Origin of the sequence: Lysobacter gummosus, assembly GCF_001442805.1 — a bacterium.
Classification (GTDB): Bacteria; Pseudomonadota; Gammaproteobacteria; order Xanthomonadales; family Xanthomonadaceae; genus Lysobacter; species Lysobacter gummosus.
In genome coordinates this window covers 5784904-5842106 of the sequence record NZ_CP011131.1, presented here as the reverse complement: position 1 = coordinate 5842106, position 57203 = coordinate 5784904, and the positions used below count along the sequence as shown (strand labels likewise).

The 57203-nt window shown below is 67.4% G+C and carries 47 protein-coding genes and 1 riboswitch (2 of these 48 only partly in view); of the genes, 28 read left to right on the top strand and 19 right to left on the bottom strand.

Features of this window, described 5'->3' with window-relative positions; translation table 11 throughout:
* From LG3211_RS23690 to LG3211_RS23680, 3 genes are all read right to left on the bottom strand, one after another.
* Positions 1 to 541 carry the 5' portion of a hypothetical protein gene (locus LG3211_RS23690; RefSeq protein WP_057945000.1) on the bottom strand. 101 nt of this gene lie to the left of the window's left edge, so only the first 541 of its 642 coding nucleotides appear in the window; its start codon is at positions 539 to 541; its stop codon lies beyond the left edge, outside the window.
* Complete coding sequence (locus tag LG3211_RS23685; RefSeq protein WP_057944999.1) at positions 538 to 1161, bottom strand: hypothetical protein; 624 nt, start codon at positions 1159 to 1161, stop codon at positions 538 to 540. Before LG3211_RS23685 ends, LG3211_RS23690 begins: the two co-directional genes overlap by 4 nt.
* A 143-nt stretch (positions 1162 to 1304) precedes the next feature.
* Positions 1305 to 1511, bottom strand: a complete 207-nt coding sequence (locus LG3211_RS23680) for a YdcH family protein (protein WP_057944998.1) — start codon at positions 1509 to 1511, stop codon at positions 1305 to 1307.
* Positions 1512 to 1893: 382 nt separating this feature from the next.
* On the opposite strand from LG3211_RS23680, the gene ttcA reads away from it, so the two are divergent.
* The 3 genes from ttcA to LG3211_RS23665 all read left to right on the top strand — a co-directional run bounded on the left by ttcA (position 1894) and on the right by LG3211_RS23665 (position 4925).
* Positions 1894 to 2808: a tRNA 2-thiocytidine(32) synthetase TtcA gene (ttcA, locus tag LG3211_RS23675; RefSeq protein WP_057944997.1), complete on the top strand. Its 915-nt coding sequence runs from the start codon at positions 1894 to 1896 to the stop codon at positions 2806 to 2808.
* Positions 2809 to 2977: 169 nt separating this feature from the next.
* Positions 2978 to 3889 carry a recombination-associated protein RdgC gene (locus tag LG3211_RS23670; protein ID WP_057944996.1) on the top strand — a complete coding sequence of 304 codons (912 nt, stop codon included), beginning with the start codon at positions 2978 to 2980 and terminating at the stop codon, positions 3887 to 3889.
* A 241-nt stretch (positions 3890 to 4130) separates the two neighbouring features.
* Positions 4131 to 4925, top strand: coding sequence for a M48 family metallopeptidase (locus LG3211_RS23665; RefSeq protein WP_057944995.1), 795 nt, complete (start codon positions 4131 to 4133; stop codon positions 4923 to 4925).
* 621 nt (positions 4926 to 5546) lie between these two features.
* Here LG3211_RS23665 and LG3211_RS23660 read toward each other — a convergent pair.
* Both LG3211_RS23660 and hemH read right to left on the bottom strand, forming a co-directional pair.
* The gene (locus tag LG3211_RS23660; protein ID WP_057944994.1) at positions 5547 to 6416 is read right to left on the bottom strand and encodes an alpha/beta fold hydrolase; all 870 of its coding nucleotides are present in this window, start codon (positions 6414 to 6416) and stop codon (positions 5547 to 5549) included.
* A gap of 99 nt (positions 6417 to 6515) precedes the next feature.
* Positions 6516 to 7514 (bottom strand): ferrochelatase, encoded by a 999-nt coding sequence (hemH, locus tag LG3211_RS23655; protein WP_425479925.1) that lies wholly within the window; start codon positions 7512 to 7514, stop codon positions 6516 to 6518.
* A 532-nt stretch (positions 7515 to 8046) separates the two neighbouring features.
* Here hemH and LG3211_RS23645 point away from each other — a divergent pair.
* The 5 genes from LG3211_RS23645 to LG3211_RS23625 all read left to right on the top strand — a co-directional run bounded on the left by LG3211_RS23645 (position 8047) and on the right by LG3211_RS23625 (position 11461).
* On the top strand, positions 8047 to 8955 hold the full coding sequence (locus LG3211_RS23645) for a lipid-binding SYLF domain-containing protein (protein ID WP_057945703.1): 909 nt from the start codon (positions 8047 to 8049) through the stop codon (positions 8953 to 8955).
* 220 nt (positions 8956 to 9175) lie between these two features.
* Positions 9176 to 9406, top strand: a complete 231-nt coding sequence (gene tatA, locus LG3211_RS23640) for a Sec-independent protein translocase subunit TatA (RefSeq protein WP_057944992.1) — start codon at positions 9176 to 9178, stop codon at positions 9404 to 9406.
* Positions 9407 to 9451: 45 nt separating this feature from the next.
* Entirely contained in the window at positions 9452 to 9928 is a 477-nt protein-coding gene (gene tatB, locus LG3211_RS27615) for a Sec-independent protein translocase protein TatB (RefSeq protein WP_083512800.1), read from the top strand.
* Entirely contained in the window at positions 9915 to 10715 is an 801-nt protein-coding gene (tatC, locus tag LG3211_RS23630; RefSeq protein ID WP_057944991.1) for a twin-arginine translocase subunit TatC, read from the top strand. The genes tatB and tatC overlap by 14 nt, the downstream gene beginning before the upstream one ends.
* Complete coding sequence (locus LG3211_RS23625; RefSeq protein WP_057944990.1) at positions 10712 to 11461, top strand: RDD family protein; 750 nt, start codon at positions 10712 to 10714, stop codon at positions 11459 to 11461. The genes tatC and LG3211_RS23625 overlap by 4 nt, the downstream gene beginning before the upstream one ends.
* Positions 11462 to 11493: 32 nt before the next feature.
* Here the strand turns inward: LG3211_RS23625 and LG3211_RS23620 are convergent, their stop codons facing one another.
* Entirely contained in the window at positions 11494 to 12417 is a 924-nt protein-coding gene (locus LG3211_RS23620) for a hypothetical protein (RefSeq protein WP_057944989.1), read from the bottom strand.
* A gap of 102 nt (positions 12418 to 12519) precedes the next feature.
* Entirely contained in the window at positions 12520 to 13197 is a 678-nt protein-coding gene (locus LG3211_RS23615; RefSeq protein WP_057945702.1) for a glutamine amidotransferase, read from the bottom strand.
* A gap of 154 nt (positions 13198 to 13351) precedes the next feature.
* Between LG3211_RS23615 and glyQ the strand changes: the two genes are divergently transcribed.
* Together glyQ and glyS are read left to right on the top strand one after the other, a co-directional pair.
* Positions 13352 to 14287 carry a glycine--tRNA ligase subunit alpha gene (gene glyQ, locus LG3211_RS23610; protein ID WP_057944988.1) on the top strand — a complete coding sequence of 312 codons (936 nt, stop codon included), beginning with the start codon at positions 13352 to 13354 and terminating at the stop codon, positions 14285 to 14287.
* Positions 14288 to 14411: 124 nt separating this feature from the next.
* Positions 14412 to 16568, top strand: a complete 2157-nt coding sequence (gene glyS, locus LG3211_RS23605) for a glycine--tRNA ligase subunit beta (RefSeq protein WP_057944987.1) — start codon at positions 14412 to 14414, stop codon at positions 16566 to 16568.
* 109 nt (positions 16569 to 16677) lie between these two features.
* On the opposite strand, the gene LG3211_RS23600 is transcribed toward glyS, so the two are convergent.
* Positions 16678 to 19608, bottom strand: a complete 2931-nt coding sequence (locus LG3211_RS23600; RefSeq protein WP_057944986.1) for a TonB-dependent receptor domain-containing protein — start codon at positions 19606 to 19608, stop codon at positions 16678 to 16680.
* A gap of 479 nt (positions 19609 to 20087) precedes the next feature.
* Entirely contained in the window at positions 20088 to 23003 is a 2916-nt protein-coding gene (locus LG3211_RS23595) for a TonB-dependent receptor domain-containing protein (RefSeq protein ID WP_187313094.1), read from the bottom strand.
* A gap of 240 nt (positions 23004 to 23243) precedes the next feature.
* On the opposite strand from LG3211_RS23595, the gene LG3211_RS23590 reads away from it, so the two are divergent.
* The 7 genes from LG3211_RS23590 (at position 23244) to LG3211_RS23560 (ending at position 35977) form a co-directional block, all read left to right on the top strand.
* Positions 23244 to 25208, top strand: coding sequence for an autotransporter assembly complex protein TamA (locus LG3211_RS23590; RefSeq protein ID WP_057944984.1), 1965 nt, complete (start codon positions 23244 to 23246; stop codon positions 25206 to 25208).
* A 27-nt stretch (positions 25209 to 25235) separates the two neighbouring features.
* Positions 25236 to 29129 carry a translocation/assembly module TamB domain-containing protein gene (locus LG3211_RS23585; RefSeq protein ID WP_057944983.1) on the top strand — a complete coding sequence of 1298 codons (3894 nt, stop codon included), beginning with the start codon at positions 25236 to 25238 and terminating at the stop codon, positions 29127 to 29129.
* 26 nt (positions 29130 to 29155) lie between these two features.
* On the top strand, positions 29156 to 29962 hold the full coding sequence (locus tag LG3211_RS23580) for a hypothetical protein (protein ID WP_148649125.1): 807 nt from the start codon (positions 29156 to 29158) through the stop codon (positions 29960 to 29962).
* Between the two features lie 126 nt (positions 29963 to 30088).
* Entirely contained in the window at positions 30089 to 30775 is a 687-nt protein-coding gene (locus tag LG3211_RS23575) for a hypothetical protein (RefSeq protein WP_057944981.1), read from the top strand.
* Positions 30776 to 30778: 3 nt separating this feature from the next.
* A complete protein-coding gene (locus LG3211_RS23570) occupies positions 30779 to 32635 on the top strand; it encodes an XVIPCD domain-containing protein (protein ID WP_057944980.1) in 1857 nt (618 codons plus the stop codon).
* Positions 32636 to 33102: 467 nt separating this feature from the next.
* The gene (locus LG3211_RS23565; protein WP_083512955.1) at positions 33103 to 35316 is read left to right on the top strand and encodes a M66 family metalloprotease; all 2214 of its coding nucleotides are present in this window, start codon (positions 33103 to 33105) and stop codon (positions 35314 to 35316) included.
* A gap of 118 nt (positions 35317 to 35434) precedes the next feature.
* Positions 35435 to 35977, top strand: coding sequence for a DinB family protein (locus LG3211_RS23560; RefSeq protein WP_057944978.1), 543 nt, complete (start codon positions 35435 to 35437; stop codon positions 35975 to 35977).
* Positions 35978 to 36022: 45 nt separating this feature from the next.
* Here LG3211_RS23560 and LG3211_RS23555 read toward each other — a convergent pair whose 3' ends face one another.
* The 3 genes from LG3211_RS23555 to mutM form a co-directional block, all read right to left on the bottom strand.
* Positions 36023 to 38854: a serine/threonine-protein kinase gene (locus tag LG3211_RS23555; protein WP_057944977.1), complete on the bottom strand. Its 2832-nt coding sequence runs from the start codon at positions 38852 to 38854 to the stop codon at positions 36023 to 36025.
* A 169-nt stretch (positions 38855 to 39023) separates the two neighbouring features.
* Positions 39024 to 39596, bottom strand: coding sequence for an ECF-type sigma factor (locus LG3211_RS23550; RefSeq protein WP_057944976.1), 573 nt, complete (start codon positions 39594 to 39596; stop codon positions 39024 to 39026).
* Between the two features lie 243 nt (positions 39597 to 39839).
* Positions 39840 to 40652, bottom strand: a complete 813-nt coding sequence (gene mutM, locus LG3211_RS23545; protein ID WP_057944975.1) for a bifunctional DNA-formamidopyrimidine glycosylase/DNA-(apurinic or apyrimidinic site) lyase — start codon at positions 40650 to 40652, stop codon at positions 39840 to 39842.
* A 69-nt stretch (positions 40653 to 40721) separates the two neighbouring features.
* On the opposite strand from mutM, the gene LG3211_RS23540 reads away from it, so the two are divergent.
* The 8 genes from LG3211_RS23540 (at position 40722) to LG3211_RS26600 (ending at position 47201) form a co-directional block, all read left to right on the top strand.
* The gene (locus LG3211_RS23540; protein WP_057944974.1) at positions 40722 to 41642 is read left to right on the top strand and encodes a CHAD domain-containing protein; all 921 of its coding nucleotides are present in this window, start codon (positions 40722 to 40724) and stop codon (positions 41640 to 41642) included.
* 347 nt (positions 41643 to 41989) lie between these two features.
* The gene (locus tag LG3211_RS23535; RefSeq protein WP_057944973.1) at positions 41990 to 43195 is read left to right on the top strand and encodes a DesA family fatty acid desaturase; all 1206 of its coding nucleotides are present in this window, start codon (positions 41990 to 41992) and stop codon (positions 43193 to 43195) included.
* A 287-nt stretch (positions 43196 to 43482) separates the two neighbouring features.
* Positions 43483 to 43653: a hypothetical protein gene (locus LG3211_RS26615; RefSeq protein WP_187313093.1), complete on the top strand. Its 171-nt coding sequence runs from the start codon at positions 43483 to 43485 to the stop codon at positions 43651 to 43653.
* A gap of 10 nt (positions 43654 to 43663) precedes the next feature.
* Positions 43664 to 43837, top strand: coding sequence for a hypothetical protein (locus tag LG3211_RS26610; protein WP_187313092.1), 174 nt, complete (start codon positions 43664 to 43666; stop codon positions 43835 to 43837).
* A gap of 152 nt (positions 43838 to 43989) precedes the next feature.
* Positions 43990 to 44343, top strand: coding sequence for an EF-hand domain-containing protein (locus LG3211_RS23530; protein ID WP_057945701.1), 354 nt, complete (start codon positions 43990 to 43992; stop codon positions 44341 to 44343).
* A gap of 136 nt (positions 44344 to 44479) precedes the next feature.
* Positions 44480 to 45298, top strand: coding sequence for a kanamycin nucleotidyltransferase C-terminal domain-containing protein (locus LG3211_RS23525; protein WP_057944972.1), 819 nt, complete (start codon positions 44480 to 44482; stop codon positions 45296 to 45298).
* Positions 45299 to 45480: 182 nt separating this feature from the next.
* Positions 45481 to 46476: a hypothetical protein gene (locus tag LG3211_RS26605; RefSeq protein ID WP_057944971.1), complete on the top strand. Its 996-nt coding sequence runs from the start codon at positions 45481 to 45483 to the stop codon at positions 46474 to 46476.
* The gene (locus LG3211_RS26600; protein ID WP_057944970.1) at positions 46473 to 47201 is read left to right on the top strand and encodes an ABC transporter ATP-binding protein; all 729 of its coding nucleotides are present in this window, start codon (positions 46473 to 46475) and stop codon (positions 47199 to 47201) included. Before LG3211_RS26605 ends, LG3211_RS26600 begins: the two co-directional genes overlap by 4 nt.
* Before the next feature lie 5 nt (positions 47202 to 47206).
* Here LG3211_RS26600 and LG3211_RS23510 read toward each other — a convergent pair whose 3' ends face one another.
* Both LG3211_RS23510 and LG3211_RS23505 read right to left on the bottom strand, forming a co-directional pair.
* Positions 47207 to 47719 carry a hypothetical protein gene (locus LG3211_RS23510; RefSeq protein ID WP_057944969.1) on the bottom strand — a complete coding sequence of 171 codons (513 nt, stop codon included), beginning with the start codon at positions 47717 to 47719 and terminating at the stop codon, positions 47207 to 47209.
* Complete coding sequence (locus tag LG3211_RS23505) at positions 47716 to 48306, bottom strand: RNA polymerase sigma factor (RefSeq protein ID WP_057944968.1); 591 nt, start codon at positions 48304 to 48306, stop codon at positions 47716 to 47718. Before LG3211_RS23505 ends, LG3211_RS23510 begins: the two co-directional genes overlap by 4 nt.
* A gap of 206 nt (positions 48307 to 48512) precedes the next feature.
* A riboswitch (glycine riboswitch) is annotated at positions 48513 to 48621 on the top strand.
* Positions 48622 to 48780: 159 nt separating this feature from the next.
* Between LG3211_RS23505 and LG3211_RS23500 the strand changes: the two genes are divergently transcribed.
* Positions 48781 to 49386, top strand: a complete 606-nt coding sequence (locus tag LG3211_RS23500) for a trimeric intracellular cation channel family protein (RefSeq protein ID WP_057944967.1) — start codon at positions 48781 to 48783, stop codon at positions 49384 to 49386.
* Between the two features lie 10 nt (positions 49387 to 49396).
* Here LG3211_RS23500 and LG3211_RS23495 read toward each other — a convergent pair whose 3' ends face one another.
* From LG3211_RS23495 to LG3211_RS23485, 3 genes are all read right to left on the bottom strand, one after another.
* On the bottom strand, positions 49397 to 49984 hold the full coding sequence (locus tag LG3211_RS23495; RefSeq protein WP_057944966.1) for a uracil-DNA glycosylase family protein: 588 nt from the start codon (positions 49982 to 49984) through the stop codon (positions 49397 to 49399).
* A 91-nt stretch (positions 49985 to 50075) separates the two neighbouring features.
* Entirely contained in the window at positions 50076 to 51740 is a 1665-nt protein-coding gene (locus LG3211_RS23490) for an MFS transporter (RefSeq protein WP_057944965.1), read from the bottom strand.
* A gap of 224 nt (positions 51741 to 51964) precedes the next feature.
* Positions 51965 to 53377 carry a DcaP family trimeric outer membrane transporter gene (locus tag LG3211_RS23485; protein WP_057944964.1) on the bottom strand — a complete coding sequence of 471 codons (1413 nt, stop codon included), beginning with the start codon at positions 53375 to 53377 and terminating at the stop codon, positions 51965 to 51967.
* A gap of 387 nt (positions 53378 to 53764) precedes the next feature.
* On the opposite strand from LG3211_RS23485, the gene acs reads away from it, so the two are divergent.
* Positions 53765 to 55717, top strand: coding sequence for an acetate--CoA ligase (gene acs / locus LG3211_RS23480; RefSeq protein WP_057944963.1), 1953 nt, complete (start codon positions 53765 to 53767; stop codon positions 55715 to 55717).
* Positions 55718 to 55943: 226 nt separating this feature from the next.
* Here the strand turns inward: acs and LG3211_RS23475 are convergent, their stop codons facing one another.
* On the bottom strand, positions 55944 to 56309 hold the full coding sequence (locus LG3211_RS23475) for an endonuclease domain-containing protein (RefSeq protein ID WP_057944962.1): 366 nt from the start codon (positions 56307 to 56309) through the stop codon (positions 55944 to 55946).
* Between the two features lie 136 nt (positions 56310 to 56445).
* On the opposite strand from LG3211_RS23475, the gene LG3211_RS23470 reads away from it, so the two are divergent.
* Positions 56446 to 57114: a response regulator transcription factor gene (locus LG3211_RS23470; protein ID WP_057944961.1), complete on the top strand. Its 669-nt coding sequence runs from the start codon at positions 56446 to 56448 to the stop codon at positions 57112 to 57114.
* A gap of 80 nt (positions 57115 to 57194) precedes the next feature.
* Here LG3211_RS23470 and LG3211_RS23465 read toward each other — a convergent pair whose 3' ends face one another.
* Positions 57195 to 57203, bottom strand: the 3' end of a protein-coding gene (locus tag LG3211_RS23465; RefSeq protein WP_057944960.1) for a J domain-containing protein. The gene runs 345 nt beyond the window's last position; the window shows 9 of its 354 coding nt (coding positions 346-354); its start codon lies beyond the right edge, outside the window — the gene reads right to left on this strand; the stop codon is at positions 57195 to 57197.

Sequence of the window (57203 nt, the reverse complement as noted above, 5' to 3'; positions counted from 1 at the left end):
GCGGCAACAAATTGCCCCAGTACAACTGCAGGTGCGCGCCTTCGAGTTTGTCCGCGGGCACTTCGAAGAACCAGGCGCCGCTCTCGACCAGGCCGGGCGCCAGCGCGCGATCGCGCAGGTTGACGCCCTTGAGCTTGGGCCGGTCGTTGCTGGAGGCGACATAGACCAGACCGTCGCGGGTGCGCAGCTGCGCGCCCAGGTAGCCGGGACGATCGAGCGCCTCGACCTTGGCCACCACCGACAGCCACAGGCCCGAGGTGCGCAGTAAATAATCGCCGGGACGGGAGTAGTCGCCCTTGAGCAGATACGCGTGCGCGGCCTTGAGGTTGCCGACCTCGACCGCGAAGTTGCGCCCCGTCACGCGGCCCGGCGCCTTCGCCGCCTGTAGCAGCGGCGCGTCGCGTTCTTCGTAGGTCGATTCGCCCTTGCGCAGCGCGACCACCGCGATCAGCGCCAGCGCGATCCACAGCGCATCGCGCCAACGCCAGCGCGGCAGGCGCCAGCGCGCGGACGCGGCGGCCGGTTCGATCGGCGTGCTCATGGCGCCACCATGCGGTCGCGCAGATCGCTTACCGCGATCCGGTACTTGGCCGCCGGCTTGCCCTGCAGCCATGCGCCTTCATCGTTGAGATAGGCCTTGGCCTTGTAGTCGCGAGCGAACACGCCGAAGGTCTCCTGCGGCGAATAAACATAATTCCTGGGCAGATCCCAGACCAAATCCACGCGCTGCTTCATGCGCGGATGCAGGTCGGCGACGATGGTGTGATCGTCGGACATCATCAAGCTTTGGGCGGGGACGGGAGTGCCGCCCTTCGAAACCAGGATCAGATCTTTGAGCGGATAGCCGAAGCCGCTGAAACTGCGCGGCGTGCGGTTCTCGATCTCGACCTGCAGCACCAGATACAGCTTGCCCTGATTGAAGGCATCGACCTGGCCGCCGGGCTTGTAGCGCGCGACCCAGGCGCGCAGCGGCGTCGCCGCCATCGCCCCGCCCTGGTAACGGTGACCGGCCTGATACTGCGGCAGCGGCTTGGTCACGCTCTTGGCCTGCTTGAAGCCGCCCAGAGCGAAGGTCAGCACCAGCGCGATCGCGGCCACGGCCGCGGCGCCCTGCCACCAGGGATTGCGTGCCGCTTTGACCAGTTCGTCCTTGTTCGCCATACCGCTGCCTGCCATCGGGTGGCGGCACCCTAGCACAGCCGATGTGCCCCGCTGCAGCTGGGTTTCGCACTAGATGGACATGACAACGGCGCTGCTGCAGGGACCGCCGCGCGAGACGGCTTGCGCGCGGCGGTCGACGCGGCTCAGGCGGGTTCGTCGGGAATCAGCGCGCTCTCCAGCCGCGCGATGCAGTCCTTCAGCCACAGCCGGCGTTTCTTCAACCGTTTGACCGTGAGTTCGTCCGCGTTGGCGTCCAGCGCCAGACGGTCGATCGCCAGATCGAGGTCGCGATGTTCCAACCGCAGATGGGCCAGTTGGTGCGTTATTGCGGCGGGATCGCTTTCGATCATCCGATGAGCTTAACGCGCGCGCATGTCGATTCCATATCCCCTGGCGCGACAAGCGATCGGGATCGGTGCCGGTCGTGGTGGCGGGGGCGCCGGTGCGGGGGCGATTCGGTTCGTCGCGTGCTCCGTGGGCGCCGGGCGGTGCGCCGGATCTGGAGTCAGCAGGGGTTTGTTAATATTTTGTTGGAAAGTGATTGGCCTGCGCTGGGCTGACGGATCGTCGTGGCGACGCCGTCCGCGCGCGGCGACAGCAAAACGGCTCAGCCCCAGGCCGCGCCAGCGCTCAAGGGCGAGCGAACCGGTCCGCGCCGCGGCTGCCTGGCGCCGGGCCCGGAGCGCCGCGGTTCGCCGCGACCGGCGCGCAGCCCGTAGAATCGTCGGCCACATGAGCACCGTCCTGCCCCTCGCCGAACCCGTCCGCCGCAGTCGCGCCGACACCTCCGCTGCCTCCGCCCCCGACGGCGAGCGCCTGGCGACCCGTCTGCGCCATCAGGTCGGCCGCGCCATCGCCGACTTCGGCATGATCGAAGAAGGCGACAAGGTCATGGTCTGCCTGTCCGGCGGCAAGGACAGTTACACCCTGCTCGACATCCTTCTGCAGTTGCAGAAGAAGGCGCCGGTGAAGTTCGAGCTGGTCGCGGTGAACCTGGACCAGAAGCAGCCGGATTTCCCCGAGCACGTGCTGCCGGGGTATCTGCAATCGATCGGGGTGGCGTACAAGATCCTCGAACAGGACACCTATTCGGTCGTCACGCGGGTGGTGCCGGAAGGCAAGACCATGTGTTCGCTGTGCTCGCGATTGCGGCGTGGGGCGCTCTACACCTACGCGGCGGAGCAGGGGTTCACCAAGATCGCGCTGGGGCATCATCGCGACGATTTGGTCGCGACCTTCTTCCTCAACCTGTTCTTCCACGCCAAGCTCAGCGGCATGCCGCCCAAGCTGCTGTCCGACGACGGCAAGCACGTGGTGATCCGGCCGTTGGCGTACGTGCGCGAAGACGACATCGTCGATTACGCGGCGGTCAAGCAGTTCCCGATCATCCCGTGCAACCTGTGCGGCTCGCAGGAAAACCTGCAGCGCAAGCAGGTCAAGCGCATGATGGATGCGTGGGAGCGCGAGACGCCCGGCCGCATCGAAACGATCTCGCGCGCGCTGGGCGATATCCGGCCGTCGCAATTGAGCGATCCGAAGTTGTTCGATTTTCTCGGATTGGGCAAGGCCGGCGCGGCGCCGACGAGCGATGCGCCGGTATGGCTCGATGACGCATCAGTTGAAACGAACCACGCGCAAGTTGGATAACCGCGTACTTTCGAGGCCGTCATTCCCGCGGACGCGGGAATCCAGGGCCTTTCGTGCGAGAACGCTTGAAGTCTCTGGATTCCCGCGTTCGCGGGAATGACGAGCCAAGGCAGCGCGAGCCGACCTGCCATCCCCGAATCCCCTTTTCCTCTTTCCGGTCTGTCCTTCGATGTTCTTCCGCAACCTGACGTTCTTCCGCTTCCCCACCACCCACAAACTCGACGATCTCGACAAAGGCCTGGCCGAATGCGCGCTCAAGCCGGTCGGCCCGCTGGAGCTGTCTTCGCGCGGTTTCATCTCGCCGTTCGGGCGCGACGCCGAGGACGCAATGATGAGCAACCGCATCGGCGACGCGATCTGGATCACCGTCGGCAGCGAAGACCGCCTGCTGCCCGGATCGGTCATCAACGACATGCTGGCCAAGAAACTGGCCGAGATCGAACAGAAAGAAGGCCGCAAGCCCGGCGGCCGCACGCGCAAGCGGGTCAAGGACGAGCTCATCGTCGATCTGATGCCGCGCGCGTTCATCAAACCCGGCCGTACCGACGCGATCATCGATCTGGAGCACGGGCTGGTGATCGTCGACACCTCCAGCCGCAAGACCGGCGAGAACGTGATCAGCGAAATCCGCCGCGCCATCGGCAGTTTTCCGGCGTTGCCGCTGAACGCGGAAATCGCCCCGCGCTCGATCCTGACCGGCTGGGTCGCCGGCGAGGAATTGCCCGACGGCATCAGCCTGGGCGACGAGTGCGAGCTGCGCGATCCGGTCGATCAGGGCGCGGTGGTCAAGTGCCAGCGTCAGGAACTGGAAAGCGACGAAATCGCCAAGCACCTGGAAACCGGCAAGCAGGTCACGCGCCTGGCGCTGAGCCTGGACGATCACGTGTCGTTCGTGATCGGCGAGGACCTGGTCGTGCGCAAGTTCAAGCTGCTCGACGGCGCGGTGGATCAGCTCGAACACAGCGACGGCGACGGCCTGCGCGCCGAACTCGACGCGCGTTTCGCGCTGATGAGCGGCGAGGTGAAGCGTTTGTTCCGGGTGTTGGAGTCGGCGTTGAAGTTGTCGAAGGTCGAGGCTTGACGGCGCAAATCTGAGCCGACTGCGATTCGAGGTCGGGCTGGCCTCATCCGCCCCCGCCTTCGGGTGCAGACTTTTCAGGCACCGCAGTAGAAGGGACTTAGCGCCCCGAATCCCATGAGCCCCTCTCCCGCTGGCGGGAGAGGGGTTGGGGTGAGGGCCCTCGCGGCATCATTGGTCCCAGCGCCGACATCAACTTCGCGCCTCGCAAGCGCTATGCTTCGCGCATGGCGGTCCCCCACCCATGACGAGCCTTCTGCGCTTGCTCACCGGCCAGCTGCGCGCTGCGCCGCGCACGATCTCGCGCGAAACCATCGCGATCACCCTCGCCAACGGCCAGTCCGTCGAAGTGTTGCGCGTGCGCGATCCGCGTGCGCGCCGGATCAAGCTCAGCGTCGATGAGCGCGGCCCGCGCCTGACCCTGCCGATGCGCGCCAGCGACATCGCCGGGCAGCGATTCGTGATCCAGCATGGCGAGTGGCTGCTGGCGCAGATCGCCAGCGCCGGCACCGATGCGCCCAGCCTGCAGGTGCATGTCAGCACCAGCATTCCCCTGCGCGGGCACGACATGCCGCTGCGTTGGCAGGTCGCGCGCTATCTGCGCCTGCAACTGGAAGACGACGCGCTGGTCGTCGCCGCGCCGGAAACGGTGAACGCCAAGGCCCTGCAGCGCGCGCTGCGCGATTTCTACGAAGGCCAGGCCCGCGCCGACGTCGGCCGCTGGCTGCCCAAATACCTGCCGGGCCTGCCGCGCGCGCCGTCGCGTCTGCGTTACCGGGTCATGTCTTCGCAATGGGGTTCGCTCGCGCCCGACGGCGCGCTGTCGCTGGACCTGTCGCTGGTGCTGGCGCCGCCGGCCGCGTTCGAATACGTGCTGGTGCACGAGCTGTGCCACCTGATCCACGCCGACCATTCGCGCGCGTTCTGGCGCGAAGTGGAAGCGCGCTGCCCGGATTGGCGCGATCAGCGCGAGTATTTTCGCGCCTCGGGGCGTGCGCTCAAGGCGGGGCTGCGGCGGTTGATCGCGGACGATAAGTAGAGTCGCGTAGTCATAGCAGCGACGCTGCTGCTGTTCCCCCTTTGAAAAAGGGAGGGATTCGCTCTCCGATCAGATCGCAGCGCCGCCGGGCAAAAAAGCAAATCCCCCGCGCGAGCCAGGATGTTCAGACATCGTGCCAATGCCGCGCGCAGCCCCCTTTTTCAAAGGGGGCATATTGCCGCCGCTTGCTCGGGGGATTTCCACCCCCGACGTTGCCGCTGTTCCCCCCTTTGGAAAAGGGGGGAAGGGGGATTCGTTCTCCGGTCAGATCGCAGCGCCGCCGAGCGAAAAGCAAATCCCCCGCGCGAGCCAGGATGTTCAGACATCGTGCCAATGCCGCGCGCAGCCCCTTTTTTCAAAGGGGGCATATTGCCGCCGCTTGCTCGGGGGATTTCCACCCCCGACGTTGCCGCTGTTCCCCCCTTTGAAAAAGGGGGGCAGGGGGGATTCGCTCTCCGATCAGATCGCAGCGCCGCCAGGCAAAAGCAAATCCCCCCGCGCGAGCCGGAATGTTCAGACATCGTGCCTACTCAGCGCGCCGCCCCCTTTTTCAAAGTAGGCTCTGGATTTTTGCAGCGGCTTACGGGCGTGCGCGCACGAGCACCGCACGACTCGACCGCCTTACCCCGCCGTCAAAAAATTCTGGAACAACTCGCCGACCGCGCCGGGCCGTTCCATATGCAGGTGATGCGTCCCCGGCAGCGTATGCAACTCGCCGTGGGCCAGCAGCGTCGCGCGTTCGCGGCGCAATGCATCGGGCATGTAGCTCTGCGCCGGGTCGGCCCAGATCATGCAGGTCGGGCATTCGATAGCGCGGATCAACGAGCGCATCTGGCCTTCGCTCATGCGCTGCGCCGAGGTCAGGGTCAGGCGCGGATCGCTGCGCCAGACGAAACCGCCCTGATGGTCGTCGCCGCGCACCGGCGCGATTCCGCGCTCCACCAGCAACCGCGCCACCGGTTCGCTGAGGTCGTTGGCGGCCATGCGCACCTTCACCGCGGTGGCGATGTCGGCGAACACGCGCAGTTGCTTGTTGTTGACCGCCGCCATGCCGGCGAAGGCCTCGCGCAGACGGGTGCCGACGCGTTCTTCGGTTTCCGACAGCGAACCCAGGGCTTCGATCAGCAGCAAGCGCTGCACCCGCTGCGGCGTGGCCGCGGCGACGAAGCTGGCGGTCGCGCCGCCGAGCGAATGGCCGAGCAGATGGAACCGGTCCCAACCCAGGGCGTCGGCGATCGCCAGCGCGGCGCGGGTGGCGGTGGTCATGCTGTATTCGCCGGCCGCGGGCAAATGCGCGCTGGCGCCGTGGCCGGGCAGGTCGGGCGCGACCAGGTCGAAGCCTTCGAACCACGGCGCCAGCGGCACGAAGCTGGCGGCGTTGTCCAGCCAGCCGTGCAAGGCCAGCAGGCGCGGCGCGCCGATACGGCCGTTGCGCAGTCCGGCCAGACGGCCGAACTCGGTGTCGACGACGAATTCCTGCATCGCGGCCATCAATGGGTTCCTGTCACTGCCTTGATCCGTGCCCGGTTCGCATCAGACCACGCGCGGGTGACAGTGCGTATCGACCGCTGCCGCATTCCGGCGCCGCGCTCATTGCCAGTCCGCGAGTTCGCGCAGCACCACGCCGGCCAGGGCCGCCGCGTGCGCGGGCGAATCGTTGAGGCAGGGCACGTAACGCAGTTGGCCGCCGCGCGCGGCGAAGTCTTCCGCCAGCATCAGCGCGACTTCCTCCAGCGTCTCCAGGCAATCCACCGCGAAGCCCGGCGCGACCACATCGACCTTGCGCACGCCGCGCGCGGCCAGCGCGATCAGGGTGTCGGCGGTGGCCGGCTCCAGCCAGCGCTCGCGGCCGAAACGCGACTGATAGCTCAGCGTCCACGCCTCGTCGGGCAGGTCCAGTGCCTGCGCGATCGCGCGCGCGCTGGCTTCGCATTGACGCGGATACGGGTCGCCGGCGGCGGCGAAACGCTGCGGCAAGCCGTGGAAGGAGAACAACAGGTGCTCGCCGGCGCCGTGGCTGGCGCGATGGCGATGGATCGAATCGGCGACCGCGGCGATCCATTCCGGGTCCAGGTGGTAATCGCCGATCATCCGCGTGCGCAGCCCCTGCGCCTGCTCCAGCACGTCGCCGACCGAGGCGGTGGTGGAGGTCGAATACTGCGGATACAGCGGCAAGGCCACGACCCGCTTCACGCCCTCGCTGCGCAGTTGCTGCAGCAATTGCTTCCACGACGGCTTGCCGTAGCGCATCGCATGCAGCACGCGATGCTGCGGCAGTTCGCGCTGCACCGCTTCGGCCAGACGCCGGGTGTGCACGGCCAGCGGCGAGCCTTCCGGCAGCCACACGCTGGCGTATTTGTGCGCGACCTTGCTGCTGCGCAGCGGCAGGATCGCGAAATGCAGCAGCGGGCACCACAGCCAGCGGCTCATGTCCACGACGCGATGGTCGTGCAGGAATTCGGAGAGGAAACGCCGCACGGCCGAGGTGTTGGGCGCGTCCGGCGTGCCCAGATTGACCAGCACCACCGCGGTGTCGGCGGCGGAGCGGGTCGGGGAAGCGTCGTTGCTGGCGGAGGCGGGCATGCGCATAGGATGACATCCGCGCGCCGGCCTGGGCACTCGCCGCGGCATCGTTGTTTTCGATCGGGGCGATCAGCGGCGCCGATGGCGCTTCGCCCGGCCGCGCCCGAAGCCGCGCAAATCCCCGCGCAAATCATTGCGAAACGGCGCCGGCGCGATGCGGCCGATGCGAACGCGCGTCGCGGTCTTGCCGATGCGGCCCGGTTCGCGGTCGTTAACCCACAGCGCACCGATCGAATGAGACATCCGCCGCAAGCCCGCCGCGCCGACCCGCACGCCCTGGCGCGCGCCGGCCTACAATGCGCCGCGCATCTCGCACGACACGGCACGACAGCGGCATCGATGCGGCATCGCGACGTTTCGCGTCGCGGCCTCGGCCCGCATCCCCGGTCAGGCGGCAGTTAGGCGGTGATTCATCGCCGCCGCACTAGCCTGAACCGATCGCCGTCGTCGCGGTCATAGACAGCGTCACGGCCCCGGGCTCGTCGCCCGCGGCGCATCACATCCCGCACCATCGCCGGAGTTCCCCATGTCCCGTCCGCTGCCCCGCGTCCTGAGTCTGAGCCTCGCCCTGAGCCTGGGCCTCGCCGCCACCGCCGCCATGGCCGGTCCGACCGAGGACCAGCGCGCCCGCGATGCGGTGCGCGTGCTCGGCGATATCCAGCAGATTCCCGAATCCTCGATCCCGGACAAACTCTTCGACGAAGCGCGCGCGATCGTCGTGGTGCCCGATACGCTGAAGATCGGCCTGGTCGTCGGCGGACGCCGCGGCCACGGCCTGGTGTCGGTGAAGAATCCCGACGGCACCTGGTCCAACCCCAGCTTCGTCAAGCTCACCGGCGGCAGCGTCGGCTTCCAGGCCGGCGTGCAGTCCTCCGACATCGTGCTGGTGTTCCGCGGCAACCGCGGCCTGGATTCGATCGTCAACGGCAAGCTGACCCTCGGCGCCGACGCCAGCGTCGCCGCCGGCCCGGTCGGGCGCACCGCCGCGGCCGCCACCGACGGCCAGCTCAAGGCCGAAATCTGGTCGTGGTCGCGCGCGCGCGGCCTGTTCGCCGGCATCGCCCTCGACGGCGCCGCCTTGTCGATCGACGACGACGCCAATCAAGCCGTCTACGGCGAAGGCAATACCCCGCGGATGATTTTCGAAGGCCGCGCCACCGGCCAGCCGTCTTCGGCGGTGGTGGATTTCCGCGATCGCCTGGAAGAAGCCAACGCCGCCGCGCGCGAGCATCGCCTGGCCGAAGAACAGCGCACGCCGCTGGGCGCGACGGTGTATCCGGCCGCCGGCACCACCCAGGCAGTCCCGGCCCAGCCCGCCGCTGCGGCGCGCGCACCGGCGCACGAGCGCCTGGCGCCGGCGGTGCCCGAGCAGCCCACGCAGGGCCCGAAGCCGTTCGAAACCGTGCCGGCGCAGCCCAATCCGGCCAAGGTCGAACCGTTGCCCTGAGCCGGGCTCGCGCCGGAACGCGGGTCGCCGACCCGTTGCCGGCGCGATCGCGCCGCGGCCCCATTCAGTCGTTCGCGGCCGCGACCATGCCGAATCGGTTCGGTCGAGGGCCGGTCGAATGCCGATAACGGCCTCGCGATCAGACAGGACCTTCGCCACATTGGCTTAGCGGTGGTTGCGGTATCCTTGCCCTCTTCATCATTCAGCAGTGAGCATCGTCATGGGCGCCTGGGGCATCGGTCATTGGATTGTCGTCCTTGTCATCGTGCTGCTGATTTTCGGCACCAAGCGACTGGGCTCGGTCGGCAAGGATCTCGGCGACGCGGTCAAGGGTTTCAAGAAGGGCATGCAGGACGACGACAAGCCGTCGCAGCAACTGCCTAACGACAGCACCCGCAACGACACCACCAACAGCACGCAGTCGCGCGACAACGAACAGAACCCGCGCTGAGTCCGGTCTGTTGCGTCATCGACTTCCCCCGCCCGGCGTACGCGCATGTTCGACATAGGCTTCTCGGAAGTCTTCGTGATCGCGATCGTGGCCTTGATCGTGCTCGGCCCCGAGCGCCTGCCCAAGGCGGCGCGGTTCGCCGGCCTGTGGGTGCGGCGCGCGCGCGCGCAGTGGTATTCGGTCAAGTCCGAGCTCGAGAACGAGCTGGCCGACGAAGAACTCAAGCGCAGCCTGCGCCAGGCCCAGGACGATCTGCGTCAGGTGCAGGAGCAACTGCGCAACAGCGATCAGGCCGTGCGCAACGAAGTCGATGAGTTGAACCGCAGCATCGCCGCGCCCGTGGGCATCGCCGAGGCGACGCAACCCGCGCTTGAGGCGCCGGTCGACAGCGGCGAAGCGGCCACCGCCGCCGCGCCGCCGGCCGTGGAATCCGCTGCCCCGGCCGACGACTACACCGGCGCGGCCTTGCCCGACTATCGCCCCGCCTCCACCGCGCAGACGCCGAACGATGAGCGACGCTGATCCCCGCTCCGGCGACCTCAACGAAGAGGCCGCGGCCGAACCGCGCCTGCTCGACCACCTGATCGAACTGCGCGCGCGCCTGCTGCGCGGCGTGACCGGTCTGATCGTCGTCTTCCTGGGCCTGCTGCCGTTCGCGAACAAGCTCTACCACTTCCTGGCCACGCCGCTGCTGGCCAAGTTGCCGGCCGGCAGCCAGCTGATCGCGGTGGAGGTGGCCTCGCCGTTCTCCGCGCCGTTGAAGCTGGCGTTCTTCGCCGCGCTGATGATCTCGATGCCGTGGCTGCTGTTCCAGGCCTGGGCCTTCGTCGCGCCGGGCTTGTACAAGCGCGAGAAACGCCTGGCCCTGCCGCTGCTGGCCTCGGCGCTGGTGCTGTTCTACGCCGGCTGCGCGTTCGCGTTCTTCCTGGTGCTGCCGTCGGTGTTCGGCTTCCTGGTCAAGATCACGCCGACCGGCGTGTCGATGATGACCGACATCAACGCCTACCTGGATTTCGTGCTGATCCTGTTCCTGGCCTTCGGCATCAGTTTCGAAGTGCCGGTGGCGCTGGTGATCCTGGTGCTGCTGGGCTGGGTCACGCCGGCGCAGCTCAAGGAAGGCCGCGGTTACGCCGTGGTCGGCATCTTCATCGTCGCCGCGGTGATCACCCCGCCGGACGTGGTCTCGCAGCTCATGCTCGCCATTCCGATGTGCCTGCTGTACGAAATGGGCATCATCGCCGCGAAGTGGGTCGGCTCCGATCGTCGCGACGCCGACGATCCTTCGCCCGGCGACGCGCGCGGCCCATGAGTTCGCCGGCCCCGTCGGCGACCGCTTCGCCCACGGTGGCCGCGCCCGCCGCCGCATTGCTTCCGGCCGGATTCTGGCCGCGCTACATGGCCTGGTCCCTGGATGCGGCCTTGATCGCCGTGTTGACTTGCCTGATCGGCGCCAGCCATTGGCGCCATCAAGCCGCCGCCGCGCGCGAAGCCTATGCGGCGATGAACGCGCGCATGGCCGAGATGATGTCCGCATCAATACTCAGCGACATGGATTTCGCCGGCTACGCGCAGCAGTTGCTCGCCGATCCGGCCCTGCACGCGGCCGCACAAGCCACCACCGCCGCCGTCACCGGCCTGGTGCTGGGCTGGGTCGTGCTGTTCGCCTTGTTCGGCCTGGTCTACGAGTTGGCGTTCGTCGCGTTTTCGTCGTGGCAGGCCACGCCGGGCAAGCGCGCGCTGGGCTTGCGCGTGACCGACATGGCCGGCCGCCGGCTCGGCGTCGGCGCGGTAACGGTGCGTTATCTCGGCGGCGCGCTGTCATGGCTGACCTTGAACATCGGCCACGTGATGGCGATGGCCAAGCCCGAGCATCGCGCCCTGCACGATCGCATCGCCGGTGCGCGGGTGTTGCGCGCCGGCGACGGGCGGGTGCCGTTGTGGGGTTGGGCGTGGTTGCTGCTGCAGGCCTTCGCCACGTTGGCCGCGTGCGTGTGGCTGATGCGGGCGATGCAGGCGGCGATGGACGCGGCCTTGTTCGAAAGCGGCGCGATCTAAGCCGCGCGCCGCTCAACTCCGCGCGACCGGACTCAGGCCTCGAAATGCCCCGGATTCGCGGCTGCCGCCGGCGTGGTCGGCGCGTCTTCGTCCTGCGCGAACACATCGCGCCAGGCGAAATAGCAGGTGCCGCACATCACCACCAGGAACGCGGTGCCGTACACCGCGAACAAGGCCATCACCAGCAACTGCCCGATCGTCGGCGCGAGCAGCGAACCCAGCTGCATCAGCAGCAGCGAGGCCACGCTGACCAGCAGGCCGGTGATCATCGCGCCGAACATGAACAACATCGCCGCGAACAGATACGAACCCAGGTTCCACAGCGACGCGCCGAGACTGCGCTTGACCGCATCGGAAATGCCCAGCCCGGAGAACATGATCAGCGGCACCGACACCAGCACTACCGCGGTGCTGAAGTAGTAGTAGGCCAGCTGCACCAGGATCACCAGCATGGGTTGTTCCGCGCTGGGCACGTTGGTGATGCGGCCGGTGATGGCGCCGCGCGCCATGTCCTGATATTGCGACCAGAAATCCGGCCCGGTCGCCCACAGCAGCAGCGAGCCGCAGATCAGCGCCAGCGCGATCTGGATCAGGCCCAGCAGCGCCAGCGGCAACGCCTTGTGCAGGCGCAGCGGCGCGAACAAGTCGCGCGCGCGCACCGGCCGGTTGTTCTCGGCCTCGCGGATCACATGCATCAGCCCGCCCAGCAACACCGGCAGCACCAGCACCGCGGCCAGCACCGCCAGCACCAGGGTGGAGATGAAGCTGTCCATGCTGATCGAATCCGCGCCCAGCCGCAGCGGCATGGTGAACAGGTACAGCACCAGGTACAGCACCGCGATCAACAGCAAGGCCGCGCCGAAGATCGCGCGCGGATTGCGCGTGCCCAGGTTGATGGCGCGGATCAGCCACTGCGCGCCGTGGGTCAGCGGTACCTTGCGTATCGGTTGGCTCATCGGATCGATCCCGGGGGGAGAGGGAACAAGGGCGTGCCATGCACGCACGGCGCCACGGCGAAGGCCGGAACCGCGCGGCGCGGCCGTCGCGAAACCGCGGGCTCAGCGCCCGTGCAGCGCACGCGCATGGCCGACGAAACGGCGCAGCACGCGCCGGGCATGCGGCGCGGCGCTGACGCTGCCGGCGATGGTCTTCGGGCAATGGCCTTCCGCGCGCAACGCATCGCGGCGCGCGCGCACGTAACCGAGCATGTGCGTGGCGCTGAATTCGGGATGGAACTGCACGCCCCAGGCGTGATCGCCCCAGCGGAACGCGTGGCAGGCGTCGTGCGCCGAGCGCGCCAGCACGGTGGCGCCGTCGGGCGCGCGCAGCACGGTCTGCAGATGCGTGGCCTGGGCCGGAAACTGGCTCGGCAGGCCGCGGAACAGCGGGTCGTGCTCGGCGCTGGAATGCAGCTCCAGCCCGATCGTGCCCATCTCGCGACCGCCCGGGTGATTGCCGACCTCGCCGCCCAGCGCATGCGCGAGCAGCTGATGGCCGTAGCAGATGCCGAACAAGGGCAGACGGGCGTGGGCGGCTTCGCGCAGCCACTCGGCGCTGCGCTCGCTCCACGGCGCGCGGTCGGTGACCATCGCGCCCGAACCGGTCACGATGGCCCCGGCGAAACCCTCGCGGCTGGGCAGTTGTTCGCCGTGTTCGACGTTGATCACGACCGCTTCGTCGCGGCCCAAACCGGCGGCGACGCGGATCCAGTGCGGAAAACCGCGGTGACGGCGCATGGAGGCGACCGGCTGGCCGGTCTCAACGATCAGAAAGGGCGGGTTCACGGCGTGGCGTCGAGGGGGGATGGGCGCTGCTGAAATCCGGGGTGAAGCCCTGTATTTGTAAGGCTCATGGCTATACTAACCCGCTTTGCTGCACTGCGATGAGACCATGAGCGCGAGCGACGCACCCCCTGCGGTGATCACCTTTCAAAGCATGATCCAGCGCCTGAACGCCTACTGGGCTGAACAGGGCTGCGTGTTGATCCAGCCGCTGGACCTGGAGGTCGGCGCGGGTACGTTCCACCCGGCCACGTTCCTGCGCGCGCTGGGTCCGGAGCCGTGGAACGCCGCCTACGTGCAGCCCTGCCGCCGTCCCACCGACGGCCGCTACGGCGACAACCCCAACCGCCTGCAGCGCTACTACCAGTACCAGGTGGCGATGAAGCCCAGCCCGGACAACATCGTCGAGCTGTACTTCGATTCGCTCAAGGCGCTGGGCGTGGACCCGCTGGTGCACGACCTGCGCCTGGTCGAGGACAACTGGGAATCGCCGACCCTCGGCGCCTGGGGCCTGGGCTGGGAAGTCTGGCTCAACGGCATGGAAGTCACGCAGTTCACCTACTTCCAGCAGGCCGGCGGCCTGGAGTGCCGGCCGGTGCTCGGCGAGATCACCTACGGTCTCGAACGCCTGTGCATGTACCTGCAGAACGTCGACAGCGTGTTCGACATCGTCTGGACCTACGGCCCCGACGGCCGCGCGGTGACCTACCGCGACGTCTATCACCAGAACGAAGTCGAGCAGAGCGCGTACAACTTCGAACACGCCGACGTGGCCGAGCTGTTCCACCGCTTCGACGCCTGCGAACGCGAAGCGGCCAAGCTGATCGAACTGGGCCTGCCGCTGCCGGCTTACGACCAGGTGTGCAAGGCCTCGCATTCGTTCAACCTGCTCGACGCGCGTCGCGCGATCAGCGTGACCGAACGCCAGCGCTACATCCTGCGCGTGCGCAAGATCGCCCAGGGCGTGGCCGAAGCCTACTTCGCGCAGCGCGAAAAGCTCGGTTTTCCCGGCCTGAAGCAAACGCCGAAAGCGCACGCCGCCTGATTCGCGCACAACCCCTGTCCCGCATGCGGGAGAGGGGTGAGGGCGAGCGCACCGATCAACTTCAACCTCGCCGCATCAAGCGAGGCGTCTTCAGAAACGAAGACAACACCGCAAAGGCCACCGCATGAGCACGACCCAACCTCTCCTGATCGAACTGGGCACGGAAGAACTGCCGGTCAAGGCGCTGTCCGGCCTGGCCCAGGCGTTCTTCGACGGCGTGCTCGACGGCCTGCACAAGCGCGGCATCGGTTTCGATCGCGACGGCGCCAAGCCGCTGTACACGCCGCGCCGCCTGGCGGTACTGCTGCCCGCGGTGGCGCTGCGGCAGCCCGAACAGAACAGCGAAGTGCTCGGCCCCTACCTCAATATCGCGCTCGATGCCGACGGCCGGCCGACCAAGGCGCTGCAGGGGTTCGCCGCCAAGGCCGGCATCGACTGGACGCAACTGGAAAAAACCAGCGACGCCAAGGGCGAGCGCTTCGTCCACCGTGCCACCAAGCCCGGTGCCGACACCGCCAGCCTGCTGGCGGACATCGTGCGCGAGGCCATCGCCGCGATGCCGATTCCCAAGCCGATGCGCTGGGGCGATCACGACTACGGCTTCGCCCGGCCGATGCATTGGCTGGTGCTGCTGCTCGGCAACGAGGTGGTGCCCGCGGACATCCTGGGCGTGCGCAGCGATCGCATCAGCCGCGGCCATCGGTTCATGCACGACCGGGCGGTTTCGTTCAACGCGCCCGGCGATTACATCGAAGCGCTGCGCGCGGCCAAGGTGTTGGTCGATCCGGACGAACGCCGCGAGCGCATCGTGCGTGAAGTCACCGCCGCGGCCGCGCAAGCCGGCGGCAGCGCGCGCATCGACGAGGGCATCCTGGAAGAGGTCAACGGCCTGACCGAATGGCCGGTGGCCGTGGCCTGCGGCTTCGAACGCGAATTCCTCGCCGTGCCGCAGGAAGCGCTGATCGCGACGATGGAAGCCAACCAGAAATTCTTCCCCGTGCTCGATGCGGCCGGCAAGCTCAGCGAACGTTTCGTCGGCATCGCCAACATCGAAAGCCGCGACGTGAGCGAAGTGCGCAAGGGCTACGAGCGCGTGATCCGCCCGCGCTTCGCCGATGCGAAGTTCTTCTTCGACGAAGACCTCAAGCAGGGGCTGGCGTCGATGGGCGAAGGGCTGAAGACGGTGACCTACCAGGCCAGGCTGGGCAGCGTGGCCGACAAGGTCGCGCGCGTGACCGCGCTGGCGCAGGACGTGGCCCTGATCGCCGGCGTCGATCGGGCGCAGGCGCGCCGCGCCGCGGAGTTGTCCAAGAACGATCTGCAATCGCGCATGGTCAACGAGTTCCCCGAATTGCAGGGCATCGCCGGCCGGTACTACGCCGCCGCCGCGAACGAGCCGGCGCAAGTGGCCGCCGCGATCGACGAAGCCTACATGCCGCGTTTCGCCGGCGACGCGATCGCGCCGTCGCCGCTGGGCCGCGTGCTCGCGATCGCCGAGCGCCTGGACACGCTGGCCGGCGGCTTCGCGGCCGGCCTCAAGCCGACCGGCAACAAGGATCCTTTCAGTCTGCGCCGCAATGCGCTGGGCCTGGCGCGCACGCTGATCGAAGGCGAAATCGATCTGCCGCTGGGCGAGGCGCTGCAAAGCGCATTGGCCGCGGCCGCCACGGCGATCGCCCTGGAAACCACGCGCAAGCAAGCGCAGGCCGACGAAAGCGGCAAGGCGAAGCCGGCCGATCCGGCCAAGGCCGCGAACGCCGCGCCGACGGCCGATGAGCTGTACGACTTCGTGGTCGAACGCCTGCGCAGCTACTACACCGAGCGCAGCGTGCCGGGTCAGCAGTTCGATGCGGTCGCCGCGTTGCGCCTGCCGATGCTGCCCGACTTCGACCGCCGCCTCAACGCCATCGCCGAGTTCGCGAAACTGCCCGAAGCCGAGGCCCTCGCCGCGGCCAACAAGCGCAGCCGCAACATCCTCCGGAAAGTTGACGGCGAAGTGCCGAGCGCGATCGATGCCGCGTTGTTCAACGAGCCGGCCGAACGCGAACTGGCGCAGGCCGTCGATGCCGCCGTCGCCGATACCGATCCCTTGCTCGCGCAGCGCGACTACGTCGCCGTGCTGGGCCGGCTGGCGCGCCTGCGTCCGCAGGTCGATGCCTTCTTCGACAAGGTGATGGTCAACGTGGACGACGCGGCGGTGCGCAACAACCGTTTGGCCTTGCTCAAGCGTTTGTCCGATCGCCTCGGCAGCGTGGCGGCGATCGAGCATTTGTCGGTCTGATCGGCGCATTCGCCGCCGGTGGTTCGCTCTCGCGCTGAATAAAAAAGGAGCCGGCTTGCGCCGGCTCCTTCGTGTTCGATCTTGAAGATCGCTGGATCGAACGAGTCGATCAGTTGAACTTGTAGTTCAGGCCCACGTAGTAGGCGCGACCGATCTGGTCGTACAGGCCCGAGCCGAAACCGGTGCCGAACAGGTTGACCGGCGGGTCGGAGTCGAACACGTTGGTGACGCCGCCGTAGATCTGCAGGCCGGTGTCCTTGAACGTATAGCTGCCGCGCATGTCGTGGAACACGCCCGAACCGGCCCAGCTGACGTTGGTCTGCTTCGGGTTGGAGGCGTAGCTCTCGTTGCTCACGCGAAGACCGCCGGAAGCGAAGCGGGTCGACCAATTGACGTCCCAGTTGTCGCGGCTGTAACCGGCGCGCAGCGTCGCTTTCCATTCTGGGTAGCCCAGCGTCTTGAGCCGGTCGATGTTGTCTTCCGGATCTTCCTGGAACGGGTAATCGTCGTAGCTCAGGACCTTGGTCGCGTTGAGGTCCCAGCGCATGCGGCCGCCCCACAGGTCGTGGGTGTAGTAAGCCGCGATGTCCACGCCATCGGTTTCGATCAACGAAATGTTCTGGTTGATCGAGGTGAGGAAGTCGAGCTGGCCGTCGGCGCGGCGTTGGGCGTTGCGGCAGTAGATATTGTCGATGCCGGAAGGCGAATCGACGCAGTGGTCGGCGGTTTCCTGGAAGGTCGGCGCCGAGATCGCGTTCTCGATCCGGATCTTCCAGTAGTCGACGTTGAAGCCGAAGCCTTCCAGGAAGGTCGGGGTGAACACGAATCCCGCGGTCCAGCTGCGGCCGGTTTCCGGATCCAGGTCCGGGTTGCTGCCCTGCAAGCCTTCATTGGAGGAACCGATCCGATCGATGAAATCCGCCGGCAGGCCGAGCGCGGCGCAGTTGCGCGCGCGCACCGCCGGATCCTTGCCGTTGGGGATTTCGGTCGGATCGCAGGGATCATCCACGATGCCGAAGTTCTGCGACTGGCCGCCGAACAGTTCGTCGATGTTCGGCGCGCGCACCGCCGCCGACATGTTGCCGCGGATGCGCAGGCTGTCGTTGATCGCCCAGTCCAGGTTGTAACGCCATGCGCGGGTGCTGCCGATGGTGTCGTACTTGGAGTAGCGCGCGGCGGCGCCGACGGTCAGGCTCTTGATCAGCGGGATGTCGTGCAGCAGCGGGACCGCGACTTCCGTCCACACTTCGCGGACGTTGTAGCTGCCGCGCGCGCTGGGGATGGCGTTGAGGAAGGTCTGGCCGGAGATGTCCAGCGGATCGTTGTTGGTCTCGCTGGTCTCGCGGCGGTACTCGACGCCGGCGCCGAAGCTGATCGGACCGGCCGGCAGGTCGAACAGGTTGTTGTTGGTCAGCGAGCCGCCGGCGACGAACTGGGTCAGGCGCGCCTTGGAGATGGTGGTGGCGTTGAACCACTCGCGCGCGGCCGGGTTGATGGCGCCGTCGCCGAAGATCGAGAACGGAATGCAGCTGGCCGCCACTTCCGGCGAGATGATGCCGTCCGGGCTGCTGGTGTTGTTGTAGAACGACTCGTTGACGTGGGTCGGATCGATCTTCGAACGACACACGATCTGACCGCTGGACGGATCGACGACGGCGTCGAGGCCGGCGTAGAAGCGTTCCATGATGCGGTTGTTGAGGTTGCGACGACGCTCCTGGGTGCGGCCGTAATTGACCGAGGCGTCGTACAGCCAGCCGCTCTCGCTGCCGAATGCGGCGCCTTCGATGCCGAACACCAGGCGAGCGGTCTGGCGCTCGGTGTCTTCGCCGCGCAGGCCTGAGTCGAGATCGTCGCGGGTGATCCGGATGTAATCCATATCGGCGGTCAGCGTCGCGAGGTCAGGACGGATGTAAGCGTTGTCCTTCTCGATGATGTGGTAGTTGTTCGCGCCGGCGAACGCCGCCGAGCCGTACGACTTGCTGGCGACCTTGCTGTACATGCCTTCGAAGTACAGGCGATGGTCCTGGCTCAGGTCGAAGCTGGCGACCGAGCTGACCGTGGTGCGCTTGTAGTCGGGCTGCAGCTGGGTTTCGTTATTGGTCAGGCCTTCGCAGTCCTGACAGTTGTTGCGGTTGTCGTAGATGCCGTCGAAGCGCTGCTTGCGCACGCTGCCGTCGGGGTTGAAGACATAGCGCTGGCTCGGAACCCGCGGATTGGGATTGCCGCGCGAATCGAAGGCGGTCGAGAACGCGCCGCCGGTGGTGTAGATGTAGTTGCGCGAGTTGGGCAGCAGCAGGCCGTCGTAGGCGCCGCCCGGGGTGAGCACGGTGGCGTAGTTCTGGCGGCCGAAGCGATCCGGGAACCACAGCGGGTCCTGCTGGCTGTGCTCGACCGAAATGGCGACGTTGCCGCGGTCGTCGGCGAAGTTGGTGCCGGCGGTGAACGAGAACAGGCGCTCCTTGAAGCCGCCGTGCTGGCTGTCGCCGATCTGCACGTGGGCGTTGGCGCCCTCGTACTTCTTCTTGAGGATGAAGTTGACCACGCCGGAGACCGCGTCGGCGCCGTACACCGCGGACGCGCCGCCGGTGATGACTTCCACGCGCTCGACCCAGTCGGCCGGAATCAGGTTGGTATCGACCGCCGAGGTGCCGGCCGAGGCGCCGACCATGCGGCGACCGTTGACCAGCACCAGGGTGCGGGCGGTGCCGAGGTTGCGCAGGTCTTGCATGGCCACGCCGGCGGTGCCGATGAAGCGGCCGGAGTTGCCCATCGTGAAGGTGGTGGCCAGCTGCGGCATGGTCGTCAGCAGGTCGCCGATGTTGACCGCGCCGGTGGCCTTGATGTCTTCCGCGGTCAGCACGCTGACCGGAGCGGGCGATACGACGTTCGGGTTGGAGATGCGCGAGCCGGTGACGGTGACGGCTTCGATCTTGGTGATGCTGTCTTCGTTCGACGCGGCGTTAGCCTGCTGGGCGTAGGCCGGTGCGACCGCGCTGACCAGCGCCGTGCAGACAGCCGTGGTGAGCAGTTTTCTATTCACGAAAGTGGACTCCTGAAATATGCAATGACATCGCTTCCTTACCGTGCGACTTCCCTGGTGTTGGAAGGCTGGATTAGGTGTGGTCAGAGGAGATCCCGAGTGCTCGTCGCGCAGCCCCCCGCGCGTACGACCAGTTCCCCTGACCCGAAATTACGGACTCTTAACGAAAGATGCAACGAACTGTGCAAAGTCTCGTAAAAAAATATGTAATAAATACATATAGTTAGCGGGGGTGCCATTCTTTGCCGAGTCTGGCCGAATGACTGTGCCAACGCGTGCCCAGGTCGCCGTACGGCTGTCCTTTCGAAGGATTTCAGGGCAGTGCGAGTCGCGCCAGGCGGCGGGCGGGCCCGGCCCGGGCAGGCCCCGCCCGGGCAGGCCCCGCCGCCATCGTGGGCTCCCCCGAAAAACGAAAGAGCCGGCTTGCGCCGGCTCTTGCGATGAAGCTCAACGATGGTGCTGGACCACTACATGTTCGATCAGAAGAACTTGTAGTTCACGCCGACGTAGTAAGCGCGGCCGATCTGGTCGTACAGGCCCGAACCGAAACCGGTGCCGAACAGGTTGACCGGCGGATCGGAGTCGAACACGTTGGTGATGCCGCCGTAGATCTGCCAGCCGGTGTCCTTGATCGAGTAGCTGCCGCGGATGTCGTGGGCGACGCCGGAGCCGGCGTTGTAGACGTTGACCGACGTCGGATTCGAGCGGTAGGTCTCGTTGCTCACGCGCAGGCCGCCGTCGGCGTAGCGGGTGTTCCAGTTCAAGCCCCAGTTGTCGCGGGTGTAGCCCAGGCGCAGGGTGGCCTTCCATTCCGGGAAGCCCAGGGTCTTGTTCTGGTCGATCGTCTCGTCCTTGTCTTCCTGGAACGGGAAGTCGGTGTAGCCCAGCACCTTGGTGGCGTTGAGGTCCCAACGCATGCGGCCGCCCCACAGGTCGTGGGTATAGTAAACGCCGATGTCCACGCCGTCGGTTTCGGTGGCGGCGATGTTCTGGTTGATCGAAACCAGGAAGTCGATCTGGCCGTCCGGACCGCGGCGGGTGTTGGTGCAGTAGATGTTGTTGATGCCGGCCGGGTTATCGACGCAGCGGTCGGCGGTCTGCTGGAAGCTCGGCGCGCCGATCGCGTCGGTGAGACGGATCTTCCAGTAGTCCACGTTCATGCCGAAGCCTTCCAGGAAGGTCGGGGTGAACACGAGGCCGGCGGTCCAGCTGCGGCCGGTCTCCGGTTCCAGGTCCGGGTTGCTGCCCGACAGGCCTTCGTTGGTGGCCGAGAAGGTGTCTTCGAAATCGGCCGGCAGGCCCAGCGCGGCGCAGTTGCGGGCGCGCACGGCCGGATCCTTGCCGTTGCGGATGTTGATCGCGTCGCACGGATCGGAGACGCCGCCGAAGTTCTGCGACTGGCCCCCGAACAGTTCGTCGATGTTAGGCGCGCGCACCGCCGCCGACATGTTGCCGCGGACGCGCAGGCTGTCGTTGATCGCCCAGTCCAGGTTGTAACGCCAGGCCTTGGTGCTGCCGATGGTGTCGTACTTGGAGTAACGCGCGGCGGCGCCGACGGTCAGGCTCTTGATCAGCGGGATGTCGTGCAACAGCGGGATCGCCACTTCCGTCCACAACTCGCGGACGTTGTAGCTGCCGCCGGAGTTCGGGATCGCGTTGAGGAAGGTCTGGCCGGAGATGTCCAGCGGATCGTTGATGCTCCGGCTGGTCTCGCGGCGGTACTCGACGCCGGCGCCGAAGCTGACCGGACCGGCCGGCAGTTCGAACAGGTTGTTGTTGGTCAGCGAGCCGCCGGCGACGAACTGGGTCAGGCGCGACTTGGAGATGGTGGTGACGTTGAACCAGTTGGCCGCGCCCGGGCTGATCGCGCCTTCGCCGAAGACCGAGAACGGAATGCAGCTGGCGGCCACTTCCGGCGAGATGATGCCGTCCGGGCTCGCGGTGTTGTTGTAGTACGCCAGGTTGACGTGGGTCGGATCGATCTTGGAACGGCACACGATGTTGCCGTTGGCGTCCTTGACCGCGTCCAGGCCGGCGTAGAAGCGTTCCATGTGGCGGTTGTTGAGATTACGGCGACGCTCGTGGGTGCGGCCGTAATTGACCGACACGTCGTACAGCCAGTTGCTGTCGCTGCCGAACGCCGAGCCTTCGGCGCCGAACACCACGCGCGCGGTCTGGCGGTCGGTGTCTTCGCCGCGTCCGCCGGCATCGACGTCGTTGCGGGCGAGATTGATCGACCGGCGCGAGCCGATGAGCGCCAGCATTTCCGGCGTTATGTAAGCGTTGTCGCGCTCGATGATGTGCGGATTGCCGGTGGCGCCGAACGCCGGCGAGGAACTGGTCTTGCTGTGCACCTTGCTGTACATGCCTTCGAAGTACAGGCGGTGATCCTGGTTCAGATCGAATCCGGCGACGGCGCTGACGGTGTCGCGCTTGTACCGCGGCTGCAGCTGCAGCACCTGGTTGTTGTCGAGGCGGTCGCAGTTCGTGCAGGTGGCGCTGCTGTTGCGATCGACCGCGCCGTCGAAGCGCTGCTTGCGCACTTGTCCGTTGCGGTCGAAGGTGTAACGCAGGTCCGGATTGAAGTTGCTGCCCAGCGAGAAGGTGCCGGCGCTGGTGATGGTGTAGTTGCCGGCGTCGCCCACCAGGGTGGTGTCGAAGCCGCTGCCCGGCGTGCGCAGGGCGCGATAGGCCTGCTTGCCGAAGCGGTCGCCGAACATCAGGCTGTCTTGCTGGCTGTGCTCGAACGACAGCGCGTAGTTGCCGCGGTCCTCGGCGAAGTTGCCGCCGCCGGTCACCGAGATGAACTTCTTGCCGAAGCTGCCGTGCTGGCTGTCGTTGATCTGCGCGTGCAGATTGGCGCCTTCGTACTTCTTCTTGAGGATGAAGTTGACCACGCCGGAGACCGCGTCGGCGCCGTACACCGCGGACGCGCCGCCGGTGATGACTTCCACGCGCTCGACCCAGTCGGCCGGAATCAGGTTGGTATCGACCGCCGAGGTGCCGGCCGAGGCGCCGACCATGCGGCGACCGTTGACCAGCACCAGGGTGCGGGCGGTGCCGAGGTTGCGCAGGTCTTGCATGGCCACGCCGGCGGTGCCGATGAAGCGGCCGGAGTTGCCCATCGTGAAGGTGGTGGCCAGCTGCGGCATGGTCGTCAGCAGGTCGCCGATGTTGACCGCGCCGGTGGCCTTGATGTCTTCCGCGGTCAGCACGCTGACCGGAGCGGGCGATACGACGTTCGGGTTGGAGATGCGCGAGCCGGTGACGGTGACCGTCTCGATCCGGGTGACGTCATCGCTGGAACCGGTAGCTGCCGCCTGCTGGGCGTAAGCCGGTGCGACCGCGCTGACCAGCGCAGTGCAAACAGCAGTGGTCAAAATTTTTCTATTCACGAAGTGGACTCCTGGAATATGCAGTGACATTGCTTCCCTACCTTGTGACTTCCTTTGTGGAAGGGCGGGACGGTCTTTTATCTAGGAGATTCCGAGTGCCAGCAGCGCAGCCCCCCGCGCTTGCGGCCAGTTCCCCCGGCACCGAAATTACGACTTCTTAACGCTGGATGCAACGAATGTGCAAAGTTTGACGCCAGGATCGGCAAGCAGCGTCCGCGCCAACCGGTTATTCTGGTCGCTATGCCATTGATCCCCCGCCTTTTTTTTGCCTTTTCCACTCTCGCAGCGGGGTTCGGGGCCGTCGGCCCCGCCTGGGGCGCCAAAGTCGGCAAGGTCGAGATTCGCGGCCTCGACGAGGCCATGACTCATAACGTCCGGGTTTCGTTGTCCCTGGTGGACACCATCGACAAGGACGTGTCCGGGCGCCGCCTGGGCTATCTGTTGCGCGAGGCCGAGAACGAGACCCGCGAGGCGCTGGAGCCGTTCGGCTACTACTCGCCGACCATCAAGATCGAGGATTCGCGCGGAACCCGGCGCATCGCCACCCCGGCCGGCACCGATCCGACCGCGCCGGCCGACCCGGCCGATGCCGCCACCGCCGCCGCCACCGATTCGCCGGCCGCCGGCGATCCCGCCACGAGCCCGGTCGGCACCGTCGCCGATCCGGCCGCCACCGCCGCGGCGCGCGCGGCCTCGCCGCCGATCACCGTCATCATCACCGTGGACAAGGGCGAACCGGTCAAGGTGCGCCGTTCCGACATCGCCATCCTCGGCGCAGGCAGCGACGACCGTTATCTCAAGCAGGACCTGGCCGCGTTCCGGCCCGGCCCGGGCCAGGTGTTCGACCACGCCGCCTATGAGGCCAGCAAGACCAAGATCAGCCGGCGGTTAGCGGAACGTGGCTACTTCGATGCTGATTTCTCTTCGCGGCGGGTGGAAATTACTCGCGCGGAACATGCGGCTGCCATTGACTTGGTCTGGACCAGCGGCCAGCGCTACGACATGGGCCCGATCAGCTTCGAGCAGACGCCCAAGCGGATCATCCGCGACAGCCTGCTGGAACGGCTGGTGTACTGGGAACAGGGCAGCTACTACCACCAGCGCAAGCTCGACACCTTTCGCGAATCGCTGGCGCGGCTGGATTATTTCTCCAGCATCGATATCGAGCCGCAGCCGGAAAACGCCGTCGACGGGCAGATTCCGGTCAAGGTCACGCTGACCCCGGCCAAGCGCAGCATCTACACCTCCGGCCTGAGCTACGGCACCGACAGCGGCGCCGGCGTGCGCCTGGGTGTGGAGCGTCGCTACATCAACGATCGCGGCCACAAGGCGCTGGCGCAGATCGACTTCGCCCAGCGGCGCAAGACCGCGACCTTGCAGTACCGCATCCCCGCCTTCGCCTGGCTCGACGGCTGGTACACCTTCAGTCTGCAAGGCGCCGACGAACAGACCGACTACATCGATTCGCGCCGCATCGAACTGGTCGCCAGCCGCAGCGGCAAGATCAATCAGCGCTGGACCGCGACCGCCTCGCTGCACGGTCTGCGCGAGCGCTGGGCCTATGCCGACGAAGACGACAACGATCCGACCACGCCGGTCGATTACCGCACCGCGACCTTCCTGTATCCCTCGCTGCGCGCCGAATTCATCGATGCCGATGACCGCCTGTATCCGCGCAACGGCATCAGCGCCACCGGCCTGCTGCGCGGCGGCCTGGAGGCGGTGGGCTCGGACGCCAACTTCCTGCAGGCGCAGGTCACCGCGCGCTGGTACAAGGGCCTGGGCGAGCGCAGCCGCCTGATCACCCGCGGCGAACTCGGCCACACCTTCACCAACGCCCTGGTCGATCTGCCGCCGTCGCTGCGTTTCTACGCCGGCGGCGATCGCAGCATCCGCGGTTATGAATGGCGCGAGGTCGGCCCGCGCATTCCGGCCATTCCCGGGCGCAAGGCCTTCGCGCTCGGCGCCAAGAACGTGATCACCGGCAGCGTCGAATTCGAGCAGTACTTCAACGAAAGCTGGGGCGCGGCGGTGTTCGTGGACAGCGGCAGCGCCTTCGACGACAGTCCGGACATGCGCACCGGCGTCGGCGTCGGCGTGCGCTGGCGTTCTCCGGTCGGCCCGTTGCGGGTCGATATCGCACGCGGCCTGGATCACCCCGATTCGGGCTTCCAGCTCTATCTCAATATCGGCGCCGATCTGTAAGGCGCGGCAAGGACGAACCGGCAACACATGAGCGATACGCCCCCGCCTTCGCAGACCCCGAGCGCGCACGAGCTGTTGCTCGAACGCCGCCGCCGCCGCCGCGCCGCCGCCAAACGCTGGGCCTGGCGCAGCAGCCTGGCGGCCGCCGCGCTGACCTTGTTGATCGCCTTCGCGGTGTACTGGCTGATCGCCACCATCGCCGGCCGCGACCTGTTGCTGGCGCAAATCGTCGCGCGCCTGCCGGCCGACTCCAGTTTCAGCTGGCGGGCCGCTGAAGGCCCGGTGTCGGGTCCGCTGACCTTGCGCGGCGTGCGCTTCGCCTACAAGAAAACCGTGTTCACCGCCGATCGCATCTACATCGATCCGTCCCTGCGTCCGCTGCTGGGACGCAAGCTGCGGCTGGATGCGCTGCAGGTGCAGAACGCCACCTTGGACATCGAAAAAAGCGACGAGCCGTTCGAACTGCCGCGCTGGCCCGAAGTGTTGCCGCAGATCGAGCCGCCGCTGGCGGTGCAGGCCGACGACGTGCGCATCGACGGCTTCAAGGTCAGCCAGGGCGGCGAGCACATCATCGACGTGCGGCAATTGCGCGGCGGCCTGGATGCGCAGTCGGGCAAGCTGCATGTGGAAAAAATCGACGCGATCACCGATCGCGGCCATTTCACCGTGCACGGCGATTATCAGCCGCGCCAGGATTTTAAAACCGAACTGGTCGCCACCGCCGTGCTTCCCAGCGCTGTGGGCCGCACGCCGCCGCGTCTGGGTCTGGTCGCGCGCGGCGATCTGTCGCGCATGGACGTGGCCGTGGGCGGCGCCGCGCCGGGACCGGTGCACATTACCGCGACGCTGCGCGGCAAGGACGATCCGACCTGGCAAGTGCATGCGCGCAGCGACGCGCTCGACATCGGCCTGCTGACTTCGCCCGATGCGAAACCCAGCGACACGCCGATGGCCTTGCGCTTCGATGTAGCCGGCGTCGGCGGCAAGGCCGATCTGAGCGGCGAATTCCGCCAGGGCGATCTGGCCGTGACCGTGCTGCCGTCGAAGGTGTCGCTGAAGGATCAGGTGCTCGATGTGCAGTCGTTGGCGCTGAAACTGTTCGACGGCACCGCGACCCTGCGCGGCCACGCCGATTTCACCGACGCCGACAACGGCCAGTTCAAGTTTTCGATCAACGCGCGTGGCCTGACCTGGGGCGGCAAGGCCGCGCCGACAACGTTGAAGTCGGTCGCCAAGCCTTCGCAGGCGCCGCAGACACCCACCACGCCGGCGGTGACGCTGGAACGCGCCGATCTGGGCTTCGCCGGCACGGTCAAGGCCTGGGCGGCGATCGGCGAGGCCCGTTTGCTGCGCGACAAGCAGGCGGCGACGATCGAGTTCGACGGTCGCGGCGACGACCAGCGCATGACCTTGAAAACGCTGAAGGCGAAGATGCCGACCGGCCTGCTCGACGGCAGCGGCGATGTCGCCTGGGCGCCGAAGCTGGGCTGGGATTTCAAGGCCACGCTGTCGGGATTCGATCCGGGTTATTTCGCCCCGGAATTCAAGGGCGCCATCGACGGCAAGATCGCCACCACCGGCGCCACTCGCGACGACGGCGGCCTGGAGATCAAGGCCAATGCCGATCAGCTCGGCGGGCGCCTGCGCGATCGACCGCTCGGCGGCCGCGGCAGCTTCCTCATGCATGGCGCAGCGCCGGGCAAGAGCGACGACGGCTTTGAGGGCGATGTCGCCCTGACCCTCGGCGGCAGCCGCATCGAAGCCAAGGGCAAGTACGCGCAAGCCATCGATGTCGATGCCAAGTTCGCGCCGCTGCAGCTCAACGATCTGCTGCCGAGCGCGGCCGGAAGCCTCAACGGCACGGTGAAGCTGACCGGCGCGCACGATGCGCCGAACATCGACGCGGACCTGACCGGCAGCGGCTTGAAGTACGGCGACTACAAGGCCGCCAGTTTCAGCGCCAAGGGCCGTTTGCCCTGGCGCGGCCGCGGCGGCGAACTGGCGCTGCGCGCGAGCGAACTCGACGCCGGCATCGCACTGTCGTCGCTGAGCGTGGATGCGCACGGCGCGGTCGAAGCCTTGCAGCTGCAGTTGCAGGCGCGCAGCGAGGTGGCCAATCTCGATCTGTCCGGCCATGCGGAAAAACGCGGCGCGACCTGGCAGGGCGCGCTGGCGTCGCTGCAACTTGCGCCGAGCAAGGGCGCGTCGTGGAAGTTGCAGCAGCCCGCGCAATATCGTTGGGACGGGCGCAACGGCGCGCTGACCAATGCGTGTCTGGCTTCCAGCAGCGGCGGTTCGTTGTGCGCGAGCGCCGATTGGCCGCGGCGCGGGGTCGAGCTCAAGGGCCAGGGCTTGCCGCTGTTGCTGGCGCAGGCGTATCTGCCCGAACGCAGCGACAAGCGGCCGTGGATTCTGCGCGGCGAAATCGCTCTTGACGGCGAACTGCGCCCGGCCGGAAACGCCTGGCGCGGCCAGTTCAACCTCAGCTCCAGCGGCGGCGGCCTGAAGTTCAGCGAGCGCTCGCGGCGCGAGTTGGTGCGCTACAACGAGCTCTCGCTCAAGGCCAGCTTCGATCCGAACAAACTCAACGCCGAGCTCAAGGCCGGCTTCAACGACGACGGCCGCATCGAGGCCACGGTCAGCACCGGCTGGGACGCGTACGCGCCGCTGGCGGGCAATGTCGCGGTCGACACCGACGAACTGACCTGGATCGAATTGTTCTCGCCCGACATCGTCGAACCCAAGGGCAAGCTGGAAGGCCGCATCAGCCTGGCCGGCACGCGTTCCAAGCCGCTGCTGGGCGGACAGGCGCGGCTGTCGCAGTTCACCACCGAAGTGCCGTCGCTCGGCATCGTGCTGCAAGACGGCGACGTGCGCCTGGACGCGCAGCCCGACGGCAGCGCGCGCATCGCCGGCAGCCTGCGCTCGGGCGAGGGCACGCTCAACATCGACGGCACCTTGGGCTGGCAGGGCGACGACACGCCGCTGGTGTTGAACCTGCGTGGCAGCAACGTGCTCGCTTCGGACACGCGCGATCTGCGCGCGGTCGCCAATCCCGAACTCACCGTGCGTTACGCGGCCAAGCAACCGTTGAACGTCACCGGCAAGGTCACCATTCCCTCGGCACGGATCGATCTGGAGCGCCTGGATCAGGGCGTGTCGGTGTCAGAGGACGTGGTGGTGCTCGATCCGGTCGATCCGGACGACACCGGCGCTTCGCCGCTGGAACTCGACCTGACCCTGGCCATCGGCGACGACGTCAAGCTCAACGGCTTCGGCCTGGACGGCAAGCTCGGCGGACAGATGCGCGTGCGTTCCAAGCCCGGCCGCGAGATGACCGCCAGCGGCGCGCTCAACATAGAAGGCCGCTACACCGCGTACGGGCAGAAGCTGCAGATCACCCGCGGCAATCTCAACTGGAACAACGGGCCGGTGTCGGACCCGATCCTGGACGTGCGCGCCGAGCGCGAAGTCGGCGCGGTCAAGGCCGGCGTGGACATCAGCGGCCGGGTCAGCTCGCCGCAGGTCAACGTCTGGTCCGATCCGGCCAGCTCGCAATCCGAAGCGCTGGCGTATCTGGCGCTGGGCCGGCCCTTGTCGTCGGCCAGCGGCGACGAGAACAAACAGCTCAACGCCGCCAGCGCCGCGCTGTCGGCCGGCGGCGGCCTGCTGGCTTCGCAGCTCGGCGCCAAGATCGGCCTGGACGATGCCGGCGTGATGGAAAGCCGCGCGCTCGGCGGCTCGGTGCTGGGCGTCGGCAAATACCTGTCGCCGCGCCTGTACGTCGGCTACGGCGTGTCGCTGCTCGGCACAGGTCAGGTGCTGACTTTGAAGTATCTGCTGCGCAAGGGTTTCGATATCGAGATCGAATCGAGCACATTGGAAAATCGCGCTTCGATCAACTGGCGCAAGGAAAAATAGGCCTGGCCCCCGCGAGGGAGCCCGCGGTGAAGTTCATGATCCGGCGATGGAGCGCCGCTCGCGGCGCGGCCATCGCGGCCATCGCGGCCGTCGGAAGGCGGCGGATTGCCCGCGCCGCGAGCGAACGAGTTCAGGCGAAACAGGGGGAGGCCATGAAACGTTCGATATTCCGTGTCCCGCCGCTGGCGCTCGCCGCACTCGCGCTCATCGCCTGCGCGCATCCGCCGGTTGCGAAGGCTCCGGTTCCGGCATTGAAGGACGTTGTCGCCGCGGACACCGCCTCGCCCGCTCCCTATCGGCCCGGCACGCTGGCCGAGCATCCCGAATTGACGCCGGAGGAAATCGGGCGTCGTTTCCTGGCGTTGATCGATAGCTTGAAGTCGTTTGATGAGTTGTCGGGTGAACGGGTGCAGAAAGTTATGCGCTTGCCGCTGACTCGGCTATCGGAAAAGGATGAAGGCTTCCTGACGATGACCTTGCCAGATTCCGCTTGGCGATACAGCTTCAGCTATGGAATCGATCCGAAGTACAGACGCTATACAAATGCGGTGCTTGAATTCATAAACGAAAACGAGCGAATCAACAGAGGCCTGTTGGAGGACATGGAGGTGGTTTGCGGCCTGGACTTCAATGCTTATGAGGCTGCGCTGACAGGCATGGGCTTCAAGAACGAACATGCATCCTACGGCGAACTTGGTCAGCTGCTTGCGCTGCAGTACGTGCGCAACGACGTGCGGGTGCAAATCATGCCACGCCGTGAAGCCAATGCGCCGGACACCAAGCTCAATCATGCTTGCGTGGAATCGATCAGCATTCACCCGCTCGATTCCTGAGACGACGTCCTTCAATCTTCGTAGGCGTCGTGTATCTTCGGCAACAGTCGAACCAAACGGCAATCAAGCTCTAGGGCACGAATTTTGTGCATCTGGACACGGCGACTGGCCTAACCGGAGATTTCCATGAAGCATTCGATAGTCCGTGTCCTGTCGCTGGCGCTTGCCGGGCTTATGCTTGTCGCCTGCGCGCATCCGTCGGTTCCGAAGACTCCGGTCCCAGCATCCAAGGAAGTTGCCACCGTGAACACTGCCTCGCCCACTCCCTACCGGCCCAGCACGCTGACCGAACATCCCGAACTGACGCCGGAGGAAATCGGGCGTCGCTTTTTGGCCTTGATCGATAGCTTGAAGTCGTTCGATGAGTTGTCGGGTGAACGGGTGCAGAAAGTTATGCGATTGCCGTTGACGCGTCCTCCGTCAGAAAAGGATGAAGGATTTTTCAGCATCCTGTTGCCTGAATCTAACTGGCGGTATGTTTTCAGTTACACGATTAATGAAAAGCATCGTTCGCTCAGAAACGCCGTCTTTGAGTTCAACAACGAGAACGAGCAAACGGGCGATAGAGCGCTGGAAGACATGGAGCCAGTCTGTGGGCTGGATTTCAATGCCTATGAGGCGGCGCTGATAGGCATGGGCTTCAAGAGGGACGATCCCGGCGACTATGACGAGTTGGGGCGCCTGCTGGCACTGCAATATTTGCGGAACAACGTTCGTGTGCAGATCATCCCGCGTCGCGAGGCCAATACGCCCGATGCCAAGCTCAACCATGCCTGCGCTAGAGCTATCAGCATTCATGCATTCGGACCTTGAGTCATGCCGTCCATCAACACTCAACTACAGGCATCGATCGCGCAGTTCGCCCATCAACCGGGCGTGACGCCGGACCAGGAAGCGCAGTTGCGTGCGACCATCGCCAGCGATACCGATCTGTTGCAGCGCTTGAACCAAGCCGCCGCCAATCGCCAGCTAACCGGCTTCGCGCCGGCGTCGGCAGGGGCGGGGCCGAATATCGCGGGCACGTACAACAAAGCCTCGGGCGTGGTGACGCTGCCGTCCACTGGCTTCCAAAGCGGCGGAACGGCGGCCGACCCAGACCTGCGCGCCAGCCTGCGCCTGCAGGAGATGAGCCTGCGCTTTGCTCACGGCGCCTATGTCGATGCCGCGGGAGCCACCCAGCAAGTATCGCAGGACATGGTGAGCAATCTGCAGTTCACCATCAACGGGTCCCCGGTTCTGGCCGCGGAGATGAAACGGGCGGCGACGACGGTCGATCCATCGGACCGAAACGACCGGATGCTGCTGGAGAATTTCGCGCCGCTCAGCGGTACGGTCGCAGGCGGCACCTATAACAACGAAACCAAGACCATCAGTTTGCCCCCAGCCGAGCTAACACATGCTCCCGCGCTTTTTCAGCAAAAGAGGGTGATAGGTCTTACTTTCGTGCTGGGCCACGAAACCCAGCATGCTTTCAATCACTCCGACAAGGTGGCCGCCTATCGGGCGTTCGATGCCGCGGCGAAGGCCATCGCCACCGACAACAATCCCGTCAACGATTACACCGCGCCGGTTGGCCAACTCATCAGCGCCAGCCGCGATGACGAGGCCAAGGCACAGATCGCCGGATGGAACGCGCTTGTCAGTTACAGGCAACAGACGATTCCCAACTCCACCCTCACTGACATGATGACTCTCCGCAACTCCAGGACGGAGGATTTCATCCGGCAAGACCCAACCAGCCCGACACAAGCCCAAGCCCGCCCAGGCCTGTCCTTCAACCCAGACAGCACCCTGCCGATGACCCCCGGCAACATCGCCGCCCAGGCGCAAAACTATTTCGACAAGCCGCCCGCGGGCACGCCGGGTTTGCCGAGCCACCAGACCACCGGCATCGGCCATCATGGCGATTCGGACTATCCCAATTTCTACGGCGCCGGCGCGGTCAGTCGCGCGATCCATTTTGAACGTAATTACGCCCATGCCGTGCGTGGAGTGGCGCCGCAGATGCAGCTCGACCTGGGGCAGTTGAAGCTGCGCGAGGACTTGCTCGAGCGCAACGGCATCAGCCTGCCGCCCAGCAGCGCAAGCACACCGCAGGCTTACCTGGACACCACCACGAACCCGCCTCGAGCGGGTTTGTTTCAACATACGGCCGGCACGCATCAGCACCTCAGCCCGATTCCCGCGCTGCCCCTGGAGTTCTCCGGCCCGGCGCTGACGCCCGAGCAACCTCGCCGCGATCCGAACGACCCCGACCACCGCGACCACGGGCTGCTGGAGAAAGTCCGCGGCGCCGTTCGCGAACTGGACCGGCAGGTCGGGAAATCCTGGGACGAAGGCAGCGAGCGCATGAGCGCCAGCCTGTTGACGCTCGCCGCGGACAAGCGGTTCTCGGCCCACGACGACATCCGGGCGAGCTTCAACCAGCCGGCCGCGGGCCTGGCGGCGGGCGAGGTGGTGCATGTCTATCGAGTCGGTCACTCCTCTCCCGATCCGGCGGCGCATCAGGCCCACATGAGCACGGCCGAGGCGGTCTCGATGCCGGCCGAAGAGCGCTATCGCCAGACCGACTCCATTCGCCAGGCCCAGGCCGAGATCGCCCAATCGGAGCAGCAAGCGCGCACGCGCGGGCCGGACGATCCGGACCAAGGCGGACCCAAGCGGTCGATGTGATGTTCAGACGGGCGCTTGCGCCGTAAGTCGATCGAGGCGTTTCGCGGCTCGTTGAAGCCGTCGCCACGCAAGAGAGCGACATCGAGCCCGAACCGCGCGTGTGACGGACCGCATCGATCAATGGGCTTGATGGAAAGCCGGCCCGAAGAACGGTGTTGTCGCGCACGATTCGATACAGCGAAGCCGTGCAGAGCCTCCTTGCGGATCGGCTCGGCCTGGCGTCGGGTAGAACACAATGGCCGTGCCGAATAACACGAAGAAATAGTGGTTCTGGTGCAAGCGCCATAATCGTGCACACGCGATGCACAACACTCGCGACGTCGCAAAAACGAATGGGTATGATGCGGCCGCGCCGGATCGTGGGGAGACGATCACGCCAGGTGGCGACGGCCGATCACCGACACGCTCAATCCATTCGTCATTCATCGGCGCGGGCGCGAGTGCCCGCGTGGCAGGGGGACAACATCATGCGCATACCTCGCTTCGCTGCGGCGGCATTGGGGATTTCCATCACGTTGGCGCTGGGCGCTTGCGGTGGCGGCGGCAAGAAACACGCCGCGACCTCATCGACGCCAACTCCTTCGCCGAACACCTCGCCCACGCCCCCTCCCGGCAGTCCGACGACTACGCCTCCGACCGCGCCACCGCAGCCGCCGGCGGACCTCCCGCTGCTGGAAATCGGCGAACTCCAACTCGCCCAGACCCATGTGCTGCCCGAAGCCGGGCTGAGCTGGAGCCTGTCGGCGGCCACGGAAAACCTGCACGCGGTCGGTGGACGCGAAACCCTGGCACTGCTGAGCCTGTCGGCGACCAATACCGGCAATCCGCAATTGGAGGCCTGGGCCAATGGCGTCCAGCTCGGCGCGCTGGCGTTATCCAGTTCCATTCCGGCCACCGAAGCCGGCGGCCCGGCCTATGCGACCGGCCGCTATAGCGCGACCCTGCCGGCTGCATGGCTGGTGCCCGGCCTGCAATTGCGCGCGCGCGCCGACAACTATCGCGCCGGCGGCTTCCGCGCGCCGGCGATCGGCGCCGACAGCCCGGTGTTGCTGCGCGTGTTGCCGCTGTATCTGTTCGGCGCCAACGAGAGCAACTCGGTGCCGTTGGCGACCACTGCCGCGCCCGATGCCGCGACGGTCGATGAAATCTTCGCCAAATGGCCGGTCGCCAGTGTGGTGGCGCAAAACCATCCCGCGCAGCGGGTGGTGTGGCCGACGCTGTCGATCGCGCCGTCCGGGACCAGGCCGGCCTATCTGGCGCGCAGCAGAAGCGACGAACAAGCCGGTTTCCAGATCCTGAGCGCCGCGCTGGATATTCTCGGCGACCTGCTCGGCGCCAACGGCGAGGCGCCCGGTCCGGTCCAGTACTACTCGCCGCTGATCGCTTTCGATGCCGCCGGCAAGGTGGTTGGCGTCGGCGGCGGGCTGGGATCGGTCGGCGGCGATACCGGCACCGGCGACTACGCGTACAAGGGCATCTTCATCCACGAGCAGGGCCATGCGATGGGCTTGCCGCACCAGAACGACGCCTACCTCGCCGGCAAGTATCCCTACGTCGGCGGCAGCCTCGCCGGTTCGGCCTGGGGTTACGACAGCACGCGCAAGCAGTTCCTGGCGCCGTTCGTTCCGACCACCGCGACGCGTTACAACGGTTGCGCGGGCGATACGTTCAACGGCAGCCCGCGCCAGCTCGACGCGCAAGGTCGTTGCGTCAAGCAAGATCCGATGGCGAGCGGTTCCGGCGACCAAGCCAGCGGCTACCGCTTCGCGACCTTCGCCGATTACAGCACCGCGATGATGCAACGCCATCTGGAGGGAACCACGACCATCGACAGCAAGGGCGCGCACGTCTACACCGGCGGCAGCATCGTCGCCGACGCGTCTTTCCCCGGCGGTTACAAGCGCTGGGACGGGATCGACCGGCGTTGGGTCAACGTCGCGCCGACCACCCTGAGCAAGGGGCTGCACGGTTTCGATCTCGGCTTGCCCGAGCAGCGCGACGTGCCGGTACAGGCCATCGCCATCGCCTACAGCTATGCCGGCACCGCCGAGGTTTCGCAGATCTATCCGCCGATGGGCTTCCGCGGCAATCTGCGGCGCTACATCGATCCCACCGACGCGGCGCAACGGGCGAGCATCGTGCCCGGCGCCGGTGCTTATTCGTCGTTCTGCCAGAACAACGGTTGCGATTACACCCTGCGTGCGACCTACGCCGACGGGAGTACGCGGCACGTTCTGCTGCAGAAAGGGTTCCGTGCGTGGTTCGGCGCGACCGCCGCGGTGCCGGCCGAGGCCAGCAATCCCAACAGCAAGAGCAGTTTCCGTACCTGGGTCGTCAACGTGCCCGCCGACAAGCCGCTGGCGCGGATCGAGCTGCTGGATACGCCAAAGGCGTGGGAGGGCTTCCCGGCCAACCCGACCGTGTTGCTGTCGCGCCAAGTGCCGATGGTGTCCATGCTCGCGGCGCAAGCCGACGCGAACGATGCCGCCTGCGTCGAATTGGCCACCGTCGTGATGCCACGCTCGGCGGCGCCGGAACCTCGTTGCGCCTCGACGCCGCGCCCGTCCGCGTTGCCGGCGACGCCGGCCGCGGCCCCGCCCGCCCACGTGCCGGCCGCGCCGCAGCGGCCGCGGGTCGATCAGGTGCTGCGTGCCTGGTTCGACGGCATGTTCAGACGCTGACAGCGCGCGGCGGGTCGCGGGCATGCGTCCCGATCCGCCGCATCCGGGGCCACGGATGCGCGAGTGGGGGCGGCGCGGGCCGCTAAACTCAGGTGTTCCCTCGGCAGGAGCCGCTGCGATGAATCTGCGCGAACACGCGGTGCTGATGGCCGCCTACAACCGCTGGATGAACGACAAGGTCTACGCCGCCGCGGCGCAGCTGCCGCACGAGGCGATTGCCGCCGATCGCGGCGCGTTCTTCGGCTCGATCCTGGGCACGCTGAATCATCTGCTGGTCGCCGACCAAGTCTGGCTGCATCGCTTCGCCGCCCATCCCTCCCGCTTCGCTGCGCTCGATCCGATCCGCTTGCGGCCGCGGCCGCTCGATATCGCCGCGATCGTCCACGACCGCCTGCCGCCGCTGCGCGCCGAGCGCGAGGCCCTGGACGTCTTGATCGAAACCTGGGCGGTGCAGTTGAGCGAAAGCGATCTGGATCACGCGCTGGACTACGCCAACATGAAGGGCGTGCCCTCGCGCCGCCGCTTCGGCAGTTTGCTGATGCATTTCTTCAATCATCAGACCCATCACCGCGGCCAGGCCACGACCTTGCTGACGCAGGCCGGCGTGGATGTGGGCGCGACGGATCTGTTGGGATTGATCGTCAACGTGGACGGCGACTGAAACTTCGCGCGCGCGATCGAGCACGCCGCGCGGCGCGACGGCGATTTATTCGCAGGCGTCGCGTATCGCCTGCACCTCGCGCCCGACTTCGCTGCCGTCCGGCCGCGCTTCGGCGACGGTGCGCAACAGCGCATCGAGTTTCGCCCGCGCCTGTCCGCGCTGCGTGCCCACGCAGCGCGCCTGCGCGGCGTAGGCCTGGGCGCGCCAGCCGAGCGTGCGCAGGTCTTCGTTGGTGGTCGGCAGTTCCGCCAGCGAATCCAGGTGCGCGATCGCGGCGCTGTCGCCGCTGCCGGCTTCGGCGCGGGCCAGGTCGAGTTCGGCGTGGCGGGTGCGCGGATGGCGTTCGCCATAGGCCGCGCGGGTGAGTTGCAGGGCGCGTTGCAGCCGCGGCAGCGCGCGCTCGGGTTCGCCCAGCGCCAGTTCGACATCGCCGAGCACGCGCTCGGTGTCGCCGACGCTGCCGTGCTCGGGGCCGAACCGGCGGATGCGCAGGTTGCGGGTCTGTTCCAGCACCGAGCGCGCTTCGGTGTCGCGGCCGGCCTCGTGCAGGACCACGGCCTGATTGAACAGCAGCTCGGCGAGGCGATCGGATTGAACGGCGGGCAGGCGATGCTGGCGGACGATGGCGATGGCGCGATCAAGCTCGCCTAGCGCGCGGTCCAGGTCGCCGCGTTCCCAGGCGATCAATCCCAGCGCATTGCGCACGCTGGCCAGTTCCAGGTGATCCGGGCCCAGGCGCTGGGTGAGCAGGCCGCGGATCAGTTCGAACTCGGTCTGCGCCTGCGCGTATTGGCCCTGATCCACATGCAGCTCGGCCAGTTGCAGGCGCACCGCCAGGGTCGCCGGATGCTGCGCGCCGTTGACCTCCAGCGCGATCGCCAGCGCCTCGCTGGCGTCGCGCTCGGCGTCGCCGAGTTGGCCCAGGTCGCGACGCAACGCCGCCAGGCTGCGGCCGATCTCAACCTGCAGCGGATGGCGGTCGCCGACGCGCTGCTGCAGGCGCCGGCGCGCGTGTTCGAAGCCTTGCAGCGCTTCGCGGCTCTGGCCGGCATCGGCTTGCAGGCTGGCCAGGTCCATGAGGTTTTCGACTTCGCCCGCGTCGGTGTTTTCGAGCATCTCGCGACGGATCGCCAGCGAGCGCTCGAACAACTGCCGCGCGCCCTGGCGTTCGCCGTTGGCGCGGCGGCAGCGGCCCAGTTCGGAATAGAACTCGCTCGACTGCAGCGGCAGTTGCGATTGTTCGCGCCGGGCCAGATCCAGCGCCGGCTGCATCAGCGCGGCGCAGTTGCGCGGCAGGTTCAGCAGGCGCAGGACCTTGCCGCGCTGGGTCATCGATTCCAGGCGCAGGCTGTCGGGGATGTCGTCGGCCGAGGCCATGATCGAGGTCTGGCGTTCGAGCAGCGCGCGCGCTTCGTTGTAGTCGCCCAGGCTGGTGCGCAGGCGCGCGATCACGCCGAACAACTCCGCGCGCGCGCGCGGTTGCCGGGCCAGTTCGCGATTGCCGCGCGCCACCGAGGCATCGAGCAGGCCGCGTAGGTCCAGCGCTTCGCCTTCGGGCGTGCCGCGCGCGCTTTCGAACAGGCCGACCATGAAATCCTGCATCGCCTGCGCGCGCGCGGCCTCGGCCACCGCTTCGCGCGCCTGCCAGGCGACGATGCCGAGCGCGGCGCTGAGCACCACCGCGACCAGCGCCGCGGTCGCCAGCGCCCAGCGATGGCGGGCGACGTATTTGTTGAAGCGATAGCGCAGGCTCTGCGCGCGCGCCAGCACCGGGCGGCCGGATTCGAAGCGCTGCAGATCCAGCGACAGCGCTTCCACCGACGGATAACGCTGCTCGGGCCGCTTGGCCAGGGTCTTGAGAACGATGTTGTCCAGATCGCCCGACAACTGCCGGCCGAGCCGGCGCAGCGACACCGGATCGATGTCGGCGTCGCTGGCATCGGCATAGCGCAGCACCGCCTGCGAGGGCCGCATCGGATCGGCGGCGAGGATCGCCTCTTCCCATTCCGCGTCGGTCTGGCGCTTGAGCTTGTAGGGCTTGGCGTCGGTGAGCAGTTCGTACAGCACCACGCCGAGCGAGTACACGTCGGTCATGGTGGTGACCGGCTCGCCGCGCACTTGCTCGGGCGCGGCGTAGTGCAGGGTGAAGGCGCGCGCGCCGGTGCGGGTCTGCTCGGGCAGCGGCACGTCGCTGCTGTCGAGCAGCTTGGCGATGCCGAAATCCAGCAGGCGCACGTCGCCGCCCGGCGTCACCATGATGTTGGACGGCTTGAGGTCGCGGTGAACGATCAGGTTGGCGTGGGCGTGGCTGACCGCGTCGCAGATCTGCTGGAACATGCGCAGGCGCTTGTCCAGCGGCGTGCGCTGATTGCGGCAGTAGTCGGTGATCGGTTCGCCTTCGACGTATTCCAGCGCCAGGTACGGCAGGCCTTCGCGGGTCACGCCGGCATCCAGCAGGCGGGCGATGTGCGGATGGGCCAGGCGGGCCAGGATCTGCCGTTCGCGGGTGAAGCGGGTGCGCAGGTTGGTGTCGGCCAGGCCCGGGCGCAGCAGCTTCAACGCGACCCGGCGCTGGTACAGGCCGTCGGCGCGCGAGGCCAGCCAGACCTGGCCCATGCCGCCTTCGCCGAGCAGGCTTTCCAGCCGGTACGAACCCACTTCCACGCCCGGGCGCATGCCGCTGGCCTGCGGCGTCACCAGGGGTTCGGACAGGAAGTCCTCGTGGCCTTCTTCCAGCGCGATCAGCCCGGCCAGATCGGCGGCGAGCGAGGGATCGTCGGCGCCCAGTTCGCGCAGGCGTTCGGCGCGGGCGACCGGATCGAGCTCGAGCAGCGCGTCGAGCAGCGGAGACAGGCGTTGCCAGCGCTCGGCATCCATGCGCGATCAGGCCGCCGAAGCGAAGGCGGTGGCGCGTGGGCGGGCGGCCGCATCGGCGCGCACGGCATCGAACGCGGCGGCGATCGGCGGGGATGAAGCCTTGGCGATCATGACGGTGCGCATTCCTTGCAGACGCGCTGCGCGTGTACCGCCGGCGACGCGGACGCCGTCAGCGGCTGGGCTCATCCTGCAACGAGGCCAACAGGAACAGCCGCGCTTTCTGCCAGTCGCGGCGGATGCTGCGCTCGGAGCGCTGCAGCAGCGCGGCGATTTCCAGCTCGGACAGGCCGGCGAAATAGCGCAGCTCGACCACCTGGGCCAGGCGCTGATCGACCGCGGCCAACTTGGTCAGCGCGGTGTCCAGGCCCAGCGTGTCTTCGTCCAGGCGCAGGCCGCCCTCGACGTCGTCGGGCAATTCGGTGACGCGGTGCAGATCGCCGCCGCGCTTTTGCGCCAGGCGCTGGCGCGCGTAGTCCACCACCACGCTGCGCATGGCCGAAGCGGCATAGGCGAAAAAGTGTGCGCGGTCGTCGAACTGGGCTTCGCGGCGGCCGACCAGTTTCAGGTAGGCCTCGTGAACCAGTGCGGTCGCGTCCAGGGTCTGGCCGTGCTGGCCGGCGAGCTGGCGCCGGGCCATCGTGTGCAGTTCCTGGTACAGCGTCGCCAGCACGCGGTCGAGCGCACCGCGGTCGCCCTCGCGGGCGGCATCCAACAGGATGGTGATGTCAGCGCTATCGGCCATATGCCCCTCGACTCGGTACGACTATAGCGCGTTCATCTTTACTTGGTAGCGCACCTGGCGGCACCAATCCGGCTTCCGATGGCCGAAATGCGTCCGTCTTCAAGGCACGCAGAGTGCACGTAAATCACCCCGGCCGGTGAACGCACGGCTTGCGGACCGGATGACAAACGCGTCCGCCGACCGATGGACGGCGCGGTATCGACCGACTATCGGCCGCGTCCGCCGCGCCGCGCCGGCCCGCATTCAGCGTTGGCAGTGCCCGCACCACACCGTCGTGCGCTGGCCGATACTGGCCTGCTTGAGCGGCCGCGCACAGCGCGGGCAGGGCTCGCCGCCGCGGCCGTAGGCGGACAGCTCCTGCTCGAAATAGCCCGGCGCGCCGTCGGGGCTGATGAAATCGCGCAGGGTGGTGCCGCCGCGCTGGATGGCGTAGCTCAGGATGGTCTTGATCGCGCCGGCCAGCTCGGCGTAGCGCTCGCGCGAGACCTTGCCGGCCGCGCGCAGCGGCGACACGCCGGCGGCGAACAAGGCCTCGGCGACGTAGATGTTGCCGACCCCGACCACCACTTTCTGATCCATCAGGAACGTCTTCACCGGCGCCTTGCGGCCGCGGCTGAGCTCGAACAGGTAGTTGCCGTCGAAGTCGTCCGACAGCGGCTCCGGACCCAGGTCGCGCAGCAGTTCGTGGGTTTCCCCCGGAGGCTGCCAGAGCAGGCAGCCGAACCGGCGCGGGTCGTTGAAGCGCAGCACCTGGTCGCTGTCGAGCAGCAGATCGACGTGGTCGTGATCGCGCACCGGCGTGTCGGCCGGCAGCACGCGCAGGCTGCCGGACATGCCCAGGTGCAGCAGCGCGCTGCCGGCGGCGGTGTCCAGCAGCAGGTACTTGGCGCGGCGGCGCACCGCGTCGATGCGCTGGCCGGGCAGGGTGTCCTCGATCTGCAGCGGGATCGGCCAGCGCAGGTCGGGCCGGCGCAGGATCGCGGTCACCACGTGGCGGCCTTCCAGGTGCGGCGCCAGGCCGCGCCGGGTGGTTTCGACTTCAGGTAATTCAGGCATGGCGCCAGCGTACTATCCCGGTCGGGCCGCTGCCGATACGGCATCGGTCGCGAATCGAGGAAGTCGCTCATGCAGCAGGCGAGTGCATCCGAGGAATGCGCCGAAGCCGGGCCCAGGTCCGCCGCGGCGCATGGCGTCGTGGGCGAAGACGCGGCGCAGGCCGACGCCGCCGAGGACTCGGAGCGGCCGCCCGGCTTGCGCCTGCGCGGGTTTGCATCGAGGGAGCTCGATCTGGCCCTCGACGCGCTGGGCTGGCGCGGCAATCGCATCCATGCCGGCGTGCATCTGGCCCGCAAGAGCCTGCGCCGGGCGCGCGCCACCCTGGCCCTGGGCGGCGCGGCGCTGGGCCCGGGTGCGGCCTTGATCGATCGCGAGCTGCGCCGCCTCAACCGCGACCTGTCGAGCCTGCGCGACGCGCATGCCCTGGTGGAAACCTTCGACCGCCTGCTGCGCAGCCATACGCAGGCCGACATCCGCCCGCTGCTGTTGCGCGCGCGTCGCCGTGCCGCGGCCGGGCGGGCGGCGGCGGCGCGTCAGGCCCGCGCGGAAGACCCGGATCTGGGCGCGCGCCGGTCCCTGCTGAGGGTGTTGCGCGCCGGCCTGCGGGCGCTGCCCTGGGCGGACCTGCAGCCAGAACATTGGCGCGAAGCGGTCGCCGCCAGCCTGATGCGGGTCGCCCAGACCGGCGCCCGCGCCCGCCGCAGCGGCTCGGACGAGGATTGGCACGGCTGGCGCCGGCGCGCGCGGCGGCTGTCGCAGCAGCAGCGCGCCTTGAAGGCCGCCAAGCTGGGCCGCGACGCGCCCAAGTTCGACAAGCACCAGATCGAGCGCCTGGGCGAGGCCCAGGACCTGAACCTGCTGCTGGACCATTGCGGCAAGCGCTCGCCGTTCGGCAAGCCCGACCGCGTCGCGCTCAAGCGCTTCGCCGAGACCGAACTGGCCCGGCAGCGCGAGCGGATCGCCGGGGATGGGGAGAGGGCGGAGGACTGAGCCACGGCCTGGGTGGAGCTGGCCTGTTGCGGACCCTCAAGGCCCTGCAAACGCTGTTGTGGGAGGGGCTTCAGCCCCGGAGCGGAAAGCATCGGGGCTGAAGCCCCTCCCGCAACAGACTTCCCGGCCCTGTGGCGCCTGCGGTTCATCCCCCTGAACCCCACCGCCGCGCCCGATTCTCCGCGCCTTGCCCGTTGGAATTTACAACCCCATCACAACACCCGAGGCCGTACCCGCGCGAACGGTCATCACTACGTGGCATCATCCAATATACAACTGTCTTTTAATTGGCCTAAGGCCGTACCGTCCGGCTGCCGCCACAGCCACCGTCCCTCCCGGAGTCTGCAATGCCCGCGTCCCTGATCGATTTCCTTGCCGGCGGCCTGATCCAGGCCAGCTTTTGGGAACTCGCCGTGTATTTCCTGGTGGTGACCCAGCTCACCATCATGTCGGTGACCTTGTACCTGCACCGCTCGATGGCGCACCGTTCGGTCGATTTCCATCCCGCGCTCGCGCACGTGTTCCGCTTCTGGACGTGGCTGACGACCTCGATGATCACCAAGGAGTGGGCGGCGATCCATCGCAAGCACCACGCCAAGTGCGAGACCGAGGAAGACCCGCACAGCCCGCAGTTCAAGGGCATCGACACGGTGATGTGGCGCGGCGTTGAGCTGTACCGCGAAGCGCGCGCCGAGCGCGAGGACATCGAGAAGTACGGCAAGGGCTGCCCGGACGACTGGATCGAACGCAAGCTCTACACCCCGCACGCGACCATGGGCCCGGTGCTGTTGCTGGTGCTCAGCTTCGCCTTGTTCGGCGCCGCCGGCGTGGCGATCTGGGCGCTGCAGATGGTGTGGATTCCGTTCTGGGCCGCCGGCGTGGTCAACGGCCTGGGCCACTGGTGGGGCTATCGCAATTTCGAAACCACCGACACCGCGACCAACCTGACCCCGTGGGGTTTCTGGATCGGCGGCGAAGAACTGCACAACAACCACCACGCCTTCCCGAGCTCGGCCAAGTTCGCCCTGCGCAAGTGGGAGTTCGATATCGGCTGGACCGTGATCCGCGGCCTGAGCGCGCTGCGCCTGGCCAAGGTGCTGCGCGTGGCGCCGTCGCTGGACGTGCGCCCGAACATCGCCATGCCCGACAGCGAAACCTTGAAGGCGCTGCTGGCGATCCGCTTCCAGGCCATGACCGATTACTACCGCAACGTCACCCTGCCGGCGCTGCGCGAGGAAGCCGGCAACGCCGGCGACCGCATGCGCTCGCTGCCGCGTCGCCTGCGCAAGGGCCTGGCCGACGGCGGCCGCTGGCTTGACGACGGCGCCCGCACGCATCTGCAGAACTGGATCGACGAGCGCCCGAAGATGGCGACCCTGGCCGATTTCCGCCAGCGCCTGGCGCAGGTGCTGGACGATCGCTCGCACGACGCCCAGGCCACGCTGCAGCGCCTGCACGCCTGGTGCGTGGAAGCCGAAGCCAGCGGCATCCACGCTTTGCAAGCTTTCTCCGAGCGCTTGAAGGGCTACGCCCTGGCGCCCGCGCGCCACTGAGCCGCGTCGCCGCACAACGGTCAAGACCCGCGCAGCGATGCGCGGGTTTTTTTTACATCGCGCGCGGGCGGCGAGCCGATCCGCGCCGCCGGCCCGGGCCATCCGCCGCGGACCTGCGTGGCACCGCGAAACTCTGACCCGCATTCCGGAACCTGACCGCGCCGGGGCGCACAGTGGAAGCGCCGGGCGAGCGCCCGGCCGCAGCCGGCGTCCAATGCCGCCTGCGCGCAAGGAATACGGCCGGCCGCGCGCCGGTCCAGGCATCGCCACATTCAAGGAGAGAACCGATGAAGTCGCAATCGAATCGTCGCATCAAGCATCTGCTGTTTCTGGCGCTGTTCGCCGCGGGCCTCGGCTTCGGCGCCGCTCAGGCCGACAGCCCCTACAGGGAAGGTTGCCCGGCCAAGGTCGGCTGCGACTACGGCGGCCAGCGGATCGGTTGTTGCCTGCCCGAGTAAGGACGTCCGCATGAAGGCTTTGCGCGGCAAGCGTTTGCACGCGCTGGCGTTCGCGGCGTTGTTCGCCGCGTCGCTGGGCTTCAGCGCCGCCCAGGCCGATAACCGGTATGCCGAGGGCTGCGCGCCCAAGGCCGGTTGCCAGTTCGCAGGCACCCGCTTCGCCTGCTGTCAGGACGACAGATGATCGTCGGCGCTGCGCGGCCTGACCGCCGCGCAGCGTCTCGGGCGAAGTCCTGGCGCCGATCGAGGTCGTCGCCGCCGAGCATCAGGGCCCGCCTCTTGTCCGCGCGGCGCCGCCGCGTCAGGCTGAGCGCATCGTCCGCCGCCGCCTTGAACATGCGCTATCGCCCGCTTGCGTTCGTGCTGTACCTGTCGCTGTCCTGCCCCGTGCTGTGCGCCGCGCAGGCGGTGACCTCGACCGGCGACTACCTCGCGCGCATCGACGGCGACGGCGACGGCAGGATTTCGCTGAGCGAGTACCAGGACTGGCTCAGCTACGCCTTCGATGCGATGGACGCCAATCGCGACGGCGTCCTCGACGCGCAGGAGCAGCCCGCCAGCGGCCGCGGCGCGCGCGCGACGCTGACCCGCGAGCAGCACCGGCAGACCCTGGCCGAGCGTTTTCGCAAACAAGATCGCAATCACGACGGCTGGCTGGACGCGCGCGAACTCGCCTCGCCGCCGCAGTGATCCCGCGTTCGATCCCAAGCTGAATCGCGCGTTCGCGCGCATGCGGCGCACGGAGCGATGCGAATTCTCCGCCGCGCGTCGCAATGCCCGCGTCGCGCAATTGCCGCATTCGCGCGCCGCGTGTTAACTAGCGCCGATGGAATACGCATTGCCGCAAGGCGAACTCGACACCCTGTTCGCCGGCCCCCAATCGGTCACCGGCGAGCAACGCCGCGAACTCGTGGACGATATCGTCGAACAACTGCGTCGCCGTCACGGCGAGCGCTTGCTCGCGGTCGCGTTGTACGGCTCGACCGCGCGCCAGGCCGACGGCCCGTACTCGGACGTGGAACTGTGGGCGGTGCTCGACGACGGCGCCTTCGGCGCGGATTTCGACGAATCGCTGGAATGGGTGCATGGCCGCGGCAAGGCCGAGGTCAATCTGATGTCGCGCACCACGGTGGAAGCGTTCGCGCGCGAAGTCGATGAGCGCTGGGCGCTGACGCACGGCCAGTTCGTGCATGCGCGCGCGCTGTGGATCGCACCGGATCACGGCACCTTGATCGAAACGCTGCGCTCGCTGGCCGCGCATCCCGACGACGAGGCGGTCGATCGCGCCATGGCCGAGGCCGTGGTCGGCGAGTTGTACGAACTGGTCGGCAAGTTGCGCAACCGCTTCGCGCGCAAGCCGCTGGCGCTGCTGGCCGGCGAGTTCGCCGAGCAACTGGCCTGCCTGATCGGCCTGGCCGAGCGGCACGTGTTCGTCAGCGCCGGCAGCTTGTTGGACGAAGCCGCCGACCTGCCGGCGCCGGACGGCGCGACGGCCTTGTTCAAACTGGTCGCCAAGGGCGATCTGAGCGACGAAGCGGCGATCACCACGGCGATCGAGCGGGTCTGGGCCGGCATGGAGGCCTGGGCCGGCGAAGTGGCCCTGGACGCGGCGCTGCTGCGGCGCTGCGTGGCCGGCGAACGCTGAGGCACTCGCGCGCGGGTGGATCTTTTGCCGACCCGACGAGTCCGGCACGATTCCGTAAGGCCGATACCTAAGGCACTGGAGCGGCGCGTGCGCGATCATGACGATGTCTCCGGCGCGGTCCGATCCGCGCCGCGCGCCGCGTTCGTGTCATTGCCCGACTCCGTCCCTGCAAGCGCCCATTCATGACGATGCTGCTTCATCCGTGGCTCCATGAGGCCCGCATCGCCGCCGCGCGCGGCGGCGGCTGGCGTCGTTGGCGCACGCCGGGGCTGGTGCTGGCGGCGTGCATCCTCGCGCCGATCGCGCTGCGGTTGTGGAGCGCGCAGGCGGCGGCGTTGCCAGCTGCGTTGCCGCGATTGATCGTGCAACTGCCGTTGCCGTTCGGGCTGCTCGCCATCGCTTTCGCCTACGCGATCGCACGTGGCCGGCTGATCGCGCTCGACGAAGATCTGCGCCACGGCTGGTGGGCGGCGGCGCCGATCGATCCGGCCCGCGCCACCGGCACCCTGATCGCGCTCGCCGCCGTGGCCACCGTGGCGGCGATGGCGATCGTCGCGATCGTGCTGGCCGCGTTCGGCGGGCCGGCCGGCGCATGGCGCGGCGCGTGCTGGGTGATCGAAGCCGGCGTCGCGGTCGGCGCCGTGCTGGGTTTGATCTCGGCGCTGCGCCATCGCCGCCATCCCGCCCGGCGTGCGCGCGAAGGCGCGCGCGATCCCTTGTTCGGCCTGCGCTGGCTCGACGACGCGCGCCTGCCGCACATCAGCGACTGGCAACGGCGCGAAGCGCTGCTGCGCTGGCGCCGCGGCGGTCACGCCTGGATGATCGGCGCGGTGCTGTTGGCGCTGCCCAGTTCCACCGGCGCCGCGAGCGGGCTGGGCGTGTTGCTGATCGTGATCGCGCTGGCCTGGTTCAGCCTGCTGGTGCAGGCCTGCGCGGCGAGCATCGTCGCCGCGCAAACCCTGCTGCACAGCGCGCCGCGCGCGCCGCATGCGCTGGCGCGCGCGGCCTGGCGTTATCCCGCCTTCGCCTTCGCCTGCGCGGCCGGGTACGCGACCGTGGGTTGCGCGCTGTTGTCGCTGAGCTGGCGCGCCGCGCCAGTGCTGCTGGCGATCCTCATCGTGCTGTGCTTGCCGGCGCTGTTCGCGCTGCGTCCCGCCCATCGCCCGGCCTCGCCATGACCTTCGTGCTCGAACTGGAACAACTGCAGCACCGCTACGACGAGCACGCGGTGCTGCACGGCATCGATCTGCGCCTGCCGGCCGGCGAGTTCGCCGCGCTGATCGGCCCGAACGGTTCCGGCAAGACCACCTTGCTGCATTGCCTGGCCGGCATCCAGCGGCCGAGCGCCGGGCGGGTGCTGATCGGCGGCCACGACATCGTGCGCGCGCCGCTGGCGGCCAAGCAGTTGCTGGGTTTCGCGGTCGATCCGGCGCGGCTGCCGCCGCTGCTGAGCGGGCGCGAATGCCTGCGGCTGTTCGCCGGCGCGCGCGGCCTGGGCGAGATCCCCGCATCGACCTTGGCGCTGGCCGAAACCTTGTCGCTGTCGCCGATGCTCGACCGCCGCATCGGCCAATACTCGCTGGGCACGCGGCAGAAACTGGCGATCGCGCTCGGCCTGCTCGGCGAGCCGCCGCTGCTGGTGCTGGACGAGCCGCTCAACGGCCTGGACCCGCTCAGCGCCTACGCGCTCAAGCGCCACCTGCAACAACTCGCGCGCGAACGCGGCACCACCGTGCTGCTGGCGACCCATTCGCTGGACGTGGCCGAGCGCTTCATCACCCGCGCGGTGCTGTTGATGGACGGGCGGCTGCGGCGCGAATGGCAGGCGGCCGAGCTCGATGCGATCCGCGCCGATCCGCAGCGTTCGCTGGAGCAGTCGATGGTCGAAGCGCTGGCCGGTTGAAACGCTCAGCCGCACTCATCGAGCGCGCGTTGCAACTCCGACCGGCGCCGCTGCAAGCCGTCGTAGTAACGATGCGCGCGCACCAGCAGCGCCAACGCCACCGCCAACATGATCAGGCCCAGCGCGCCGGCGAGGAACGCACTGAGACCGCCGCCGCTCGCGGCGAGGACGAACGCGCCGGCACTGAAGGCCGCACAGAACAGCGTGGCCATGCGCGCCGATACCAGCCGATGGCGCGCGTACAGCACGCGCCGGTGACGCAAGGCCCAGATCGCGAAGCCGCACCACGACAGCTCGATCGTCAGCAGCGCCGCGAACGCGACCTGGGTGCGCATCGGCAGCGAGGGTTCGGTGAGCCATAGCGAGGCCACGGTGACGCCGCCCGCGAGCGCGAGCAACAGCAGACCGACGTAGGCCAGGCGCGCGCCGGGCGAGAGTTCCTGTTCCAGCAACAGGCGCAGCGCTTCGGGCAAGGGCGCCTCGTCGCTGGCGGCGGTGAAGTTCACAGGGGTGTTCATCGATCCGCTCCGGTGGGATTCAATTGCCGCCGCAGCAGGCCGCGCGCGCGGAACAAGCGCGATTTGACCGTGCCGACCGGCAGTTCCAGTACTTGCGCGATGTCTTGCAGCGACAGCTGTTGCAGATAGAACAGGCTCAGCACTTCGCGCTCGATCAGCGGCAGGCGGTCCAGGCCGCGTTGCAGCCGGTCCAGGTCCATGGCGTGGTCCAGCGCATGCTCCGGCGCGGCCTCGTCGGCAGGCACGCTGTCGGGATCGATCGGTTCCCCTTGAGGCGGCGCGGCGTAGCGGCCGCGCAACCGGTCCATCAGCGCGCGCCGGGCGATGCCGAACAGCCACGCGCGCAGGCGGGCGCCGTCGCGCAGCCCGGCGATGCCGCGCAGCACGCGCAGCCAGGTGTCCTGCGCGATCTCGTCGGCGAGTTCGTCCTCGCCGCACAGGCGCCGCGCGTAGCCGCGGATCGGCCCGTGCCAGCGCCGGATCAGGGTTTCGAAGGCGTCGCGCTCGCCGAGCTGGCAACGCACCACCAGCCACTCGTCGTAGCGGGGGTCGGCAGGCGTCGCGGCGTGGGCGGCAGGGGCGTTCAAGATGCGATTCCGGCGGGGTTCGATCCTGTAGTCGCGATCTGGCGGAAAAGGTTCACCGGCTCCGGCGACGGGATTCGCCGGCGTCGCGCCTGCTACCATGCGCCGGTTCGCAGAAGAGTGGCGCCGGCCCGCAAGCCGTCGCCCGCCGAAGGCGCAGGCTCCCATAATCGCTCAGGCTCGGCCGTCCGGCCGGAACACTGCGAACGCATCGCCGATCTGGAGAGAGGCCGCCACGCGGCCCACCGAAGGGGCAAGCGGCTGCCGGCGCATCCCGCCGGGCCGCGCAAACTCTCAGGTAAAAGGACAGCGGGAGCGGCGCCGCGGCCACGGCCTCGGAGACATCGGTTATCGGTGCGCGATCGCGTTCCTACGTGATCGCGCGCTCCACGGCGCTCGAACCTGTGCGTTCAGCCCCGACCCTGTCTTCGTTCGCACGTGCGCGGTTTCCCCGCGTTCGTCCGACGGAGTTGCGCCGTGTTGCTGCAGATCATCTACCTCATCGCCATCAGCGCCGAAGCCATGACCGGCGCGCTGTCCGCCGGGCGCCGACGCATGGACCTGTTCGGCGTGGTCATCATCGCCAGCGTGACCGCGCTCGGCGGAGGCTCGCTGCGCGACATCGTGCTCGGCCACTATCCGCTGGGCTGGGTGAAGCATCCCGAGTACCTGGCCTACACCGTGTGCGCGGCGATCGCGGCGACCTTCCTGGCCAAGAAACTGCATTACCTGCGCCGCGCGTTCCTGTGGCTGGACGCGCTGGGCCTGATCGCCTTCACCCTGATCGGCTGCGCAGTCGCGCGCGAGGGCGGCCACGCGCCGGTGATCGTGGTGATCGCCGGCATGCTCACCGGCGCCTTCGGCGGCGTGTTGCGCGATGTGCTGTGCAACGAGATTCCGCTGGTGTTCCAGCGCGAGTTGTACGCGGTCATTTCGCTGCTGACCGGCGTGGCGTATCTGCTGATGCTGCGCCTGGGCGTGGCGGAAAATCTGAGCGTGCTGCTGTGCCTGGGCGGCGGTTTCGCCTTCCGCCTGCTGGCGATCCGCTATGAGTGGGAAATGCCGAAGTTCGTGTATCAGTGAGCGGCCGCGTTCAGTCGGCGCCGTCGAGCACCTGCGCCACGCGTTCGCGCAGCACCGGCAGCAGTTCGCGTTCGAACCATGGATTGCGTTTGAGCCAGGCTTGATTGCGCGGGCTGGGATGCGGCAGCGCGAGCTTGAGCGGCCAGGTGTCGCGCCACGCCGCCACCGCCTGAGTCAACGAAGCGCCGGCGCCTGGCAGGTGATAGGCCTGCGCGTATTGGCCGATGGCCAGGTTCAATCGCAGCTCGCGCAGTTGCGGCAGCAGGCGCGCGTGCCAGGTCGCGACGCATTCGGGCCGCGGCGGCAGATCGCCGGATTTGCCCGTGCCCGGATAACAAAACCCCATCGGCACGATCGCCACGCGGCGCGCGTCGTAGAAAACCTCGCGGCTCATTCCCAGCCACGCGCGCAAGCGCTCGCCGCTGGCGTCGTCGAACGGAATCCCTGACGCGTGCACCTTGCGTCCCGGCGCCTGTCCCGCGATCAGAATCCGCGCGCTGGCCTCCACCTGCAACACCGGGCGCGGCCCATGCGGCAGATGCGCCGCGCACACGGTGCAGGCGCGGGCTTGGGCGAGTAATGCGGGCAACGACTCCATGCGGCCGATTCTAGAGCGGCCGGTTAACCCGTGCCGAAACGAACGACGCCGGCGCGAGGCCGGCGTCGTTCTCAACCGATGGACAGGCCGATTACTCGGTGATGTCGCGATCCTTGGTTTCCGGCAGGAACAACGCACCGATCACCACCGTCATCGCCGCGACGATGATCGGATACCACAAGCCGCTGTAGATGTCGCCGGTCGCCGCCACGATGGCGAAGGCAGTGAACGGCAGGAAACCGCCGAACCAGCCGTTGCCGATGTGGTACGGCAGCGACATCGAGGTGTAGCGGATGCGGGTCGGGAACAGTTCCACCAGCCAGGCGGCGATCGGCCCGTAGACCATCGTCACCAGCAGCACCAGGAAGGTCAGCAGCGCGATCACGACCGGCTTGTTGATCTGCGCCGGATCGGCCTTGGCCGGGTAGCCGGCGGTCTTCAACGCGTCGGTCAGTTGCTTGCCGAATTCCTCCGACTTGGCCTTGAACGCGGCGCTGTCGAGCGATTCGCCTTCGAAGCTGCTCAGGTTGGCGCCGCCGATGCTGACGGTGGCGATGCTGCCGGCCGGGCCGGGCGCGTTGACGTAGGGAATGCCTTTCTTCGCCAACGCCGACTTGATCACGTCGCAGGACTGCTTGAACGCGGCCTTGCCGACCGGGTCGAACTGGAACGCGCAACGATCCGGGTCGGCGGTGACGGTGACCGGCGAAGCGGCGACCGCGGATTCCAGGGCCGGGTTGACGTTATGCGTGAGCGCCTTGAACACCGGGAAGTAGGTGAACACCGCGATCAGGCAGCCGGCCAGCACGATCTTCTTGCGGCCGATGCGGTCCGACAGCCAGCCGAAGAAGATGAAGCCGCCGGTGGCCAGCGCGAGGGCGATGGCGATCAGGATGTCGGCCTGGTTCGGGTCCATGCCCAGGGTCTTGGTCAGGAAGAACAGCGAATAGAACTGGCCGCCGTACCACACCACCGCCTGGCCCGCGGTCGCGCCGAGCAGCGCGAGCAGGGCGATCTTGCCGTTCTTGGAGAAGAAGCTCTCGGTGATCGGCGCCTTGGAGGTCTTGCCCTCGGCCTTCATCTGCTGGAACAGCGGCGACTCGGCCAACTGCAGGCGGATCCACACCGACACCGCCAGCAACAGCACCGAGAACCAGAACGGAATGCGCCAGCCCCAGGACTCGAAGTCTTCCTTGCCCAGGAAATTGCGGCAGCCCCAGATCACCAGCAGCGACAGGAACAGGCCCAGGGTCGCGGTGGTCTGGATGAAGCTGGTGTACAGGCCGCGCTTGCCGTTGGGTGCGTGCTCGGCCACGTAGGTCGCCGCGCCGCCGTATTCGCCGCCGAGCGCGAGGCCCTGCAGCAATCGCAAGGTGATCAGGATCACCGGCGCGGCGATGCCCAAGGTTTCGTAACTGGGCAAAATGCCGACCAGGAAGGTGGCCAGGCCCATGATCACGATGGTGACCAGGAAGGTGTACTTGCGCCCGATCATGTCGCCGAGGCGTCCGAACACCAGCGCGCCGAACGGCCGCACCGCGAAACCGGCGGCGAAGGCGAGCAGGGCGAAGATGAACTGGCTGGTTTCGTTCAAACCGCCGAAGAACTGTTTGCCGATGATGACCGCGAGCGAGCCGTACAGATAGAAGTCGTACCACTCGAACACGGTGCCCAGGCTGGAGGCGAAGATGACTTTCTTATGGTCTTTGGTCAACGGCGCGGTATACGGCGCCGCTTGGGCTGAAGTGCTGGACATGAGCTGTTCCCCCGAACAGTGGGAAGGAGCGGGCTAGGGCCCGCCGAGGGTGTTACCGATCAGCTGTGTGATGGTTGATGGTGGTCGTAGGTAATCGTGGGTGTTGCAGATGTTCGTGGATATTCGTAAATGGTCGCACGCGACATCCTCTCCGGGCCGTCATTCCGCGTTCGCGGGAATGACGGCAGGAGCAGACGCAGACGACCGGAAAGTTCATCGAGACATCAGAAGCTGTACTTCACATGCGTCTGCAAGCGATTGAGTTCGCCCTTGTCGCCGGTCTCGATCTCGCGCTGGCCCCAGATGTATTCCGCGCCGATGTCGAGCTTCGGAATCGGGGTATAGATCAGGTTGAGATGCGCCGACTGCGCCGACTTGGTGATGCCAAGGCCGGTCAGCGCAGTCTTGTTGTCGTACTCGGCGCGCGAGTAGAACACGTTGCCGCGCAGCTTCGGGCTGAACACGTGACGCCAGCCGACGAAGCCGGAGATCAGGTCGATGTTCTCCAGATCGCCCGCGCCGTCGAGCGCCGCGTCGTTGTTGAGCGCCAGACCGACATAGCGGCCGATGCCGCTGCCGGCGGTGACCATGTAGCGCAGATCGTCGCTGGCGCCCAGGTTCCATTTGCCCGACACGCTGACGCCGTAGCCGGTGTTGGAATCGTTGGCGCGGCCGCTCTGGTACTTGAGCTGGCGCGCCAGCGCGCCGACGCTGAAGTGGCCCCAGTCGCCCTTGGCGGTGTAGCGCCCGGTGATGTCGGGAACCGCGCCGTCGTCGCCGGCGACCTGCGCCATGTTGCCGCGGAACGGCGTGTAGACGGTCTCCGGATTTTCGACCGAGAACGACCACGGGCCGCTGGTGTAGCGCAACTGCGCCTGCCGCACGAACACCGTGCCTTCGGTGGGGCCGAGGAAGTCGACCGTGTCCGGCAGCGCGTTGGCGTCCTGGAAGTTCGACCAAGTCTGGCCGGCCAGCCACTTGTTCCAGGTCACGTAGGCGTGGCGCACGGTGAGCGCGTAGGTGTTGGTGGCGATCTCGTTGCCGCTGAAGGCGGTGGTGCCGCCGCCGAACAGATCGAATTCCAGATAGCCCTTGAGCTTGTCGCCGCTTTCCAGGTCGGTATCGGCGGCGAACCAGAAGCGCGAGAAGTTCGCGCCCATGTCGGTGTCGCTGCCGCCTTCGCGTGCTGCCCCGCCGCCGACCGGAATCGCCTTGGGCACGTAGAACAGCCGGCCGACCGAACCGTCGGCGATGTCGCCGTCGTTGGTGGAAGTCACCGACGCATCGAGCTTGATGAAGCCGCCGTAGCTGAAACGCGTGCCGGGATTGCCGGCGGTGCTGATGGTGGTGGCCTGGATCGGATTCTTCACCGGCGTCGCCGCGATCGCCGCTGGCGCGGCCGTCTGCGCGGCCTTCACCTCGGTGACCTGGGTCTGGACTTGCTGCTGTTGCGATGCCAGTTGCTGGACCAGGCGTTCGAGCTCGGCGACGCGCGCTTCGAGTTCTTTTTCTTTCGCGGTCTGTGCCAAGGCCAGTCCGGGCAGCATCAGCGCGACCACCAGGGCGCAGGCCAGAGGCCGTCGCCGGATCGTCGCGCGCGGTGTGGCGCTGCGTGTAAGCACGCTGGAGAAAGTCATGATTTCCCTCCCAAGGAATGCCGCCCGAAAAGTGCGGCCGCGGCCAGCCTGCGCGCCGGCGGTGGCCGCCCACCATTCGCCATTGGTCGAAAACAGATACCTGTCTGCGGGGTTTACGACGAAGGTCTAGGTGGAAATGGGGAGTCGGGAGCGGCGATTTAGGATTTGCAGAAACGCAAGCGAGTTCGGCCGCCGCATCTTCGATGCCGAGTCCCGCCTCTTCGACCAAGGTCTACCTCGCCGGCTTGGCCTCGCTTGTTGCATTGCGGCACACTTGTGGGCCGAGCTTGGGGATTCGCGGTTCCCGCGTCGGCGCGGCATCATCGGCGCCTGATTTTCGAATCCCGAATCCCCAGTCCCGAATCCCGCCCCTAGCAGGAGCCCTCCATGAGCCACCCCGCCAGCGTCTATCCCATCGATGAGGCGTTCGCCGCCAAGTCCCGGTATAAGCGCGAAGACTACGAGCGCCAGTACGCCGAATCGATCAACGATCCGGAAAGCTTCTGGGGCCGCGTGGCCCAGCGGCTGGACTGGTTCAAGCCGCCGAGCAAGATCCAGAACGTCAGCTACGACCTCAACGATTTCCGCATCAAGTGGTACGAGGACGGCGAGCTCAACGCCAGCGTCAACTGCCTGGACCGTCATCTGGCCACGCGCGGCGACAAGACTGCGCTGTTGTTCGAGCACGACGATCCGAACCTGCCGGCCGAGCCGATCAGCTACCGCGAACTGCACGCGCGCGTATGCCGGCTGGCCAATGCGCTGCGCAACCTGGGCGTCAGGAAGGGCGACCGCATCACCATCTACCTGCCGATGATTCCCGAGGCGGTGGTGGCGATGCTGGCCTGCGCGCGCGTGGGCGCGATCCATTCGGTGGTGTTCGGCGGCTTCGCTCCGAACTCGATCGCCGACCGCATCGCCGACTGCGCCAGCAAGCTGGTGATCACCTCCGACGAAGGCCTGCGCGGCGGCAAGAAGATTCCGCTCAAGGCCAATGTCGATGCGGCGTTGAAGCTGCCGGGCACCAACTCGGTGGAAACCGTGCTGGTGGTGCGCCACACCGGCGCCGCGGTCGATATGCAGATGCCGCGCGACCGCTGGTACGACGCGGTGGTCGCCGGCCAGCCCGATACCTGCGAGCCCGAGCGCATGAACGCGGAAGATCCGCTGTTCATCCTCTACACCTCCGGCAGCACCGGCAAGCCCAAGGGCGTGCTGCACACCACCGGCGGTTACCTCGCCTACGCCGCGTTCACCCACGAGGCCGTGTTCGACCTGCGCGAAGACGACGTCTACTGGTGCACCGCCGATGTGGGCTGGGTCACCGGCCACAGCTACATCGTCTACGGCCCGCTGGCCAACGGCGCGACCGCGCTGGTGTTCGAAGGCGTGCCCAACTATCCGGACGTGTCGCGCTTCTGGAACGTGATCGACAAGCACAAGGTCACCATCTTCTACACCGCGCCGACCGCGATCCGCGCGCTGATGCGCGACGGCGACGAGCCGGTGAAGAAGACCTCGCGTTCCTCGCTGCGCCTGCTCGGCACGGTCGGCGAGCCGATCAATCCCGAGGCCTGGCGCTGGTACTTTGAGGTGGTGGGCGATTCGCGCTGCCCGATCGTGGATACCTGGTGGCAGACCGAGACCGGCGGCATCCTGATCACGCCGCTGGCCGGCGCGATCGACCTCAAGCCCGGCTCGGCGACCAAGCCCTTCTTCGGCGTGCAGCCGGCGCTGGTGGACGCCAACGGCGGCGTGCTCGAAGGCGAGGCCGAAGGCAACCTGGTGCTGACCGCCTCGTGGCCGGGGCAGATGCGCACGGTCTACGGCGACCATCAGCGTTTCATCGAAACCTATTTCAAGACCTACCCCGGCAACTACTTCACCGGCGACGGCTGCCGTCGCGACGCCGACGGTTATTACTGGATCACCGGTCGCGTCGACGACGTCATCAACGTCAGCGGCCACCGCATCGGCACGGCCGAGGTCGAGAGCGCGCTGGTTTCGCACCCGAAGGTCGCCGAAGCGGCGGTGGTGGGTTTCCCGCACGACCTCAAGGGCCAGGGCATCTACGCCTACGTCACCCTGATCGCCGGGCAGGCGCCGAGCGAGGAGCTGCGCAAGGAGCTGGTGGCGTGGGTGCGCAAGGAAATCGGCCCGATCGCCACGCCCGATCATCTGCAGTGGGCGCCGGGTCTGCCGAAGACGCGCTCGGGCAAGATCATGCGCCGCATCCTGCGCAAGATCGCCGAGAACGCGCCGGATCAACTGGGCGATACCAGCACCTTGGCCGATCCGTCGGTGGTGGAGAGTCTGGTGAATGAGCGGCTGGGGAAGTAACGGGCGGTTGGGGTGAGCGAAAAGCAAATCCCCCCTGGCCCCCCTTTTTCAAAGGGGGGGGGGAATCCGGTAGGTGGGTGTGCAGGGTTGGGAGTGGCGTCTGATCGCGCCAGACCGAGCCTTGCCGCCGCCGTGTTGCCGCCGTTGCCGCCTGCCGCCGTCGTTGCCATTGCCGTTGCTGTTGCTGTTCCCCCCTTTAAAAAAGGGGGGCAGGGGGGATTTGCTCTTAGCCCCGAACCCGCCGAGAAACCACCCCAAAAATCACTTCCATAACCGCAGCCGTCTCATTGAGCGCCTGCAGATTGTCGAACCGCAGCACCTCCAGCCCCAGCGCATTCAGCGCCGCGTTGCACACCGCATCCGTCGCAAGCCCTTCCGCGCCGAGATGTTGCGAGCCGTCCACCTCGACCACCAGCCCCGCCGCTGGCGCATAAAAATCCACGATGTACCCCAACAGCGGCTTCTGCCGATAGAACCGCACCCCGCACACCTGCCCACGCCGCAGCAGGTACCAAAGCCGCTGCTCGGCCCGGCTCATCGCGCCGCGCAAGCGCCGCGATGGATTTTTGAGACGTCGTTCATACGGCTGCATACCCGCATTTCACCCGCCTTCACCCATCGTCCAATAGCGGGCGACTCACCGAACGGGCATAAGATTTCTCTGAAACACGGAAAAATCCGCCATGCACGTCGTCCGCGGCAATGCTCCACCGACCAGGCCCGCCCCCATGCCGACTTTGCTGATCGCCGACGACCACCCGCTGTTCCGCGAAGCCTTGCGCGGCGCGGTGGCGCGGGTGCTGCCCGATGCGGTGCTGCGCGAGGCCGACAGCGTCGATGCGCTGTACGTGCTGGTGGAGGCCGAATCCGACGCCGATCTGCTCCTGCTCGACCTCAACATGCCCGGCGCGCAAGGCTTCAGCGCGCTGGTGCACCTGCGCGCGCTGCACCCGCAGCTGCCGATCGTGGTGGTGTCCGCGCGCGAGGAACCGGCGACCATGCGCCGCGCGCTCGATCACGGCGCGGTCGGCTTCATCCCCAAGTCCGCCGACGCGGTCACCCTGGGCGAGGCGCTGACCCGCGTGCTCGACGGCGATCGCTGGGCGCCTGCCGCCGCGCTCGCCGCTCCGGCCGCCAACGCGGAAGAACACGACGCCGCGCAGCGCTTGCGCGACCTCACCCCGCAGCAGTTCCGGGTCCTGCAGATGCTCGGCGCGGGTTTGCTCAACAAGCAGATCGGCTACGAACTCGGCGTGTCCGAGGCGACGGTGAAGGCGCACGTGACTGCGATCCTGCGCAAGCTCGGCGCCAACAACCGCACCCAGGCGGTGCTGATCGCCGGACGCCTGGCGCTGGACCCGGGGGCGATCGTGCCGCCGCCGGAAGAGGCGGATTGAGCGTCGCCGCATAAGCCGGCAGGCGGCTTGATCGGACACGATCCGACGCATCGCGCCGTCGGCATCATGCCTAGCGTCGCTCAGCGCTC

Excerpts from the sequence above, each read along its gene's own strand:
- LG3211_RS26600 (WP_057944970.1), top strand. The coding sequence starts at position 46,473 with ATGACCTTCGTGCTCGAACTGGAACAACTGCAGCACCGCTACGACGAG.
- LG3211_RS23570 (WP_057944980.1), top strand. The coding sequence starts at position 30,779 with ATGCCGTCCATCAACACTCAACTACAGGCATCGATCGCGCAGTTCGCC.
- glyQ (WP_057944988.1), top strand. The coding sequence starts at position 13,352 with ATGAGCGCGAGCGACGCACCCCCTGCGGTGATCACCTTTCAAAGCATG.
- LG3211_RS23660 (WP_057944994.1), bottom strand. The coding sequence starts at position 6,416 with ATGGCCGCGATGCAGGAATTCGTCGTCGACACCGAGTTCGGCCGTCTG.
- LG3211_RS23685 (WP_057944999.1), bottom strand. The coding sequence starts at position 1,161 with ATGGCGAACAAGGACGAACTGGTCAAAGCGGCACGCAATCCCTGGTGG.
- LG3211_RS23510 (WP_057944969.1), bottom strand. The coding sequence starts at position 47,719 with ATGAACACCCCTGTGAACTTCACCGCCGCCAGCGACGAGGCGCCCTTG.
- LG3211_RS23590 (WP_057944984.1), top strand. The coding sequence starts at position 23,244 with ATGCCATTGATCCCCCGCCTTTTTTTTGCCTTTTCCACTCTCGCAGCG.
- LG3211_RS23535 (WP_057944973.1), top strand. The coding sequence starts at position 41,990 with ATGCCCGCGTCCCTGATCGATTTCCTTGCCGGCGGCCTGATCCAGGCC.
- LG3211_RS23560 (WP_057944978.1), top strand. The coding sequence starts at position 35,435 with ATGAATCTGCGCGAACACGCGGTGCTGATGGCCGCCTACAACCGCTGG.
- LG3211_RS23495 (WP_057944966.1), bottom strand. The coding sequence starts at position 49,984 with ATGGAGTCGTTGCCCGCATTACTCGCCCAAGCCCGCGCCTGCACCGTG.
- glyS (WP_057944987.1), top strand. The coding sequence starts at position 14,412 with ATGAGCACGACCCAACCTCTCCTGATCGAACTGGGCACGGAAGAACTG.
- LG3211_RS26610 (WP_187313092.1), top strand. The coding sequence starts at position 43,664 with ATGAAGGCTTTGCGCGGCAAGCGTTTGCACGCGCTGGCGTTCGCGGCG.
- acs (WP_057944963.1), top strand. The coding sequence starts at position 53,765 with ATGAGCCACCCCGCCAGCGTCTATCCCATCGATGAGGCGTTCGCCGCC.
- LG3211_RS23620 (WP_057944989.1), bottom strand. The coding sequence starts at position 12,417 with ATGAGCCAACCGATACGCAAGGTACCGCTGACCCACGGCGCGCAGTGG.
- LG3211_RS23680 (WP_057944998.1), bottom strand. The coding sequence starts at position 1,511 with ATGATCGAAAGCGATCCCGCCGCAATAACGCACCAACTGGCCCATCTG.
- LG3211_RS23475 (WP_057944962.1), bottom strand. The coding sequence starts at position 56,309 with ATGCAGCCGTATGAACGACGTCTCAAAAATCCATCGCGGCGCTTGCGC.
- LG3211_RS23555 (WP_057944977.1), bottom strand. The coding sequence starts at position 38,854 with ATGGATGCCGAGCGCTGGCAACGCCTGTCTCCGCTGCTCGACGCGCTG.
- LG3211_RS23525 (WP_057944972.1), top strand. The coding sequence starts at position 44,480 with ATGGAATACGCATTGCCGCAAGGCGAACTCGACACCCTGTTCGCCGGC.
- LG3211_RS26605 (WP_057944971.1), top strand. The coding sequence starts at position 45,481 with ATGACGATGCTGCTTCATCCGTGGCTCCATGAGGCCCGCATCGCCGCC.
- LG3211_RS23485 (WP_057944964.1), bottom strand. The coding sequence starts at position 53,377 with ATGACTTTCTCCAGCGTGCTTACACGCAGCGCCACACCGCGCGCGACG.
- tatB (WP_083512800.1), top strand. The coding sequence starts at position 9,452 with ATGTTCGACATAGGCTTCTCGGAAGTCTTCGTGATCGCGATCGTGGCC.
- ttcA (WP_057944997.1), top strand. The coding sequence starts at position 1,894 with ATGAGCACCGTCCTGCCCCTCGCCGAACCCGTCCGCCGCAGTCGCGCC.
- LG3211_RS23615 (WP_057945702.1), bottom strand. The coding sequence starts at position 13,197 with ATGCGCCGTCACCGCGGTTTTCCGCACTGGATCCGCGTCGCCGCCGGT.
- LG3211_RS23665 (WP_057944995.1), top strand. The coding sequence starts at position 4,131 with ATGACGAGCCTTCTGCGCTTGCTCACCGGCCAGCTGCGCGCTGCGCCG.
- LG3211_RS23470 (WP_057944961.1), top strand. The coding sequence starts at position 56,446 with ATGCCGACTTTGCTGATCGCCGACGACCACCCGCTGTTCCGCGAAGCC.
- LG3211_RS23575 (WP_057944981.1), top strand. The coding sequence starts at position 30,089 with ATGAAGCATTCGATAGTCCGTGTCCTGTCGCTGGCGCTTGCCGGGCTT.
- LG3211_RS23540 (WP_057944974.1), top strand. The coding sequence starts at position 40,722 with ATGCAGCAGGCGAGTGCATCCGAGGAATGCGCCGAAGCCGGGCCCAGG.
- LG3211_RS23550 (WP_057944976.1), bottom strand. The coding sequence starts at position 39,596 with ATGGCCGATAGCGCTGACATCACCATCCTGTTGGATGCCGCCCGCGAG.
- LG3211_RS23490 (WP_057944965.1), bottom strand. The coding sequence starts at position 51,740 with ATGTCCAGCACTTCAGCCCAAGCGGCGCCGTATACCGCGCCGTTGACC.
- LG3211_RS23670 (WP_057944996.1), top strand. The coding sequence starts at position 2,978 with ATGTTCTTCCGCAACCTGACGTTCTTCCGCTTCCCCACCACCCACAAA.
- LG3211_RS23625 (WP_057944990.1), top strand. The coding sequence starts at position 10,712 with ATGAGTTCGCCGGCCCCGTCGGCGACCGCTTCGCCCACGGTGGCCGCG.
- LG3211_RS23565 (WP_083512955.1), top strand. The coding sequence starts at position 33,103 with ATGCGCATACCTCGCTTCGCTGCGGCGGCATTGGGGATTTCCATCACG.
- mutM (WP_057944975.1), bottom strand. The coding sequence starts at position 40,652 with ATGCCTGAATTACCTGAAGTCGAAACCACCCGGCGCGGCCTGGCGCCG.
- LG3211_RS26615 (WP_187313093.1), top strand. The coding sequence starts at position 43,483 with ATGAAGTCGCAATCGAATCGTCGCATCAAGCATCTGCTGTTTCTGGCG.
- LG3211_RS23530 (WP_057945701.1), top strand. The coding sequence starts at position 43,990 with ATGCGCTATCGCCCGCTTGCGTTCGTGCTGTACCTGTCGCTGTCCTGC.
- LG3211_RS23585 (WP_057944983.1), top strand. The coding sequence starts at position 25,236 with ATGAGCGATACGCCCCCGCCTTCGCAGACCCCGAGCGCGCACGAGCTG.
- tatA (WP_057944992.1), top strand. The coding sequence starts at position 9,176 with ATGGGCGCCTGGGGCATCGGTCATTGGATTGTCGTCCTTGTCATCGTG.
- hemH (WP_425479925.1), bottom strand. The coding sequence starts at position 7,514 with ATGCGCATGCCCGCCTCCGCCAGCAACGACGCTTCCCCGACCCGCTCC.
- tatC (WP_057944991.1), top strand. The coding sequence starts at position 9,915 with ATGAGCGACGCTGATCCCCGCTCCGGCGACCTCAACGAAGAGGCCGCG.